The sequence below is a fragment of the Streptomyces sp. NPDC043878 genome (genome assembly GCF_056435735.1).
Window position 1 is genome coordinate 1 of sequence record NZ_JBWKDW010000009.1, and the last position, 47190, is coordinate 47190.

Annotated in this window: 35 protein-coding genes and 1 pseudogene; 16 read left to right on the top strand and 20 right to left on the bottom strand. The window is 73.4% G+C overall.

Annotated elements, in window-relative coordinates; all coding sequences use genetic code 11:
• Window positions 1–161: 161 nt before the first annotated feature.
• The 9 genes and pseudogenes from AC07AZ_RS14460 to iolC all read right to left on the bottom strand — a co-directional run bounded on the left by AC07AZ_RS14460 (window position 162) and on the right by iolC (window position 12045).
• A complete protein-coding gene (locus tag AC07AZ_RS14460; protein WP_478847400.1) occupies window positions 162–1715 on the bottom strand; it encodes a vWA domain-containing protein in 1554 nt (517 codons plus the stop codon).
• A 147-nt stretch (window positions 1716–1862) separates the two neighbouring features.
• Window positions 1863–2735, bottom strand: coding sequence for an ABC transporter permease (locus AC07AZ_RS14465; protein ID WP_478847402.1), 873 nt, complete (start codon window positions 2733–2735; stop codon window positions 1863–1865).
• The gene (locus tag AC07AZ_RS14470; RefSeq protein WP_478847404.1) at window positions 2732–5383 is read right to left on the bottom strand and encodes a CocE/NonD family hydrolase; all 2652 of its coding nucleotides are present in this window, start codon (window positions 5381–5383) and stop codon (window positions 2732–2734) included. Before AC07AZ_RS14470 ends, AC07AZ_RS14465 begins: the two co-directional genes overlap by 4 nt.
• A gap of 234 nt (window positions 5384–5617) precedes the next feature.
• Window positions 5618–5884: pseudogene (locus AC07AZ_RS14475) on the bottom strand (amino acid permease); the annotation flags it as partial.
• A gap of 52 nt (window positions 5885–5936) precedes the next feature.
• Complete coding sequence (mmsA, locus tag AC07AZ_RS14480) at window positions 5937–7439, bottom strand: CoA-acylating methylmalonate-semialdehyde dehydrogenase (protein ID WP_478847406.1); 1503 nt, start codon at window positions 7437–7439, stop codon at window positions 5937–5939.
• Between the two features lie 14 nt (window positions 7440–7453).
• Window positions 7454–9355 carry a 3D-(3,5/4)-trihydroxycyclohexane-1,2-dione acylhydrolase (decyclizing) gene (iolD, locus tag AC07AZ_RS14485; RefSeq protein WP_478847408.1) on the bottom strand — a complete coding sequence of 634 codons (1902 nt, stop codon included), beginning with the start codon at window positions 9353–9355 and terminating at the stop codon, window positions 7454–7456.
• Entirely contained in the window at window positions 9352–10200 is an 849-nt protein-coding gene (gene iolB / locus AC07AZ_RS14490; RefSeq protein ID WP_478847410.1) for a 5-deoxy-glucuronate isomerase, read from the bottom strand. The genes iolD and iolB overlap by 4 nt, the downstream gene beginning before the upstream one ends.
• A gap of 7 nt (window positions 10201–10207) precedes the next feature.
• On the bottom strand, window positions 10208–11098 hold the full coding sequence (locus AC07AZ_RS14495) for a Cgl0159 family (beta/alpha)8-fold protein (protein WP_478847412.1): 891 nt from the start codon (window positions 11096–11098) through the stop codon (window positions 10208–10210).
• Window positions 11095–12045: a 5-dehydro-2-deoxygluconokinase gene (iolC, locus tag AC07AZ_RS14500; RefSeq protein WP_478847414.1), complete on the bottom strand. Its 951-nt coding sequence runs from the start codon at window positions 12043–12045 to the stop codon at window positions 11095–11097. The genes AC07AZ_RS14495 and iolC overlap by 4 nt, the downstream gene beginning before the upstream one ends.
• 160 nt (window positions 12046–12205) lie before the next feature.
• On the opposite strand from iolC, the gene AC07AZ_RS14505 reads away from it, so the two are divergent.
• The 4 genes from AC07AZ_RS14505 to AC07AZ_RS14520 all read left to right on the top strand — a co-directional run bounded on the left by AC07AZ_RS14505 (window position 12206) and on the right by AC07AZ_RS14520 (window position 15466).
• Entirely contained in the window at window positions 12206–13123 is a 918-nt protein-coding gene (locus AC07AZ_RS14505; protein ID WP_478847416.1) for a sugar phosphate isomerase/epimerase family protein, read from the top strand.
• 129 nt (window positions 13124–13252) lie between these two features.
• Window positions 13253–14176 (top strand): helix-turn-helix domain-containing protein, encoded by a 924-nt coding sequence (locus AC07AZ_RS14510; RefSeq protein WP_478847418.1) that lies wholly within the window; start codon window positions 13253–13255, stop codon window positions 14174–14176.
• Between the two features lie 453 nt (window positions 14177–14629).
• Window positions 14630–14830, top strand: coding sequence for a helix-turn-helix transcriptional regulator (locus tag AC07AZ_RS14515; protein ID WP_371671358.1), 201 nt, complete (start codon window positions 14630–14632; stop codon window positions 14828–14830).
• Window positions 14831–14902: 72 nt separating this feature from the next.
• Window positions 14903–15466: a GNAT family N-acetyltransferase gene (locus tag AC07AZ_RS14520; protein ID WP_478847421.1), complete on the top strand. Its 564-nt coding sequence runs from the start codon at window positions 14903–14905 to the stop codon at window positions 15464–15466.
• On the opposite strand, the gene AC07AZ_RS14525 is transcribed toward AC07AZ_RS14520, so the two are convergent.
• Together AC07AZ_RS14525 and AC07AZ_RS14530 are read right to left on the bottom strand one after the other, a co-directional pair.
• Complete coding sequence (locus tag AC07AZ_RS14525; protein ID WP_478847423.1) at window positions 15447–16490, bottom strand: zinc-dependent alcohol dehydrogenase family protein; 1044 nt, start codon at window positions 16488–16490, stop codon at window positions 15447–15449. The genes AC07AZ_RS14520 and AC07AZ_RS14525 overlap by 20 nt on opposite strands.
• A gap of 98 nt (window positions 16491–16588) precedes the next feature.
• Complete coding sequence (locus AC07AZ_RS14530) at window positions 16589–18826, bottom strand: MMPL family transporter (protein WP_478847425.1); 2238 nt, start codon at window positions 18824–18826, stop codon at window positions 16589–16591.
• Window positions 18827–19003: 177 nt separating this feature from the next.
• Between AC07AZ_RS14530 and AC07AZ_RS14535 the strand changes: the two genes are divergently transcribed.
• From AC07AZ_RS14535 to AC07AZ_RS14545, 3 genes are all read left to right on the top strand, one after another.
• Window positions 19004–19669, top strand: a complete 666-nt coding sequence (locus AC07AZ_RS14535) for a TetR/AcrR family transcriptional regulator (RefSeq protein WP_478847427.1) — start codon at window positions 19004–19006, stop codon at window positions 19667–19669.
• Between the two features lie 160 nt (window positions 19670–19829).
• The gene (locus tag AC07AZ_RS14540; protein WP_478847819.1) at window positions 19830–20069 is read left to right on the top strand and encodes a heavy-metal-associated domain-containing protein; all 240 of its coding nucleotides are present in this window, start codon (window positions 19830–19832) and stop codon (window positions 20067–20069) included.
• Between the two features lie 222 nt (window positions 20070–20291).
• A complete protein-coding gene (locus AC07AZ_RS14545; protein ID WP_478847429.1) occupies window positions 20292–22544 on the top strand; it encodes a heavy metal translocating P-type ATPase in 2253 nt (750 codons plus the stop codon).
• A 654-nt stretch (window positions 22545–23198) separates the two neighbouring features.
• On the opposite strand, the gene AC07AZ_RS14550 is transcribed toward AC07AZ_RS14545, so the two are convergent.
• Together AC07AZ_RS14550 and recD2 are read right to left on the bottom strand one after the other, a co-directional pair.
• On the bottom strand, window positions 23199–24497 hold the full coding sequence (locus AC07AZ_RS14550; protein ID WP_356036734.1) for a citrate synthase: 1299 nt from the start codon (window positions 24495–24497) through the stop codon (window positions 23199–23201).
• 231 nt (window positions 24498–24728) lie between these two features.
• Complete coding sequence (gene recD2, locus AC07AZ_RS14555; protein ID WP_478847432.1) at window positions 24729–26987, bottom strand: SF1B family DNA helicase RecD2; 2259 nt, start codon at window positions 26985–26987, stop codon at window positions 24729–24731.
• Between the two features lie 179 nt (window positions 26988–27166).
• Here recD2 and AC07AZ_RS14560 point away from each other — a divergent pair, with 179 nt between their 5' ends.
• The 5 genes from AC07AZ_RS14560 to rbsD all read left to right on the top strand — a co-directional run bounded on the left by AC07AZ_RS14560 (window position 27167) and on the right by rbsD (window position 33152).
• A complete protein-coding gene (locus AC07AZ_RS14560; RefSeq protein WP_478847434.1) occupies window positions 27167–28219 on the top strand; it encodes a LacI family DNA-binding transcriptional regulator in 1053 nt (350 codons plus the stop codon).
• Window positions 28216–29754, top strand: a complete 1539-nt coding sequence (locus AC07AZ_RS14565; RefSeq protein WP_478847436.1) for a sugar ABC transporter ATP-binding protein — start codon at window positions 28216–28218, stop codon at window positions 29752–29754. Before AC07AZ_RS14560 ends, AC07AZ_RS14565 begins: the two co-directional genes overlap by 4 nt.
• Window positions 29744–31693, top strand: a complete 1950-nt coding sequence (locus tag AC07AZ_RS14570) for an ABC transporter permease/substrate-binding protein (protein WP_478847438.1) — start codon at window positions 29744–29746, stop codon at window positions 31691–31693. The genes AC07AZ_RS14565 and AC07AZ_RS14570 overlap by 11 nt, the downstream gene beginning before the upstream one ends.
• A 65-nt stretch (window positions 31694–31758) precedes the next feature.
• A complete protein-coding gene (locus tag AC07AZ_RS14575) occupies window positions 31759–32766 on the top strand; it encodes a ribokinase (protein ID WP_478847440.1) in 1008 nt (335 codons plus the stop codon).
• Window positions 32763–33152: a D-ribose pyranase gene (gene rbsD / locus AC07AZ_RS14580; RefSeq protein ID WP_478847442.1), complete on the top strand. Its 390-nt coding sequence runs from the start codon at window positions 32763–32765 to the stop codon at window positions 33150–33152. The genes AC07AZ_RS14575 and rbsD overlap by 4 nt, the downstream gene beginning before the upstream one ends.
• A gap of 370 nt (window positions 33153–33522) precedes the next feature.
• On the opposite strand, the gene AC07AZ_RS14585 is transcribed toward rbsD, so the two are convergent.
• The 6 genes from AC07AZ_RS14585 to AC07AZ_RS14610 form a co-directional block, all read right to left on the bottom strand.
• Window positions 33523–34419: a hypothetical protein gene (locus tag AC07AZ_RS14585; RefSeq protein ID WP_478847444.1), complete on the bottom strand. Its 897-nt coding sequence runs from the start codon at window positions 34417–34419 to the stop codon at window positions 33523–33525.
• A 73-nt stretch (window positions 34420–34492) separates the two neighbouring features.
• Window positions 34493–34903 carry a hypothetical protein gene (locus AC07AZ_RS14590; protein ID WP_478847446.1) on the bottom strand — a complete coding sequence of 137 codons (411 nt, stop codon included), beginning with the start codon at window positions 34901–34903 and terminating at the stop codon, window positions 34493–34495.
• A 285-nt stretch (window positions 34904–35188) separates the two neighbouring features.
• Window positions 35189–36277, bottom strand: coding sequence for a helix-turn-helix domain-containing protein (locus tag AC07AZ_RS14595; RefSeq protein ID WP_478847448.1), 1089 nt, complete (start codon window positions 36275–36277; stop codon window positions 35189–35191).
• Between the two features lie 375 nt (window positions 36278–36652).
• Complete coding sequence (locus AC07AZ_RS14600) at window positions 36653–37453, bottom strand: sugar phosphate isomerase/epimerase family protein (protein ID WP_478847821.1); 801 nt, start codon at window positions 37451–37453, stop codon at window positions 36653–36655.
• A 32-nt stretch (window positions 37454–37485) separates the two neighbouring features.
• Window positions 37486–38640, bottom strand: a complete 1155-nt coding sequence (locus AC07AZ_RS14605; RefSeq protein WP_478847450.1) for a dihydrodipicolinate synthase family protein — start codon at window positions 38638–38640, stop codon at window positions 37486–37488.
• Window positions 38637–39788, bottom strand: coding sequence for a Gfo/Idh/MocA family protein (locus tag AC07AZ_RS14610; protein WP_478847452.1), 1152 nt, complete (start codon window positions 39786–39788; stop codon window positions 38637–38639). Before AC07AZ_RS14610 ends, AC07AZ_RS14605 begins: the two co-directional genes overlap by 4 nt.
• Window positions 39789–40145: 357 nt before the next feature.
• Here AC07AZ_RS14610 and AC07AZ_RS14615 point away from each other — a divergent pair, with 357 nt between their 5' ends.
• Both AC07AZ_RS14615 and AC07AZ_RS14620 read left to right on the top strand, forming a co-directional pair.
• Window positions 40146–41192 carry a LacI family DNA-binding transcriptional regulator gene (locus AC07AZ_RS14615; RefSeq protein WP_478847454.1) on the top strand — a complete coding sequence of 349 codons (1047 nt, stop codon included), beginning with the start codon at window positions 40146–40148 and terminating at the stop codon, window positions 41190–41192.
• Between the two features lie 519 nt (window positions 41193–41711).
• Entirely contained in the window at window positions 41712–42512 is an 801-nt protein-coding gene (locus tag AC07AZ_RS14620; protein WP_478847456.1) for a sugar phosphate isomerase/epimerase family protein, read from the top strand.
• A 518-nt stretch (window positions 42513–43030) separates the two neighbouring features.
• Here AC07AZ_RS14620 and AC07AZ_RS14625 read toward each other — a convergent pair.
• Window positions 43031–43954: an EamA family transporter gene (locus tag AC07AZ_RS14625; protein ID WP_478847457.1), complete on the bottom strand. Its 924-nt coding sequence runs from the start codon at window positions 43952–43954 to the stop codon at window positions 43031–43033.
• 90 nt (window positions 43955–44044) lie between these two features.
• On the opposite strand from AC07AZ_RS14625, the gene AC07AZ_RS14630 reads away from it, so the two are divergent.
• Entirely contained in the window at window positions 44045–44962 is a 918-nt protein-coding gene (locus AC07AZ_RS14630) for a LysR family transcriptional regulator (protein WP_478847459.1), read from the top strand.
• Window positions 44963–45301: 339 nt separating this feature from the next.
• Window positions 45302–47095, top strand: a complete 1794-nt coding sequence (locus AC07AZ_RS14635; protein WP_478847461.1) for a glycoside hydrolase family 3 protein — start codon at window positions 45302–45304, stop codon at window positions 47093–47095.
• Window positions 47096–47190 lie beyond the last annotated feature (95 nt).

Consider the following 47190-nt stretch of genomic DNA (forward strand, 5'->3'; position numbering starts at 1 on the left):
CCTCTCCCCCCCCCTACCTCTCACCCCCCCCCCCCCCCCCCCCCACCCCACCCCCCCCCCCCCCCCCCCCCCCCCCCCCCCCCCCCCCCCCCCCCCCCCCCCCCCCCCCCCCCCCGCTTCCGTGCGTCCTGCCGCCCTCGCCGGGTTCCGCGTGGTGCCGTTCAGAGGTCCCGCGCCCGGTCGATGGCGTCGGCGAGCCCGCGGACCTCCTGGTCCTCGGTGGTGTCCGCCAGGGCGGCCGCGTGCCGTCCGAGCTCGGGCAGACCAGGGTCGCCGGGCAGGGTGCGGTACCGCTCGTCGCCGGCGCGCAGGGCGTCGGCGAAGTAGGCGGCGACGGCGGTGACCTGGAGGCGGGGGGCGGCCTTCCAGAGGGAGCCGTCGAGGGAGCCGGACTCCAGCTGCCCGGACTGCTCGTGCGGGGCGCGGGTGTCGGGGTCGAGCCAGCGGACGCTCGCCGTGGCGAGGTGGCCGTCGGCGCCGGGCCTGGTGCGGACGGCGTAGAGGGCGGTGACCGTGTGGCCGGGGCCGACCTCGCCGCCGTCGACGCGGTCGTCGCGGAAGTCGTCGTCGGCGACGCGTCGGTCGTCGTAGCCGACGAGACGGAACTCGGCGACCGTCTCCGGGTCGAAGGCGACCTGGGCCTTGGCGTCGCGGGCCACCAGGTCGATGTTCTGCGGGAGTTGCTCGCAGAACACCGTGCGGGCGTCGTCCTCCCCCGACACGTACACGGTGTGGCCGTCGCCCTTGTCGGCGAGGCGTTCCATCAGGGCGTCGCCGTAGTCGCTGCCCACGCCGACACCGAAGAGGGTGATGCCGTACGCGCGGCGGGCGCCGTCGATGCGGTCGAGGATCGATTCGGGGTCGGTGTCGCCGTCGTTGGCGAGCGCGTCGGAGACGAGGACGACCCGGTTGGTGGCGCCCCGGCGCAGGCCCTCGACGGCGGTGGCGTAGCCCCTCTCCACGCCCGCGCCGAGGTTGGTGGAGGAGGTCGGCTCCAGGCCGTCGACGGCGTCGTGGACGCGGCCGCGGTGGCCGCCGAGCCGGGTCATCGGCAGGACGGTCTCGGCCTGGTCGCTGAAGGTGACGATCGCGACGGAGTCGTCGTCGTGCAGCCGGTCCGTCATCGTGTCGAGAGACGTCCGGGCGAGGTCGAGGCGGCCCGGTTCGCCCATCGACCCGGAGATGTCGATGACGAAGGTGAGGGCGGCGGGCGGGCGTTCACCGGTCCGCCCGGCGGAGCGGGTGGCGAGGCCGACACGGACCAGCGACCAGTCGGGCCGGTCGGTGCGGGCGCCGTCGACGGTGACGGAGAAGCCGTCGCCGTCGGGGCGTGCGTAGTCCTGGCGGAAGCTGTTGACGAACTCCTCGGGGCGGACGGTGGAGGGGTCGGGCCGCCGGCCGTCGGCCAGGGTGCGGCGGGCGTAGCCGTAGGAGGCGGTGTCGACGTCGAGGGCGAAGGTGGAGAGGTGGTCCGGGGACGGCGCAACCTCGCGGGCCGTGCCGTCCTCGCCCTGCCCGCCGCCCTGTTGCCCACTGCCGCCGGTGTGGGCCGGGCCGGGCGCCGGGAGGCCGCCCCTGGCGCCCGAGTCGTCCGTACTGTGCGCTCCCTGGCCGCCCGCTCCGCAGCCGGTGAGCAGTCCGGCGGCCGCGAGGAGAGCGATCAGCGTGGCGCGCGGGCGGGTCGTACGCGGCCTTCGGGTGTGATGGGTCTCCATGTGCCGTGCCCCCTGTGTCCGTTGACGTAGACATGCGTGACTGTGACGGCGCAGGGGGGCGAAGTGTGCGCTACGAAGCGTTGCGGATGCGTCTCGAAGAGGGCACGGCGGGCGGCCTTCGAGACCGGTGGGTGATCCTCCGTTGACCTACGACACCACGTCCTTGCGGGCGAAACCGCGGAAGGCCAGCGCGAACAGCACCAGGGCGTACGTTATGGAAACGGCGGTGCCCTGGATCATGCCGGACCATTCGAGACGGGGCTGTACGGCGTCGGCCCAGGCGAACTGCCAGTGCGCGGGCAGGAAGTCGCGCCAGTGGCCGAGGGCGGTCACGGCGTCGAGGACGTTGCCGACGATGGTCAGTCCGACCGCGCCGCCGACCGCGCCCAGGGGTGCGTCCGTCCTGGTCGACAGCCAGAAGGCGAGCCCGGCGGTGACCAGTTGGGACACGAAGACGTACGCCACGACCACCAGGAGCCGCTGGGCCGCGGTGCCCGCCGGGAGCGCTCCGCCGGTGGGGATCTCCAGCGGTCCCCAGCCGTAGGCGGCCGTGCCGACGGCCAGCGCCACCACCGGCAGCAGGATCATCGCGGCCAGGCTGAGCCCCAGCCCGACGACGAGCTTGGACCACAGCAGGCGGCCGCGCGGCACGGGCGCGGCCAGCAGATAGCGCAGCGACGACCAGCTCGCCTCGGAGGCGACGGTGTCCCCGCAGAACAGGGCGACCGGGATGACCAGCAGGAAGCCCGCCGACACGAAGAGGTTGACGGCGGCGAAGTTGGCGCCGGACGCGGTCGCGGTGTCCATCAGCGTCACCGCGTTGTTGCGGCCGCCGGGATCGCCGCCGATCGCGAAGGCGACCAGCAGCACGAACGGCAGCGCGGCGAGGATGCCGCCCATGACCAGGGTGCGGCGCCGCTTCAGCTGCCGGACCAGCTCCACGCGCGGGGGCAGGGTGCGGCCGGCCCGGTAGCCGGAGGCGACCTCGACGGGCCCGGTGCGCTCGGCGAGGGTGCTCATGCGGAGCCTCCGATCAGGGTGAGGAAGGCGTCTTCCAGGCGGCGGTGGGGACCGACCGAGACGACGGGCACCTCCAGCCGTACGAGTTCGACGACCAGGCGCTCGGCGGAGCCGCCGGGGTCGAGGCGGACGAGGAGTCCGTCGTCGGTGCGCAGGGCCGAGGTCACGCCGGGCAGGGCGGCGATCTTCTCCACGACGGGTTCCTCCACCGGTGTGCCGGTGCCGACGAGCAGGGTGTCGCCGGAGCCGATGATGTCCCGGACCGCGCCGGCCTGGACCAGACGGCCGCGGTCCATCACCACGAGGTGCGTGCAGGACTGCTCGACCTCCGCGAGCAGGTGGCTGGAGACGATCACCGTGCGGCCGGCGGCCGCGTACCGGATGAGCACCTCGCGCATCTCACGGATCTGGGGCGGGTCGAGGCCGTTGGTCGGCTCGTCGAGGATGAGCAGGTCCGGCAGGCCGAGCATGGCCTGGGCGATGGCCAGGCGCTGGCGCATGCCCTGCGAGTAGGTGCGGACCGCGCGGGCCAGCGCGTCGCCGAGGCCGGCGATCTCCAGCGCCTCGTCCAGGTGGGAGTCCCCGGCCGGCCGGCCGGTCGCCCGCCAGTACAGCTCCAGGTTCTCCCGGCCGGACAGGTGCGGCAGGAAGCCCGACCCCTCGACGAAGGCGCCGACCCGGGACAGGACCGGCGCGCCCGGGCGGATGGCGTGGCCGAAGACCCGGACCTCGCCCGCGTCGGGCTTGATGAGGCCCATCAGCATGCGCAGTGTCGTCGTCTTGCCCGCGCCGTTGGGGCCCAGCAGGCCGAGGACCTGGCCCTTCTCCACGCGGAACGACAGCTCCCGGACCGCGTACCGGTCGGCGGACTTCGCGTAGCGCTTGCTCAGGCCGGTGATCTGGAGCGGGACCTCGGCCAGCGCGGGGTCCGGCGCGGGCGGGGCGGTGCGGCGGCGGCCGGTCAGCAGCAGGGCCAGGGCGAGGCCGGCGCCCGCGAGCGGCAGCCACCACACCCAGGACGGCAGCGGGGCGGCCGCGGTGGTCACGCCGGGAGCGGTGGGCACCTTGAGGTCCGACTTCAGGGAGACCGTGTACGTCGCCGGGGTGAGCGGGGAGGCGTAGCCGAGGTCCGTGGAGGCGAGGACCAGGCGCAGCCGGTGGCCCTTGTCGATGTCGTGGTCGACGGCGGGGAGCGTGATCGTCACGTCCTTGCCGGACTTGGTGCCCTCGGCGCGGAGCGGGGTGACGAGCTGGGAGGGCAGCACCTGCCGGGTGCCGCCGGGGCCGACGTCGTAGACCTTCGCGAAGAGGACCGCGTCGTCGCCGGAGGACCTGATGTGGACGGTGACCGTCGGGGAGCCGGTGACGCGGAGGTCGTCGCGGACGGGGGCCGAGTCGAAGCGCGCGTACTGGCCGGGGAAGTCCAGTGACACGCCGACGCCGAGCGCGGACAGCTGGGCCAGGCCGCCGGAGCCGCCGAGACCGGGCAGGGCGGAGACGGCGGGCGGGCTGGCGCCGGCCGGGTTGGCGAAGGTCTGTTCGCGGCCGGTGAGGGCCACGGACTCGGTGCCGCTCTCCAGCCCCGGGTAGGTGGTGCCGCTCGCGCCCCTCAACCGGGCGGCGCCGTCGGTGGAGTCGACGCCTCCGGTGCGGGTGACCCGGAAGGCGGGGCCGGTGTCGGCGTTCTTGTCGCCCTTGAGGTAGCGGTCGAACCAGGAGCTCACGCGGGCCTGGACGCGGCTGGTCTCCAGGTCACCGCCGTCGTGCCCGCCGGCGATCCAGTCGACGTCCACCGGGGCGCCGTTGGCGCGGATGGCCTTCGCCGCCGCGTCGGCCTGGCCGAGCGGGAAGAGGGAGTCGGTCTGGCCCTGCACGAGGAGGGTGGGCACCTTGACGCGGTCGCCGACGGCGGACGGGGAGCGGGCCTCCAGCAGGGACCTGGCCGCCGCGTCCGGGGTGCCGGACTCGGCGACGCGCTCGTACATCCGGCACAGCGCGGGCTCGAACCGGCCGCAGCCGCCGCCGGAGTTGATGAAGATGCCGGCCCAGAGCTTCTTGAAGACGCCGTCCGGGAACAGGGCGTCGGCGAGGTTCCAGTAGGTGATCGCCGGGGCGATCGCGTCGACCCGGTCGTCGTGGGCGGCGCCGAGCAGGGAGATCGCGCCGCCGTAGGAGGCGCCGGTCATGCCCACGCGCGGGTCGCCCGGCTTGTCGAGCTGGACCTGGGGCTGCCGGGCGAGCCAGTCGATCAGCTTCGAGACGTCGGCGACCTCGCCCTTCGGGTCGTTCAGCCCGATCCTGCCGGTGGACCGGCCGAAGCCGCGCGCCGACCAGGTCAGCACCGCGTACCCGTCGCGGGCGAGGTCCTGGGCCTGCTTCCGGACGTCGGCCTTGCTGCCGCCGAAGCCGTGCGCCAGCAGGACGGCGGGGCGGCGGCCGGCGGAGCCGGAGGTGAAGTAGGAGGTGTCCAGTCGCTCCCCGCCGCCCGTGGCGACGACCCGGTCGGTGCGGTGCACCGGGGGCGGTTCGCCGGAGCCGACGGCCGTCCAGGTGCCGGCGCCGGCGAGCACGACGACGGCGGCCGCGGCGGCACCCCACCGGCGCGGCCCCCGAAGTAGCCCTCGCAGTCGGGGCGGTCGAAGATCCATGCGTCAACCGTACGGGCCGCCACCGACAACCGATGCAGCCCCCGGGCTGAACCCCGGCCCCTCCTCGCGGCGTACGCCGCCCGCGCCGTGTACCGCGGCCGGCGTACACGGGCCCGGCGCCGCGTGGTCCCGCGCCTTCCGCAGCGCACCCGCGCCGACGCCGGCGCGCGCCCGCGCGGGCGCCGACGCCCGCACCCGCGAACGGCACGGACCGGCGCGGCACGGCTCGCGCGGTCAGGCCCGCGCGTCCTCGGGGATCGACCCCAGCCAGCGGGTGGCGCGGCGGGGTCGGAGGTACACGGCCCAGTAGGGGGAGGCGGCGGCCGTGCTGCCGCCGGTCCACAGGAGACAACCCGTCTCCTGCCGGCTCAGGACGTAGGCGAGGCCCGCGATCAGCAGGACCGGCATCGCGGGCCACAGCGGCATGCGCCAGGCGGGGGTGTGCCGGTGTGGCCCGCGGCGGGCGAGCAGGGCGGCGACCGCGACCAGCAGGCAGGGCCCGGACATGACGGTGCCCCGCCCCTCGCGGGAGGGGCGGGGCCACCGTACGGCGTCAGTGGTTGCGCGGGAACCCGAGGTCGACGCCCGCGGGCGTGTCGGACGGGTCCGGCCAGCGGGTCGTGACGACCTTGCCGCGGGTGTAGAAGTGCGTGCCGTCGTTGCCGTAGATGTGGTGGTCGCCGAAGAGCGAGTCCTTCCAGCCGCCGAAGCTGTGGTAGCCGACGGGGACCGGGATCGGCACGTTCACGCCGACCATGCCGGCCTCGATCTCCAGCTGGAAGCGGCGGGCCGCGCCGCCGTCCCGGGTGAAGATCGCGGTGCCGTTGCCGAACGGCGAGCTGTTGATCAGGGCCACGCCCTCGTCGTACGTGTCGACGCGCAGGACGCACAGCACCGGGCCGAAGATCTCGTCCTGGTACGCCTTCGCGGTCGTGGGCACCTTGTCGAGCAGTGAGATGCCGATCCAGTGGCCGTCCTCGAAGCCCTCGACGGTGAGGCCGGTGCCGTCCAGGACGACCTCCGCGCCCTCGGCCGCCGCGCCCTCGACGTAGGACGCCACCTTGTCGCGGTGCACCTTCGTGATGAGCGGGCCCATCTCGGAGGCCGGGTCGTTGCCCGGACCGATCTTGATCTTCTCGGCGCGCTCGCGGATCCTGTCCACCAGCTCGTCGCCGATCGCGCCGACCGCGACCACGGCCGAGATCGCCATGCAGCGCTCGCCCGCGGAGCCGTAGGCCGCCGAGACGGCCGCGTCGGCCGCCGCGTCGAGGTCCGCGTCCGGCAGCACCAGCATGTGGTTCTTGGCGCCGCCGAGGGCCTGGACCCGCTTGTGGTTCGCGGAGGCGGTGGTGTGGATGTACCGGGCGATCGGGGTCGAGCCGACGAACGACACGGCCTTGACGTCGGGGTGCTCCAGGAGACGGTCCACCGCCACCTTGTCGCCGTGGACGACGTTGAAGACGCCGTCCGGCAGACCCGCCTCGGCGAGCAGCTCGGCGATCTTCAGGGAGGCCGACGGGTCCTTCTCGGACGGCTTCAGCACGAACGTGTTGCCACACGCGATGGCCATCGGGAACATCCACATCGGGACCATCGCCGGGAAGTTGAACGGCGTGATGCCGGCGACGACACCGAGCGGCTGGCGGATCGAGGACACGTCCACGCGGCTCGCGACCTGCGTGGACAGCTCGCCCTTCAGCTGCACGGTGATCCCGCACGCCAGGTCGACGATCTCCAGGCCGCGGGCGACCTCGCCGAGGGCGTCGGAGTGGACCTTGCCGTGCTCGGCGGTGATCAGCTCCGCGAGGGCGTCGCGGTTGGCGTCCAGCAGCGCGCGGAAGCGGAAGAGGATCTCCGTGCGCTTGGCCAGCGAGGACTGGCCCCAGCTCGCGTAGGCGTCCTTGGCGGCGGCGACCGCGGCGTCGACCTCGTCGACGGTGGCGAACGGGACCTTCGTGGTGACGGCGCCGGTCGCCGGGTCGGTGACCGGCCCGTACGTACCCGACGCGCCCTCGGCGGGCTTGCCGCCGATCCAGTGGTTGACGATCTTCGTCATGACCGAGTACTCCTTCACAGATGGCGGCGTCGGGTGGAGACGTGCCGTTCGTACAGCTCACGCGCCTTGACCGCCGACGATCGGGTCGCGGTCTCGGCCACAGGTACATCCCACCAGGCCTGCGCGGGGGGCGCCCCCGACACTGTGTCTGCCGTTTCCGTCTCGACGTAGACACATGTGGGCGTGTCGGCGGCGCGGGCTTCGGCGAGTGCCGCCCGCAGGCCCCGTACGGTCTTCGCGCGCAGCACGCGCATGCCCAGGCTGGCGGCGTTGGCGGCGAGGTCCACGGGCAGCGGCGCCCCCGTGTACGTGCCGTCCTCGGACCGGTAGCGGTAGGCGGTGCCGAACCGTTCGCCGCCCACCGACTCCGACAGTCCGCCGATGGAGGCGTATCCGTGGTTCTGCACCAGCAGGACCTTGATCGCGATGCCCTCCTGGACGGCGGTCACGATCTCCGTCGGCATCATCAGGTAGGTGCCGTCGCCGACCAGCGCCCACACGGGACGGTCGGGAGCGGCGAGCTTCACGCCGATCGCGGCCGGGATCTCGTAGCCCATGCAGGAGTAGCCGTACTCCAGGTGGTACTGGTCGCGGGAGCGGGTCCGCCACATCTTGTGGAGGTCTCCGGGCAGCGAGCCGGCCGCGTTGATGATCACGTCCGTCTCGTCGACGATCGCGTCCAGCGCGCCCAGGACCTGCGGCTGCGTCGGGCGTACGTCGGGCTCCTCGGCCTCGTAGCAGGCGTCGACGCGCTGCTCCCAGCGCTCCTTGTCCTCGGTGTACTCGGCGACGTACGCGTCGGGCAGCCGGTGCCCGTGCATGCCGAGTGCCTCGGTGAGTTCCTGGAGGCCGCTGCGGGCGTCCGCGACCAGCGGCAGCCCGGCGAGCTTGTGGCCGTCGTAGGGCGCGATGTTGAGGTTGAGGAAGCGGACGCCGTCGCCGGTGAACAGGGTGCCGGAGGCGGTGGTGAAGTCGGTGTAGCGGGTGCCCACGCCGATCACCAGGTCGGCGGTGCGGGCGAGTTCGTCCGCGGCGACCGTGCCGGTGTGTCCGATGCCGCCGACGTCCTGCGGGTGGTCGTGGCGCAGGGAGCCCTTGCCGGCCTGGGTGGAGGCGACCGGTATGCCGGTGACCGCGGCGAACTCGGCGAGGGCCTCCTCGGCTCGACTGTGGTGGACGCCGCCGCCCGCGACGACGAGGGGCCGGCGGGCGGCGCGGATCACCCGTACGGCCTCGGCGAGTTCGACCGGGTCGGGGCCCGGCCGGCGTACCGCCCAGGTGCGCGGGGCGAAGAACTCCTCCGGCCAGTCGTACGCCTCGGCCTGGACGTCCTGGGGCAGCGCGAGGGTGACCGCGCCGGTCTCCACCGGGTCGGTGAGCACCCGCATCGCCTGGAGCGCGGCCGGGATCAGTGCCTCGGGCCGCGTGATCCGGTCGAAGTACCTGGACACCGGGCGCAGACAGTCGTTGACCGACACGTCGCCCGCGTGCGGGACCTCAAGCTGCTGGAGCACCGGGTCGGCGACGCGGGTCGCGAAGGTGTCGCCGGGCAGCAGCAGCACCGGCAGGTGGTTGACGGTGGCCAGGGCGGCGCCCGTGACCAGGTTGGTCGCGCCGGGGCCGATGGAGGTCGTCACCGCGTGGGTGGACAGGCGGCCCGACTGCCGGGCGTAGCCGACCGCCGCGTGCACCATGGACTGTTCGTTTCGGCCCTGGTGGAACGGCATGTCGTGGGCGTACTCGACGAGCGCCTGGCCGAGGCCGGCGACGTTCCCGTGGCCGAAGATGCCCCAGGTCGCGCCGATCAGCCGCTGCCGTACGCCGTCGCGCTCGGTGTACTGGGCGGACAGGAAGCGGACGAGCGCCTGGGCGACGGTGAGCCGGCTCGTCGCGGCGGCCGGGGTGGTCGCAGTCATCGGTACCCCCCTGTGCTTTCGACGTGGGCCGGGTGGAAGCAGATCCGCCATTCCCGGGTCTCGCCCGGGCCGGCCATCACGTTGAGGTAGTACATGGCGTGGCCGGGCTGGGCGACGGACGGGCCGTGCCATCCGTCGGGGACGAGGACGGCGTCGCCGGAGCGGACCTCCGCGAGGACGTCCGCCCCGCCCGCGCGGGAGGGGAACACGCGCTGGTAGCCGAACCCGTTCGGGCCGTCGATCTCGAAGTAGTAGATCTCCTCCAGCTCCGCCTCCTCGCCCGGCCGGTGCTCGTCGTGCTTGTGCGGCGGGTACGAGGACCAGTTGCCGCCGGGGGTGATCACCTCGACGGCGATCAGCTTGTCGCAGTCGAAGGCGTCGGCGGAGGCGAAGTTGCGGACGTGGCGGGTGCAGGTCCCGCTGCCGCGTACCTCGGTCGGAACCTCCGGCGCGGGGCCGTAGCGAGCGGGGAGTCGTCGCTCGCACTTCGCTCCTGCCAGGGCGAAGCGGCCTCCCGCGCCGGAGGCGATCTGGACCCGGGCGTCGCGGGGCACGTACGCGAAGTCGGTGACCGACGCGAACACGCTCTCCCTGCCCAGGAGGTGGAACTCGTCGGCATCGGTGCGCACGGTGCATCCGCCGTTCAGCGGAAGCACGATCCACTCGCTGCCGCCGGTGGTGAAGGTGTGCGTGCCGCCGGGCCCGAGTTCGACGATCCGCAGGCTGCTGTGGGTCCAGCCGGCCCGCTCCGGGTCGATGTCGACGGCGTACTCGGCGGTGGCGGCGGCGCCCTTCGGCACGTACAGCCCACCGCCCGTCGCCGGCTGCGGCTCTGTGTTCGTCATGCGGTCCTCACAGCAGTCCTACGGCGGTGTCCACGGCCGCGGCCACGTCGCCGTCGGCCGGGTACAGCAGCGAGCGGCCCACCACCAGGCCCTGCACGGTGGGGAGTTGCAGCGCGCCGCGCCACTTCTCGTACGCGCCAGCCTGGTCCTCGGGGGAGCCGCCGACCTCGCCGCCGAGCAGCACCGCGGGCAGTGTCGAGGTCTCCATGACCTCGGCCATGTCGTCGGGGTTGTCGGTGACGGGGACCTTCAGCCAGGTGTAGGCGGAACTGCCGCCCAGGCCCGAGGCGATGGCGATCGACCTGGTGACGGCCTCCGCGCTCAGGTCGTTGCGGAGTCTGCCCTCGGAGTTCCGGCGGCTGATGAACGGCTCGACGAAGACCGGCAGCCGGCGGGCGGCCATGTCGTCGATGGCGCGGGCGGTGGACTCCAGGGTGGTGAGGGAGCCCGGGTCGTCGTAGTCGACGCGCAGCAGCAGCTTGCCGGCGTCGAACCCGAGGCGCTGGATATCCTCGGGGCGGTGGCCGGTGAAGCGGTCGTCGAGTTCGAAGGACGCGCCCTGGAGACCGCCGCGGTTCATCGAGCCCATGACGACCTTGTGTTCGAGGGCGCCGAGCAGCAGCAGGTCGTCGAGTATGTCTGCGGTGGCGAGGACGCCGTCGACGCCGGGCCGCGACAGCGCGAGGCAGAGGCGTTCGAGCAGGTCGGCGCGGTTGGCCATGGCGAACCGGCGGTCGCCGACACCGAGGGCGCCGCGGGCCGGGTGGTCGGCGGCGACGATCATCAGCCGGCCGGAGTCGCCGAGGAGCGGCCGGCGGGCCCGGCGGGCGGCCGCCTCGGCGATCGCCTCGGGGTGCCGGGTGCGGGTGCGGACCAGGGCGGACACGTCGACGCTCACCGTACGGCCCCTGCCGTGAGCGCCGCCTCGACCTCGTCGGGGGTCGGCATCGCGGACGAGCACTCCAGGCGGGAGGCGACGATGGCGCCGGCCGCGTTGGCGTGGCGCATGATCTTCTCCAGGTCCCAGCCCTCCAGCAGGCCGTGGCAGAGGGAGCCGCCGAAGGCGTCACCGGCCCCGAGGCCGTTGAGGACGTCCACCGGCAGCGGCGGGACCTCGGCGGACTCGCCCCTGCTGTTGACTGCGAGGACACCCTTCGGTCCCTGCTTGACGACGGCGAGTTCCACGCCGGCGTCCAGCAGCGCCCGGGCGGCGGCGTGCGGCTCGCGCACTCCGGTGGCGATCTCCACCTCGTCGAGGTTGCCGACGGCGACGGTGGTGTGCTTCAGGGCCTCGGCGTAGAAGGGGCGGGCCTCCTCCGGGGCGGACCAGAACATGGGGCGCCAGTCGAGGTCGAAGACCGTCGTGCCCGTTCTGCCCCGGTGGGCGAGGGCGGCGAGGGTCGCCGTACGGCTGGGCTCCTCGCTCAGGCCGGTTCCGGTGACCCAGAAGATCCGGGCCTCGCGGATGCCGTCGAGGTCGAGGTCGTGCGCGTCGATCTCCAGGTCGGGGGCCTTGGGCCGACGGTAGAAGTACAGCGGGAAGTCGTCCGGCGGGAAGACCTCGCAGAAGGTGACCGGGGTGGGCAGTCCGGCCACCGGGGTGACCCAGCGGTCGTCGACGCCGAAGTCCCGCAGCGCCTCGTGGAGGTAGGTCCCGAAGGGGTCGTCGCCGGTGCGCGTGATCACCGCGGTACGCCGTCCCAGCCGGGCCGCGGCGACCGCGACGTTCGTCGCCGACCCGCCGAGGAACTTGCCGAAGGACGTCACCTGCGGCAGCGGGACGCCCGTCTGCAACGGATAGAGGTCCACTCCGATCCGCCCCATGGTGATCAGGTCGTACGCCATCGAGTTCCCTTCGCGCTGATTCGCTTCGCTCCGGCACGGCCCATCGGCGCACACGGCTCTCCACGGTTTCTAGCCTCGTCCGCCGCGCCCTGTCAATGTTTTGTCCAGACATTCGGACGAGCTCTTGACACTCCCGGCCGCGATCCGCACGCTGGCGGCCATGACGTCGTTGTCGCCTCAGTCCTCACTGTCCCGCATCCGGATCGGATCGGCCCCCGACTCCTGGGGCGTCTGGTTCCCGGACGACCCGCAGCAGGTGCCCTGGCAGCGCTTCCTCGACGAGGTCGCCGCCTCCGGCTACGAATGGATCGAACTCGGCCCCTACGGGTACCTGCCGAGCGACCCGGCCGTACTCGCCGAGGAGACGGCCAGACGTGGCCTGAAGGTGTCGGCCGGCACGGTCTTCACCGGCCTGCACCACGGCCCGGCGGTCTGGGACAAGACCTGGGCGCACGTCGCGGACATCGCCGCCCTGACCCGGGCGATGGGCGCCTCCCACCTGGTCGTCATCCCCTCCTTCTGGCGGGACGACAAGACGGGCGAGGTGCTGGAGCCCGACACGCTCACGCCCGAGCAGTGGCGGAACCTGACCTCGCAGACCGAGCGCCTCGGACACGAGGTGCGGGAGCGGTACGGACTGGAGATCGTCGTCCACCCGCACGCCGACACGCACATCGACAGCGAGGAGAACGTCGCCCGCTTCCTCGACGGGACCGACTCCTCCCTGGTGTCGCTGTGCCTGGACACCGGGCACTACGCGTACTGCGGCGGCGACAGCGTCAAGCTCATCGAGACCTACGGCGAGCGCATCGGGTACCTGCACCTCAAGCAGGTCGACCCGGAGATCCTGGCGGACGTGCGGGCCAACGGGGTGCCGTTCGGGCCGGCCGTCGCGCGCGGGGTGATGTGCGAACCGCCGTCCGGGGTGCCCGCGCTCGGGCCGGTGCTGGAGGCGGCGCAGAAGCTGGACGTCGACCTCTTCGCGATCGTCGAGCAGGACATGTACCCGTGCGAGCCGGACAAGCCGCTGCCCATCGCGCAGCGGACCCGGGCGTTCCTCCGCTCCTGCGGGGCGTAGCCGCCCGGGGCGCGGGGCGAGCGCTTCCCGGGAGTTCCGCGCCCGCGACCGCACCGGCGTGCGCAGTGCCTTCCGCCCCTCCCGCCGCCGTAGCACCATGGGGTGCCCGGCGGCGGGAGGCGGAGGCGGATGGCGCGTGCGGTGCAGACCCGGTCCGGGCAGGGGCCCGGCGGCCGGTGGGAGACCGCCGTCGCGCCGCCCCATCCCCGCCTGCGGCCCGGCGTGATCAGCTACCGCGGGATGCGGCTGCGGATGGACCGGCCGCGGCGCAGGCTGGAGGCGCCCATCGGCGCGGCCACCCTGCTGCTCGGCTTCGAACAGCCGGTGCGCGTCTCACGCGCCGGCCGGCCGCCGGTCACGCTCGTGTCCGTGTACTCGGGGCCCACCACGACGGCCGCCGTCGGCGAGCACGGCGGACGGCTGTCGGGCATCGAGGTCCTGCTCATGCCCTGGGCCGCGTTCACCCTCTTCGGCACCCCGCAGTACGAACTCGCCGACCGCGCCGTCGACCCCGACGAACTGCCGCACGCCCTGGGCACCCGGCCGGCCGGTGACGGGGTGCGCAGTGTCGGTGAACTCTCCGCCGCGCTGGCCGCGTTGCCGGCCTGGACGGACCGGTTCGCGCTGCTCGACGACGTGTTCGCGCGCTGGTCCGCGGCCGGCACCCCGAGTTCGGCACGGGTGGTGCGGGCCTGGTCGGAACTGGTGCGCACGGGCGGCGCGATGCCCGTCCGACGGCTCGCCGACGAGGTCGGCTGGAGCGTACGGCACCTGGAGAACCGTTTCCGGGAGCAGATCGGGCTGGGCCCGAAGGCCGCCGGTCGCGTGCTGCGGCTGCAACGGGCCCGGCGGCTGCTGGCCGACGGGCGCGGGCAGGCGGAGACGGCGGTGGCCTGCGGCTTCTACGACCAGGCGCACCTGAGCGGCGAGTTCAGGACGATGACGGGGTGCACGCCCCGCGAGTTCACGGTCGCCCGCGGGCTTCCCGACCGGACACCCGCGGACGACCGGCTGACCGGAGAGGCGACGAGCCTCGTCCTCGCCTCCGGCTGAAGCGCGCTTTTCTCCAAGACCGGCAGGGCCGGCGCCGTGCAGGCTGGGCGTCCGGCCGGTGGAAGCGGGGGACACGGGGGAGGCCGGGGAAGGCCGGTGGGCCGGGCCCGGCGCAGCGGGTCCGGCCCACCCCGCCGCCACCGCGGTCCGCCGGACCCGGCTCCCGTGACGGGACGACACCGCCCGCTTCACACGCCTCCTGGGGCCCGGAGTCAACGCGCCGCGCCAGTGGACCGGCGTACGCCTATGCGTCACTCCTGTCACAAACGCCCCCTTCCTGTCACACATGTCTCGTATACGCGGGTCTTCCGTCACACCCCGTGCACCGGCCCTGCCCTGTCCTCACTCGACGTCGTTCTCGGAGGACAGGCTTTGTGATCGCCAGCGCAGTGCCCGGCTCCCCCGCCGGCCGCCCTGGGCCGCCGCCGCGGCACGCGCAGGGAGGTGCAACCCATGACCGACCGAAGGCTCTGGTCGTACAAGGAGATCGCGGCGCACATCCGGGTGCAGCCGGACACCGTACGGTCCTACCGCAAGCACGGGCTGCTTCCCGCACCCGACCACGTGGAGGGCGGCAAGCCCTACTGGTACGCGGACACCGTGCGGGCGTGGGTGGCATCCCGGCCCGGCAACCGCGGCCGGCGCGAGGACTGACTCCGGCCCGTCGGCCGCCACCCCCCGGAAAACCACCTGTGCCCCACCGCCCGCGTGGGGCACAGTCCTCGCATGGACTTCTCCGTCAAACCCGTACTGACCGGCGAGCGAACCGTGCTGCGGCCCTTCACCGAGCGCGACGCCGACGGTATCCGGACCATCCTCGACGATCCGGAGGTCGTCCGTCTCACCTTCGAGCCGTCCACGGAGCTGACCACGGAGCGTCTGCGGTCCTGGTACGGCTCACGGGCCGCCCAAACCGACCGGCTCGACCTGGCCGTCACCGACCGCGCCACCGGCGAACTCGTCGGCGAGGTGGTCCTGCACGAGTGGAACCCGGACGCGCGCAGCTGCACGTTCCGCACGCTGATCGGGCCGCGCGGCCGGGGCCGGGGGCTGGGCACGGAGGCGACGCGGCTCACAGTCGCGTACGGATTCGAGGAACTCGGCCTGCACCGCATCCAGTTGGAGACCTACCGTCACAACCACCGCGCGCTTCGGGTGTACGAGAAGGTGGGGTTCGTCGTGGAGGGGATCCGGCGGGAGACGCAGATGCGCGACGGCCGGTGGGTCGACGAGGTGGTGATGGCGATCCTCGACCACGAGTGGCCGGGGGTCAGCTCCACGGCGCGATGACCGTCACCCCCGCTCCGGGTGCCGAGCCCATGGCCGCCAGCGCGGCCGGCGTCGCGTCCAGGGCGATCGTGGACGTGACCAGCAGGTCGGGACGCAGCACCCCCGATCGCACCAGTTCCAGCATTCCCGGGTAGGCGTGCGCGGCCATGCCGTGGCTGCCGAGGAGTTCGAGTTCCAGGGCGATCGCCCGGGCCATCGGGACCGGGGTGGTGCCGGCCGGCGAGGGCAGCAGACCGACCTGGACGTGCCGGCCGCGACGGCGCAGACCGTTCACGGAGGCGGCGCAGGTGGCGGGCGAGCCGAGGGCGTCGAGGGAGAGGTGGGCTCCGCCGCCGGTGACGTCGAGGACCGCCGCCGCGGTGTCCGGGGTGCGGGTGGCGTCCACGCACTCCGCCGCCCCGAAACGGCGGGCCAGGTCGAGGGCCGCCGGTGACACGTCGACGGCGACGACCCGCGCGCCGGCGGCGGCCGCGATCATCACCGCGGACAGGCCCACGCCCCCGCATCCGTGCACCGCGACCCACTCCCCCGCGGCCACCCGGCCCTGCCGCACGACCGCGCGGAACGCGGTGGCGAACCGGCAGCCGAGCGAGGCCGCCGTCACGAAGGACAGCTCCTCCGGTACGGCGACGAGGTTCACGTCGGCGTGGTCCAGCGCCACGTACTGCGCGAACGAACCCCAGTGGGTGAACCCCGGCTGGGTCTGCCGCTCGCAGACCTGCTGGTCGCCCACCGCGCAGGCCGGGCAGGTCCCGCAGGCGCAGACGAAGGGCACGGTGACCCGGTCGCCGGGGCGCGCGCCGGTCACCCGGGCGCCCACCGCCTCGACCACACCGGCGAGTTCGTGCCCCGGTACGTGCGGCAGCGTGATGTCCGGGTCGTGGCCCTGCCAGCCGTGCCAGTCGCTGCGGCACAGGCCGGTGGCCTCGACGCGGACCACCACCCCGTGCTCGACGGGCCACGGGTCCGGCACCTCCCGCACCTCGGCCGGCTCCCCGAACCGCTCGAACACCACCGCCCGCATGTCTCTCCTCCTCCATGGACCCGGTCCGCCTCCGGGGCGCGCGGAACCCTGTCCCGAACCCCGTGTCGGGACCGCGACCGCGCCCGGTCACCCCGACATCATCGCTCGCGGGAGGACACCGCCCGGGGCGGCACCGGCTGGCCGCCGGCCGTGACCTTCGGCCGGTCCCCCTCGCTCCGGAGGGCCGGCGTGTCCTCCCCCTCGCTGAGGCCGAACCGGCGGTGGAAGCGGCGCAGCGGGGCGGGCGCCCACCAGGTGGCCCGGCCGGTGAGGCGCATGACCGCGGGGACCAGGAGGCTGCGGACGATCATCGCGTCCATCAGGACCGCGAGCGCGATGCCGAGGCCGAGCATCTTGGTGTTGGTCACGCGGGAGGTGCCGATGGCGACCATCACCACGGCCAGGATCACCGCGGCGGCCGTGATGAGTCCGCCGGTGCGCTGGAGGCCGTGCCGGACCGCTTCGTTGTGGTCGCCCGTCCGGTCGTACTCCTCCTTGATGCGGGAGAGCAGGAAGACGCCGTAGTCCATGGAGAGGCCGAAGGCCACGCAGAACATCAGGACCGGCAGGGTCGTCTCTATGGAGCCGGGGCTGGTGAAGCCGAGCGGGCCGGAGAGGTGGCCGTCCTGGAACACCCAGACCACCGCGCCGAACATCGCCGTCAGGCTGAGCGCGTTGAGCAGCACCGCCTGGACGGGGATCAGCACGCTGCCGGTGAGCAGGAAGACCAGGATGAGGGTGACCACCGCGATGAAGCCGGCCGCCCACGGCAGGCGCTCGCCTATCGCGTGCTTGGAGTCGACGAGGACCGCGGCCGTGCCGGTCACCTCGGTGTCGAAGGGGGCGTGCGTGGCCCGCACATCGCCCACCAGGCGCTGGGCGGGGGCGTCGACGGCCTCGCCCCTGGGGAGCACCGTGAAGTACGCCGAGTCGCCCTCGACCAGCGGGCCGTCCACCCGCAGCACCTCGGGCAGGGCGGCGATCCGCTTCTTGTAGGCGGTGTACTGCGCGGGTGTCGCCCGCCCCTCGGCGAGGACCTCGAGACCGCCGCCGGGGCTGCCGGGGAAGTCGTCGCGGATGTGCTGCTGCACGACGTGGGACTCGGCGGAGGAGGGCAGCTGGCGGTCGTCGGCGGTGCCGAACTTCACGCCCAGGAAGGGCAGTCCGAGCAGGATCAGGACCGCGGTGGTGCCGAGCGCGAAGAACGGGGCGCGGCGCATCACGAGGGTGGCCACGCGGGCCCAGGCCGTGCCCTCCGGCCTCGGCGGGCGGCCGCGCCGCAGCAGGCGGCGCAGGTCGAGGGAGTCGACCCGGTGCCCGAGCAGTATCAGGGCCGCCGGGAGCAGGATCAGTGCGGCGGCCGCCGCGAGCAGGACCACGGCGATGCCGGCGTAGGCGAAGGACCGCAGGAAGTACTGCGGGAACAGCAGCATCGCGGCCAGCGACACGGCGACCGTGAGCGAGGAGAACAGCACCGTGCGGCCGGCGGTGCGCAGGGTGGTGTTCACCGCGGTCAGCGGTGGGGCGCCGGCGGTGAGTTCCTCGCGGAAGCGGCGGACGATGAACAGGGCGTAGTCGATGGCGAGACCGAGCCCGAGGGCCGTGGTCAGGTTCATCGCGAAGACGGAGACGTCGGTGAACTCGGTGAGGCCGCGCAGGACGGCGTTGGTGCCGAGGATCGCGATGATGCCGATGCCGAGCGGCAGCAGGGCCGCGACCGCGCTCCCGAAGACCATGACGAGCAGCAGGAGTGTCACCGGCAGGGCGATCATCTCGGCCCGGGTGAGGTCCTCCTGGATGATCGTCTGCATCTCGTGCCGGACGGCGACCGGGCCGCCGACCGTCACCCGCACCGGGCCGTGTCCGCCGCGGTAGGAGGGTGCTATGCGGTCGAGGGTCCTGCCCATGGCCTTCTCGTCGCCCGTGATGCGGGCGGCGATCAGTGCCTGGTGGCCGTCCGTCGCCCGCAGGGCGGGGGACTTCGACTGCCAGTAGGAGCCGACCCCCGTGACACCGGGCTCCCCGGCCAGGCGGGTGGCGAGCCGCCCGGCCTCGGCGGCGACCGCCGGAGCGTCCACCGAGGAGCCGCCCGAGTCGACGAGCAGCAACAAATTGGGCTGCGAGCCCGGGAACTCGCGCTCCAGGGCCCTGGTCGCGTGGGTGGACTCGGCGGCCGGGTCCTCCCAGCCGCCGCTGCCGAGGCGGTCGGCGACGCCGCTGCCGGCCAGCACGGCGAGCGCGGTGAGCACCAAGGCCACGAGCAGCGACAACCGGGGGCGGGCGGTGACGAAACGGGTCCAGCCCCCGAGCCGGGGCTCCCTGTCGGCTTCGGTCATCGTGCGGTGTCCCCTTCACCGTGAACCGTGCCCCGGCGGTGTCCGGGTCGTCCGGGCGCAGGCAGCATGGTGTGTCGTTGCCATAGACTGGCAAACACGAGTGATCACTCGCGTTCCACAAGAATGCGAGCGACCGCTCGTGTTTGTCAATCGCGTTCGGAGAGCTGGGGATAACGCGTGCCCGACAACCAGGAAAAGGACCAGCCGCGCCGCCGTCAGGCCCGCGGCGAGCGCCGCGTCGCCCAGCTGCTCGAAGCCGCCGCGTCCGTCTTCTGCCTCACCGGTTACACCGCCGCCAGCACCAACGCCATCGCCCGCGAGGCGGGCGTCTCGCCGGGCACGCTCTACCAGTTCTTCCCCAACAAGGAAGCGATCGCGATCGAACTGGGCGACCGCCTGATGCACGAACTGCGGGAGACCTACGGGGAGGCGCTCGCCCCGGTCGACCCCGCGACCCCGCTGGAGGAGGCGGTGGGCGGCGCCGTCGACCGGTTCATCGACTTCAACTCCGCACACCCCGTGTTCTTCGCGCTGGTGCACGGCCCCGACATCCCGGGCCGGCTCTCCGAGGAGCACGACGCGCTGCACGCGACCCTGCTCGCCCGCATCGAGGACCTGCTCCGCTCGCTCCTGCCCCGCGCACCGCGGGCTGACGTCACCCGCACCGCGCACATGTGCCTGGGCCTGTACAAGGCGGGTCTGGAACTGGTCCTCGCCCACGAGGGCGCCGAGCGCGACGCGTACGCCCAGGAGCTGAAGCACGTCCTCATCCGCTATCTGGAGCCGCTGACCGGCGAGCGGACCGTCGCTCCGTCGCCTCCCGCCGCGCCGCCGTCCGCCTGACCGGCCCTCCACTCCCCCTCCCTCACCCCGCCCCCACCCGCCGGAGCTCTCTTTGAGAAATACCCCCTAGGGGTATAGTCTGAGTGAAGTGAGCGCCACTGTGGACCGGGTACGCCATGGTGGGCACACCATCCCCACCCGCCTCTGCGAGGAGAACGAGATGACCGCTCAGACCGACACCACGGGTTCCGTCACCACCGTCTACCAGGTGACCGGGATGAGCTGTGGGCACTGCGAGGGTTCCGTCTCCGGCGAGATCTCCGAGATTCCCGGCGTCACCGCGGTGAAGGCGGTCGCCTCCACCGGAGAGGTCACCGTCGTGTCCGCGGCCCCGCTGGACGAGGCGGCCGTCCGCGCCGCCGTGGACGAGGCGGGCTTCGAGCTCGCCACCAAGGCCTGAGGCAGCGGGCGTCAGGTCGGGACCAGGCAGGTCAGGTCCGAAGCAGGCAGGGAGCAGGCAGGACCTGAGCACGCAAGGGACCGAAGCAGCGGTCCGGAGCAGGCAGAGACCTGAGCACGCAAGGGACCGGAGCAGCGGTCCGGAGCACGCAAGGGACCGGAGCAAGCGGGCCGGAGCAGCGGGCCGGAGCAGCGGGCCGGAGCAGTAGTCGGGAGTCGGGACATGACCAGCACCAGCACGCAGCCGCGGGCAGCCGCCACGGCCGAGGTCGAGCTGCTCATCGGCGGGATGACCTGCGCCTCCTGCGCGGCCCGCGTCGAGAAGAAGCTCAACCGGATGGACGGCGTCAGCGCCACGGTCAACTACGCGACGGAGAAGGCCAGAGTCGCCTTCCCGGCCGGTGTCGAGGTCGCCGACCTGATCGCCACGGTGGTGAAGACCGGGTACACCGCCGAGGAGCCCGCGCCCGAGGTGGAGACACCGGAGGCACCGGCGCCCGAGGGGACCCCACCGGACCCCGAACTGGCGGCCCTGCGCGAGCGGCTCGTCGCCTCCGCCCTGCTCGCGGTGCCCGTCGTCCTGCTGTCGATGATCCCGGCGCTCCAGTTCGACGACTGGCAGTGGCTCGCGCTGACGCTGGCCGCGCCCGTGGTGGTCTGGGGCGGGTGGCCGTTCCACCGGGCCGCCTGGACGAACCTCCGGCACGGCGCGGCCACCATGGACACCCTGGTCTCGCTCGGCACGCTCGCCGCCTTCGGCTGGTCGCTGTGGGCGCTGTTCTTCGGCGACGCGGGCATGCCCGGCATGAAGGACCGCTTCGCCCTCACCGTCGACCGCATGGACGGTGCCTCCACGATCTATCTGGAGGTCGCCGCCGGAGTCGTCGCGTTCATCCTCCTCGGCCGCTATCTGGAGGCCCGCTCCAAGCGGAGCGCCGGCGCGGCGCTGCGGGCCCTGCTGGAACTGGGCGCCAAGGACGTGGCCGTCCTGCGGGAAGGGCGCGAGGTACGGATACCGGTGGCCCGGCTGGCGGTCGGCGACCGTTTCGTCGTACGGCCCGGGGAGAAGATCGCCACCGACGGCACCGTCGTGGAGGGCGCCTCCGCGGTGGACGCGGCCCTGCTGACCGGCGAGTCCGTGCCGGTGGACGTGTCCGTCGGCGACCCGGTCACGGGCGCCACCGTGAACGCCGGCGGCCGCCTGGTCGTCGAGGCCACCCGGGTCGGCGCGGACACCCGGCTGGCCCGGATGGCGAAGCTCGTGGAGGACGCGCAGAGCGGCAAGGCCGAGGTGCAGCGGCTCGCCGACCGGGTCTCCGGGGTCTTCGTGCCGGTCGTGGTGCTCATCGCCCTCGCCACCTTCGGCGGGTGGATCGGCGTCACGGGCGACACCGTCGCCGCCTTCACCGCCGCCGTCGCGGTGCTGATCATCGCCTGCCCGTGCGCGCTGGGCCTGGCCACGCCGACCGCGCTGCTGGTCGGCACCGGGCGCGGCGCGCAGCTCGGCATCCTCATCAAGGGACCCGAGGTACTGGAGTCCACGCGCCGCGTCGACACCGTCGTCCTGGACAAGACCGGCACGGTCACCACCGGCCGGATGACCCTCCAGGAGGTGTACGCCGCCGAGGGCACCGACGCGCGGCAGGTGCTGCGGCTCGCGGGCGCCGTCGAGCACGCCTCCGAGCACCCGGTCGCCCGGGCGGTGGCCGCGGGCGCCGAGGAGCGGGTCGGGGCGCTGCCGGTGGTCGAGCGGTTCGAGAACGTGCCCGGCCGGGGCGTACGCGGCCGGGTGGAGGGCCACGAGGTGGCCGTGGGGCGGCTCGCCGAGCTGTCCGCGGCACTGCCGGCGGAGCTGGCCCGGACGAAGGCCGACGCCGAGCGGGACGGGCGTACGGCCGTCGTGGTCGGCTGGGACGGCGCGGCACGCGGTGTCATCGCCGTGGCGGACGCGGTCAAGGAGACCAGCGCCGAAGCGGTCCGCGCCCTGCGCGCGCTGGGCCTGACACCGGTCCTGCTGACCGGGGACAACCAGGCGGTGGCCGAGGCCGTGGCGCGCGAGGTCGGAGTCGACCGGGTGATCGCCGAGGTGCTGCCCGAGGACAAGGTCGACGTCGTACGGCGGCTGCAGGCCGAAGGGCGCACCGTCGCCATGGTCGGCGACGGGGTCAACGACGCGGCGGCGCTCGCCACCGCGGACCTCGGGCTCGCCATGGGCACCGGGACCGACGCGGCGATCGAGGCGGGCGACCTGACGCTGGTGCGCGGGGACCTGCGGGTGGCGGCGGACGCGATCCGGCTCTCGCGCCGCACGCTCGGCATCATCAGGGGCAACCTGGTGTGGGCCTTCGGCTACAACGTGGCGGCGCTGCCGCTGGCCGCCGCCGGCCTGCTGAACCCGATGATCGCGGGAGCCGCGATGGCCTTCTCGTCGGTGTTCGTGGTGACCAACAGCCTCCGCCTGCGGACGTTCCGTTGAAGTTCGCAAGTGTTACCCGGGGTTAGCCGAAGAACGGGGCGCCGGTCCCTCTGGAGTCCGGCGCCACCCTCACATAAGCTCTTCACAAGGCTCGCGCATCATCCTTACGCTTGGGTCCCGTTCGCCGTATCTGTGCTCTTGCGCACCTAACGGACATTTGCAAGAGACGCAGATCACAGTGATGCGAACGTAACCATCGAAGGGGTGCGAAGGTCTAAGTTGACGATGTCAGGAAGCGTCTTGGGGGGCGCCGACTGGCATCTGGGGATGTCTTGGGGGACTTCCTCAGAGGTGCGTTGCCGGGGCACGTACACCGGGAAGCTTTGAGCGGCCCTCTCGGCGTGCGCTGTCCCGGCAGACCGCACACACCAGTAGTACGGCGAGTTCTGCTCGTTTTGCTCAACAGCGATTCAGGCGCTGTCTCACAGGCGCCCGGCCGGATCCCGTGGGGGGAATCCGCACCGGGACATGGGAAGGCGCCCTGGACGCCGGCCCGTGGGGGGACCGTCGCCAGGGCGCCTTCCGCTATGACCACCCGCGCCGCGCGACCGTGTACCGTCCGCCGGTCCGGCGCGTCCGCCCGCACGACGAGTTCACGACGCACGAGGCCCCGCGCCCGGTCGCGCCGGGTGCGGGGCCCTGAGGACGTGCGGCTCAGCGCGCCTCGACGGGGACGAAGTCGCGCTCGACGACGCCCGTGTAGATCTGGCGCGGGCGGCCGATGCGGGAGCCCGGCTCCTTGATCATCTCGTGCCACTGGGCGATCCAGCCCGGCAGACGGCCGAGGGCGAACAGGACCGTGAACATCTCGGTCGGGAAGCCCATCGCGCGGTAGATCAGGCCGGTGTAGAAGTCGACGTTCGGGTAGAGGCTGCGCGAGACGAAGTAGTCGTCGGAGAGCGCGTGCTCCTCCAGCTTGAGCGCGATGTCCAGGAGCTCGTCGGACTTGCCGAGCGCGGACAGCACGTCGTGCGCGGCGGCCTTGATGATCTTGGCGCGCGGGTCGAAGTTCTTGTAGACCCGGTGGCCGAAGCCCATCAGACGGACGCCGTCCTCCTTGTTCTTCACCTTGCGGATGAAGGAGTCGACGTCGCCGCCGGCGTCGCGGATGCCTTCGAGCATCTCCAGCACGGACTGGTTGGCGCCGCCGTGCAGCGGGCCCCACAGGGCGTTGATGCCGGCCGAGATCGACGCGAACATGTTCGCCTGCGAGGAGCCGACCAGGCGGACGGTGGAGGTCGAACAGTTCTGCTCGTGGTCCGCGTGCAGGATGAGCAGCTTGTCGAGGGCCGAGACCACGACCGGGTCGAGCTCGTACTCCTGCGCCGGCACCGAGAAGGTCATCCGGAGGAAGTTCTCGACGTAACCGAGGTCGTTGCGCGGGTAGACGAACGGGTGGCCGATCGACTTCTTGTAGGCGTAGGCCGCGATCGTCGGAAGCTTGGCGAGCAGGCGGATCGTGGAGAGGTTGCGCTGCTTCTCGTCGAACGGGTTGTGACTGTCCTGGTAGAAGGTGGACAGCGCGGAGACCACGGACGACAGCATCGCCATCGGGTGGGCGTCGCGGGGGAAGCCCCGGTAGAAGTTCTTGACGTCCTCGTGCAGCAGGGTGTGCTGCGTGATGTCGTTCTTGAACGAGGTGAGCTCGTCGACGGTCGGCAGCTCACCGTTGATCAGCAGGTAGGCGACCTCCACGAAGGTGGAGCGCTCGGCCAGCTGCTCGATCGGGTAGCCGCGGTACCGGAGGATGCCCGCCTCGCCGTCGAGGTAGGTGATGGCGGATTTATAGGCGGCGGTGTTGCCGTACCCGCTGTCCAGGGTCACCAGACCGGTCTGGGCGCGGAGCTTGCCGATGTCGAAGCCCTCGTCGCCGACGGTGCTGTCGATCACCGGGTAGGTGTACTCGTCGTCGCCGTACCGCAGTACTACAGCATTCTTGGTGTGCTCGCTCACGTCATCCCTCACCGACGTTGTGCCTCTTCTTCGAGGTTGCCCTGACTGTCTCTACCATCCCCCATTTGGCGCAGGAGAGTGCACTCGGGGTCGACCATTGGGCCTATTGGCGGCACTCAGTGCCGCCAACCTGCTCATCCTGCCCCCCTCCGGCCCGCTTGTGGAAGGGCTCTGTGACCTAGGTGACTCATTTGATCGATCATTCGCGCCGAGACGTGCCGGGACGAGCGGTCAGCGGCCCGCGAGACGGAAGTCCAGGGCCGTGCAGCGGCGTCCCGCGGACACCGTGCGGACCGCCTGGCCGATCGCCTTGCGGGAGCCGACGAGGACGACCAGCTTCCTGGCCCGGGTCACCGCCGTGTACAGCAGGTTGCGCTGGAGCATCATCCACGCGCCGGTGGTGACCGGGATCACCACGGCGGGATATTCACTTCCCTGTGAACGGTGGATGGTCACCGCGTAGGCGTGCGCCAGTTCGTCCAGTTCGTCGAAGTCGTACGGCACTTCCTCGTCCTCGTCCGTTCTCACGGTCAGCCGCTGGTCGACCGGGTCGAGCGAGGTGACCACTCCCACGGTGCCGTTGAAGACGCCGTTGGCGCCCTTGTCGTAGTTGTTGCGGATCTGGGTGACCTTGTCGCCGATCCGGAAGACCCGCCCGCCGAACCGCTTCTCGGGCAGGTCGGGCCGGCCCGGGGTGATGGCCTGCTGGAGCAGGCCGTTGAGGGTGCCGGCGCCGGCCGGCCCCCGGTGCATCGGCGCGAGCACCTGCACGTCCCGGCGCGGGTCGAGGCCGAAGCGGGCGGGGATACGGCGGGCCGCCACGTCGACGGTGAGCCGGCCGGCCTCCTCCGTCTCGTCCTCGACGAAGAGGAAGAAGTCCTTCATGCCGTCGGTGACCGGGTGCTGCCCCGAGTTGATCCGGTGGGCGTTCGTCACCACCCCCGACTGCTGGGCCTGGCGGAAGACGCGGGTGAGGCGGACGGCCGGGATCGGACCACCCTCGGCGAGCAGGTCGCGCAGCACCTCGCCGGCGCCCACGCTGGGCAGTTGGTCCACATCCCCGACGAACAGCAGGTGGGCGCCCGGGGGCACCGCCTTGACCAGCTTGTTCGCCAGCAGCAGGTCCAGCATGGACGCCTCGTCGACGACCACCAGGTCGGCGTCCAGCGGGCGTTCCCTGTCGTAGGCCGCGTCCCCGCCGGGCTTCAGCTCCAGCAGCCGGTGCACGGTGGACGCCTCGGCGCCGGTGAGCTCGGCCAGCCGCTTCGCGGCCCGGCCGGTGGGGGCCGCCAGCACCACCCTGGCCTTCCTGGCCCGGGCCAGCTCCACGATCGAGCGGACCGTGAAGGACTTGCCGCAGCCGGGACCGCCGGTGAGGACGGCCACCTTCTTGGTCAGCGCGAGCCGGACGGCGGCCGCCTGCTCGGGGGCGAGGTCCGTGCCCGTGCGCCCCTTCAGCCAGCTCAGGGCCTTGTCCCAGGCCACGTCACGGAAGCCGGGCATCCGGTCCTCGTCCGTGCGCAGCAGGCGCAACAGCTGTGCGGAGAGGGAGAGTTCGGCGCGGTGGAAGGGGACGAGCCAGATCGCGGTGACCGGGTCGCCGCCGTCCGGTCCGGGCACCTTCTCGCGTACGACACCGGGGTCCTCGCCGTCCTCGGCGGGCGCCGCGAGTTCGGCGAGGCACTCGATGACCAGCCCGGTGTCGACCTGGAGGAGCTTCACCGCGTCGGCGATCAGCCGCTCCTCGGGCAGATAGCAGTGGCCCTGGTCGGCCGACTGCGAAAGGGCGTACTGCAGGCCCGCCTTGACGCGCTCCGGGCTGTCGTGCGGGATGCCGACGGACTGGGCGATGCGGTCGGCGGTGAGGAAGCCGATGCCCCACACGTCGGAGGCCAGTCGGTAGGGCTGGTTCTTCACCACGGAGATCGAGGCGTCGCCGTACTTCTTGTAGATGCGGACCGCGATCGACGTGGAGACCTCGACGCTCTGCAGGAAGAGCATGACCTCCTTGATCGCCTTCTGCTCCTCCCAGGCGTCGGCGATCCTCCTGGTGCGTTTGGGGCCGAGGCCGGGCACCTCGATCAGACGCTTCGGCTCCTCCTCGATGATCGTGAGGGTGTCCAGGCCGAAGTGCTGGGTGATGCGGTCGGCGAAGACGGGTCCGATGCCCTTGACCAGGCCCGAGCCCAGGTAGCGGCGGATGCCCTGGACGGTGGCGGGCAGCAGGGTCGTGTAGTTCTCGACCGTGAACTGCTTCCCGTACTGCGGGTGGGAGCCCCAGCGGCCCTCCATCCGCAGCGACTCGCCGACCTGGGCGCCGAGCAGCGCGCCCACGACGGTGAGGAGGTCGCCGGCGCCTCGGCCGGTGTCGACCCGGGCGACCGTGTAGCCGTTCTCCTCGTTGGAGTACGTGATGCGCTCCAGGACGCCTTCGAGGACGGCGAGCCGCCGTTCCCCGCCGTCCGCCCCGCTCCCCGCCTGATTGGCCATGATCCGACGCTACAGCGGCGGTCCGACAACAGGCTCCGGCACCCGGGACCCCCGCGGCGGGGCCGTTCATCACGATCCGGTTGCGGGATGCCCCAGGGGGCTTGCCCCATCTCCGTGTAATCGATTCCAATCCTTTCCGTACGTCGATGTAATCGATTCCACGAGGAGGTGGAGCGGCGATGGCGAGTATCAAGGACGTCGCTGCCGGGGCGGGCGTGTCCGTCGCCACGGTGTCCCGCGTCCTGAACGACCATCCGTCGGTCAGCGCGGACGCCCGCGCGCGGGTGCTGGCCGCCGTCGAGGCGCTCGGCTACCGCCCGAACGCGGTCGCCCGGTCGCTGCGCACCGACCAGACCCACACCCTCGGCCTGGTCATCAGCGACGTCATGAACCCGTACTTCACCGAGCTCGCCCGGTCCGTCGAGGAGGCGGCCCGCGCGCTGGGCTACAGCGTCATCATCGGCAACGCCGACGAACGGCCCGACCTCCAGGACCACCACGTACGGACGCTGCTCGACCGCCGTATCGACGGACTGCTGGTCTCCCCCACCGACGGCGGGTCGGCGCTCATCGTCGACGCCGCGCGCGCGGGGACGCCGATGGTCTTCGTCGACCGGTGGATCCCCGGCGTGGACGTGCCCGTGGTGCGGTCCGACGGACGGCAGGCCGTCCGCGACCTCGTCGCGCACCTGCACGGACTCGGCCACCGGCGGCTCGCGATCATCGCGGGCCCGGCCGCCACCACCACCGGCAGCGAGCGCGTCGAAGTCTTCCGGCAGGCCCTGGCCGAACACGGCCTGCCCCTCCCGGACGCCTACACGGGCCAGGGCGACTTCCAGGCCGAGAGCGGACGGCGGGTCACCGAGGGCTTCCTCGACCTGCCCGAGCCCCCCGAGGTGGTGTTCGCGGCCGACAACCTGATGGCGCTGGGCGCGCTGGACGCTCTCCGCGCGCGCGGGCTGCGGGTGCCCCGGGACATCGCGCTCGCCGCGTTCGACGACATCCGCTGGTTCGTGCACACCGACCCGCCGATCACCGCGATCGCCCAGCCCACCGGCGAGTTGGGGCGGGCCGCCGTACGGGCCCTCGTCGACCGCATCGAGGGACGGCCCCCCGAGTCCGTCACCCTGCCCGCCCGGCTCGTCGTCCGCCGCTCGTGCGGCGAACCGGAGCCGTCCGCCCCGGCGAACCCACCGGAGCCGTCCCCCGCAACGAACAGGAGCACGTCGTGAGCAACCGGGATGAGTTGCTGCGCATCGAGGGCATACGGAAGACCTTCCCCGGCGTGATCGCGCTCGACGGCGTCGACTTCGACCTGCGGCGCGGCGAGGTGCACGTGCTGCTCGGCGAGAACGGCGCGGGCAAGAGCACCCTCATCAAGATGCTGTCGGGTGCCTACACCCCCGACGCCGGCCGCGTCCTGGTCGGCGGCGAGGAGGTCCGCATCCACGGGGCGCAGGATTCCGAACGCCTCGGGATCGCCACCATCTACCAGGAGTTCAACCTGGTGCCCGACCTGACGGTCGCGGAGAACATCTTCCTGGGGCGGCAACCGCGCCGCTTCGGGGTGATCGACCGCAAGCGGATGGAGGCCGAGGCCGCCGGGCTGCTGGAGCGCGTCGGGCTGAACGTGTCCCCGCGCGCGCGGGTGCGTGAACTCGGCATCGCGCGCCTGCAGATGGTCGAGATCGCCAAGGCCCTCAGCCTCGACGCGCGCGTCCTGATCATGGACGAGCCGACCGCCGTGCTCACCTCCGACGAGGTGGACAAGCTGTTCTCCATCGTGCGCAGGCTGCGCGAGGACGGCGTGGGGATCGTCTTCATCACCCACCACCTGGAGGAGATCGCCGCCCTGGGCGACCGGGTCACCGTCATCCGCGACGGCCGCAGCGTCGGCCAGGTCCCCGCGTCCACGCCCGAGGACGAGCTCGTACGGCTGATGGTGGGCCGCCCGATCGAACAGCAGTACCCGCGGGAACGGGCCGAGACCGGCGCCGCGCTGCTCGCCGTCGAGGGGCTCACCCGCGACGGCGTCTTCCACGACGTGAGCTTCGAGGTGCGGGCCGGCGAGGTCGTCGGCGTCGCCGGGCTCGTCGGGGCCGGCCGTACGGAGGTCGTGCGGGCCGTGTTCGGCGCCGACCCCTACGACACGGGCACCGTGAAGGTCGCCGGCGCCCGGCTGCGGCGGCACGACGTGAACGCCGCCCTGTCGGCCGGGATCGGCCTGGTGCCCGAGGACCGCAAGGGCCAGGGCCTGCTCCTCGACGCGTCCGTCGAGGAGAACCTCGGGCTCGTGACGCTGAGGTCCGCGACCCGCGGCGGGCTCGTCGACCTCAGGGGCCAGCACGAGGCCGCCGCCCGGATCGCCGAGCAGCTCGGCGTGCGGATGGCCGGCCTGGGCCAGCAGGTGCGGACGCTGTCCGGCGGCAACCAGCAGAAGGTCGTCATCGGCAAGTGGCTGCTCGCCGACACGAAGGTGCTGATCCTCGACGAGCCGACGCGCGGGGTCGACGTCGGCGCCAAGGTCGAGATCTACCAGCTCGTCAACGAGCTGACGGCAGCCGGCGCGGCCGTCCTGATGATCTCCAGCGACCTGCCCGAGGTGCTGGGGATGAGCGACCGGGTGCTGGTGATGGCCCAGGGCCGGATCGCCGGCGAACTCGACGCCGCCGAGGCGACCCAGGACGCGGTCATGGCGCTCGCCGTCGGCTCCCCCACTCCCCCGAACGAGAACGAGACCGAGACGGAGGCCCCCCGTGGCCACTGACACTCTCAAGAGCACGACGGGCGCGCGAGGCGCCACGGGCGGCCTGCGCCGCCTCCTGCTCGACAACGGCGCGCTGACCGCGCTGATCGTCCTCGTGGTCGCGATGTCGGCGCTGTCCGGCGACTTCATGACCACGGACAACCTGCTCAACATCGGCGTCCAGGCGGCCGTGACCGCGATCCTGGCCTTCGGCGTCACCTTCGTGATCGTCTCGGCGGGCATCGACCTGTCGGTCGGTTCGGTGGCGGCCCTGTCGGCCACCGTCCTGGCCTGGAGCGCCACCTCCGAGGGCGTCCCGGTCGTTCTCGCGGTCGTCCTCGCCATCGCCACCGGCATCGCCTGCGGCCTGGTCAACGGCTTCCTGATCTCGTACGGGAAACTGCCGCCGTTCATCGCGACGCTGGCCATGCTCTCGGTGGCCCGCGGCCTGTCCCTGGTGATCTCACAGGGCTCCCCGATCGCCTTCCCCGACTCCGTCTCCCACCTCGGTGACACCCTCGGCGGATGGCTGCCGGTGCCGGTGCTCGTGATGGTCGTCATGGGGCTGCTCACGGCGTTCGTGCTGGGACGCACCTACATCGGCCGCTCCATGTACGCGATCGGCGGCAACGAGGAGGCGGCCCGCCTGTCCGGGCTGCGGGTCAAGAAGCAGAAGCTCGCGATCTACGCCTTCTCCGGCCTGTTCGCGGCGGCCGCGGGCATCGTGCTGGCCTCCCGGCTGTCCTCCGCGCAGCCGCAGGCCGCGCAGGGCTACGAGCTGGACGCGATCGCGGCGGTCGTCATCGGCGGCGCCTCGCTGGCCGGCGGCACCGGCAAGGCCTCGGGCACGCTGATCGGCGCGCTGATCCTCGCGGTGCTGCGCAACGGCCTCAACCTCCTGTCCGTGTCGGCGTTCTGGCAGCAGGTCGTCATCGGCGTCGTCATCGCCCTGGCGGTGCTCCTCGACACGCTGCGGCGCAAGGCGGGGGCGACCCCGGTGGCCGCGGGAGCCGCCGCGGGCAACCGGGGCCGGCAGGCGATGACGTACGTCCTGGCCGCGGTGGTCGCGGCGGCCGTGGTCGGCGCGATGTCGTTCCTGCACGACGCCTCACCGGCGAAGGAGCGGAAGCTCGGTCTGTCGCTGTCGACCCTGAACAACCCCTTCTTCGTGCAGATCCGTTCCGGCGCGCAGGCCGAGGCGAAGCGGCTGGGCGTGGACCTGACGGTCACCGACGCGCAGAACGACGCCTCGCAGCAGGCCAACCAGCTGCAGAACTTCACCAGCGAGGGCATCGCCTCCATCATCGTCAACCCGGTGGACTCCGACGCGGCGGGCCCGTCGGTGCGCTCCGCGAACAAGGCCGACATCCCCGTCGTCGGCGTGGACCGCGGGGTGAACAACGCCGAGACGGCCGCCCTGGTCGCCTCCGACAACGTCGAGGGCGGCAAGCTGGGCGCCCGGGCGCTGGCCGAGAAGCTCGGCGGCAAGGGCACCATCGTGATCCTCCAGGGCCAGGCCGGCACCTCCGCCAGCCGGGAGCGCGGCGCCGGCTTCACGGCCGGGCTGAAGGAGTACCCGGGCATCAGGGTCGTCGCCAAGCAGCCCGCGGACTTCGACCGCACCAAGGGCCTGGACGTGATGACGAACCTGCTCCAGGCCCACCCCGACGTCGACGGCGTCTTCGCCGAGAACGACGAGATGGCGCTCGGCGCGGTCAAGGCGCTCGGCACGAAGGCCGGCACCTCGGTCCAGGTCGTCGGGTTCGACGGCACGCCGGACGGGCTGAAGGCCGTCGCGGACGGCACGCTGTACGCGTCGGTCGCGCAGCAGCCGACCCAGCTCGGCAGGATCGCGGTGGACAACGCCGTGCGGGCGGCCGAGGGCAAGAAGGTCGAGAAGACGGTGAAGGTGCCGGTGAAGGTGGTCACGAAGCAGAACGTGGCCGGCTTCGGCGGCTGACATCGGCGAGCGGGCGGGCGGTCCTCGGGGCCGCCCGCCATCCGCCTTACCAGGGGAGACACTGCATGTACGACTACGACCTCCTGGTCGTGGGGTCGGCCAACGCCGACCTGGTGATCGCGGTCGAGCGGCGGCCCGGCACCGGGGAGACGGTGCTCGGCTCGGACCTGGCCGTCCATCCGGGCGGCAAGGGCGCCAACCAGGCGGTCGCGGCCGCCCGGCTCGGCGCCCGGACGGCCCTGCTGGCCCGGGTCGGCGCCGACGCGCACGGCGAGCTGCTGCTCGACTCGCAGCGGGCGGCCGGGGTGGACACCGCCGGCGTTCTGGTGGGCGGGGCGCCGACCGGGGTCGCGCTGATCACGGTGGACCCCTCCGGCGACAACAGCATCGTCGTCTCGCCGGGCGCGAACGGCCGGCTGACCCCCGGGGACGTCCGGGCCGCCGCGCCGCTCCTGCGGGCCTCGCGGGTGGTGTCGGCACAGCTGGAGATCCCGCTGGAGACGGTCGTGGAGACCGTACGGAACCTGGACGCGGGCAGCCGTTTCGTCCTCAACCCGTCGCCGCCGAGGCCCCTGCCGGACGAACTGCTCGCCGCCTGCGACCCGTTGATCGTCAACGAGCACGAGGCGAAGGTGATCCTCGGCGAGACGGGCGCCGACGACGGTGCCGGCGGGCGACCCGAGGACTGGGCGCGCGCCCTGCTCGCGAAGGGCCCCCGCTCGGTGGTCGTGACGCTGGGCGCGCGGGGCGCGCTGGTCGCGTCCGCGCAGGGCGTGACCCGGGTGCCGGCGGTACGGGTGAACGCGGTGGACACGACGGGCGCGGGCGACGCGTTCACCGCCGCGCTGGCCTGGCGACTGGGGGCCGGCGCCCCGCTCGCCGAGGCGGCGGCCTACGCGTCCCGGGTCGGGGCGGCCGCCGTCACCCGGGAGGGGGCGCAGGTGTCCTTCCCGACGGCGGCGGAGGTCGAGGCGCTGGGCGGCGCGGCCGGCGACGGCGACTCCGGTACCGCCGGCGGCGGCAGCGGCTCCGACGACGCGTCCGGCGCGAGCGCGCGAGGTGGCTCCCGGTGAAGAAGGCCGGAATCCTGAACCGCCATCTCTCCGGCGCCCTGGCCGCACTGGGCCACGGCGACGGGGTGCTGGTGTGCGACGCGGGGATGCCGATACCCGACGGTCCGCGCGTCGTGGACCTGGCGTTCCGGGCGGGAGTGCCGTCCTTCGCGGAGGTGCTGGACGGACTGCTGGCCGAACTGGTGGTGGAGGGCGCCACGGCGGCGACGGAGGTACGGGAGACCAACCCGGGGGCCGCGGCGCTGCTGGACGGCCACTTCCCGGCCCTGTCCCTGGTCCCGCACGAACGGCTGAAGGCCCTCTCGGGGGACGCCCGCCTGGTCGTACGGACCGGCGAGGCCCGACCGTACGCGAACGTGCTGCTGCGGTGCGGGGTGTTCTTCTAGATCCAGGCGACCGGCGAACCGCGTCCGTCCGTCGGCGGGTCGTTGCCTACGGCTAGCAGGTCGTTGCCGACGGTGCCGGGTCGTTACCGGGCGCTGACGGTCGTAGCCGGCCGCTGGCGGGTCGTAGCCAGCCACTGGGCGGGGTGTTGCCGCCCGCATCCGGGTCGTTGCCTGCCCGGCTGCCGGACCGGCCGCCGACGGACCGTATCCGGCCGCTGGCGGGTCCTTGCCGACCGACGGCTGCCGGGTCTTTGCCGGCCGCCGCCTGGTCGTGCCGGCCCGGCTGCCGGGCCGCCTCCAGCCGCCGGCGGGTCGTTGTCGGCCGCTGGGGCGGGTCCTTGTCGGCCGCTGCCGGGCCGCCTCCCGGACCTCAGGGGGCCGGGAAGGCCAGGCGCAGGCCGTAGCGTTGTTCGGCGTCGTGGAGGGCCGGGACGAGGGTCCTGCGCAGTTCGCGGGCCTCGGCGGTGTGGTCGGCGAGGAACCGGCTCCGCAGGCGTAGTCGGGCGGGTTCACGGACGGCTTCCACGGGGCGCATGCAGGTGGCGTACGTACGGCCCATGGACCGTTCGACGGTGGGGAGTTCGGCCGGTCCCGCGGTGCTCTCGCGCTCCTCGGCGCGGGCCATGAAGCCCATCTCGTCACGGGCCGTCACGCCCCGGTCCGCGAGGCAGCCGGGCAGGCCGGCCAGCGCCCGGAGGACGGCGGGGTCGCGGCGCAGTGCGGCGACTTCGGTGAGCCACCTCCGCTGGAGCGGGGCGTAGGTGTCGCGCAGTGCGGCGACCGCGGCCGTGCCCTCGTCCTCGCAGTTCCGGACGGAGCCGGACCGGGCCGCCCGGGCGGCCGCGCGCCGCGGCGCGGGGAGTGAGCGCGGGCTCGCCGTGGGACGCGGGACCTCGGCGCTCTCACTGAGACCGTGCCGTGCGACGAACGCGAGGTCGGGCACGTCGAAGAACCTGATGTAGGCGAGCGGGACCGGTGCGGGCGGCTCGGTGTGCCGGTCCCGGGCGCACGCTGCCGCGGTGACCCGCCCCACCTGCTGGACGAACACGTCCAGACCCTGGGTCCAGCGGGTCTCGGCGCCGGTGGCCGGAAGGACCATGGTCAACGGGTCCTTCGGCAGCGTGTGCGTGAGACGCGCCGGTGTCACCGGCGCGGCGGAGGCGCTGCCGGGCCGGCCGGCGCCGGCCGAGCAGGCGGCGAGGAGGAGGGCGGCGGCCGAGGCGGCGCCGCGGGCCGCGAACCGGCGCCGGGCGGCGGGGCGCGTCATCCGTCGGATCCCTTCGTTCTGTGGCGCGGGCGGGGGCGTCGCCGTGGCCGGCGGTACCCCCGCCCGCGGACGGTCAGTGGGTGATCTTGACGGTGTCGCCGGAGTCGTACTTGCTCGCGACGGTGAACTTGGTGCCGTCGCTGACGGTGGTGCACAGCAGGTACCGGTCGACGGCGTAGCTGCCGTCGAGGACCCCGATGTACCCGGCGTCGCAGGTCTTCCACGAGCCCGTGGACGAGTGGTAGAGGCGGCCGGCGTAGGCGTCGTAGCCGTCGCCCGCCGCGTCGTGGGCGTAGACGAGGTTGAGGTCGCTGCACGAGCTGGTGGACGACTTGTTGGCCGTGCCGCCGACGCCCTCGTTCCCCCCGGTCTTCAGGGTGACGGTCGTGCACGCGTCCGGGGCGGCTGACGCCGCCGGAGCGAGGACCAGACATGTGGCGGCGGACACCAGCGCGAGCGCGCCGGCCGCGAGGGCCTTCTGCATGGGATTCCCCCTTTTGCGGGTGCGGGTGGGGCGGCTGCCCCGCCCGTCCTTGCTTCGCGGGAAACGCTCGCAGAGGGTGCCCCGCCGGACCACGACCTTCGAGCGGCGTCGAAAGTCCCCGGCCGAGGGGCGGAAGCGGTTGCTCCGGTGGTGTCTGCGGTACCCCTGTGACCCGTGGGAGGCATGTGGTCCGATCGCGGGCCCGGGACAGCCATGGACCCGGGTGGTGAATGACCGGATCGTGACGCAACCTGTCGGAACACGACCGAACGGCTCGGCACCCGGTCAGGGTTCGGCCCCGGGGACCGGGAGTGCGTGCGGGCCGACGGCTTGCGCGTGCCGGGCGGGCGGACTCTGGCGGAGCATGGCCGCGCCGAGCGGGGTGAGGGTGTGCAGCACCGTGTTGTTGCGGCGGCGGCTCAGGACCAGGCCGGCGTCCCGCAGCACCGTGACGTGGTGGGTCACGGTGGCCGGCGAGACGCCGAGGAAGCCCGCCAGTTCGGAGGTCGTGGCGCCGGACGCCAGCGCCCTCAGCGCGGCGGCGCGGGTACGGCCGAGCAGGGCGGCGAGGGAGGCGTCGGCGGGGCGGGCGGGCGCGGGCGGCCGGGTGCCGTGCACGGGGTAGACCAGCACCGGTCCCAGTGCCTCGTCGGCCAGGGAGACCGGCGTGTGCCAGCAGAAGTAGGAGGGGACCAGGCGCAGCCCGCGGCCCCCCAGGTGCAGGTCCCGGTCCTCGACGTAGTCGACGTGCAGGACCGGGGGGTGCCAGCGGACGCCCGGCGACAGCCCGGACAGCAGCCCGCCGACCCCGGTGTCGAGGGCCTCCCGGCCGCGCAGGGCGCGTTCCCCGGCGATGGCGGCCAGGATGCGGTCCTCGTACGGCGCGATGACGGCCTCGTGGTAGGCGCGCAGTACCTTGACCAGTTCCTCGCGGGTCGCGCGCTCGGACAGCCGCGGGGCCCAGTCGGGGGCACCGCTCAGCCGGTCGAGGACGCGCATCTCGTGGGTGACCCGCTGCGCGGGGGTGTCGAGGATCGCCCCGAACCCCTGGTCCAGCCCGTCGGCGGCTTCGGGCGGGGTCAGGAAGTCGGGCATGTAGCGGGCCCGCGGCAGCACGGGGATCAGCAGTCGTCGTACGGCCCGGTCGAGCGGGCTGCCCGCGAGGGTGGCCCGGGTCTCGCGGTACCAGTCGGCGTACGCCCATCGGCCACGCGTGGTCTGGAGCCGGTGCAGGCTGCAGGCGATCTCCCAGAGCGGGTCCGGGGTGCGCGCCACCTGGACACGGGCGAGGTCCTCGGGACCGAAGTGGATGCGCAGCACGAGACCCCACCCGCCGAATCGACTGTCGTCCTGCTCAGGTGCAGCGTGGGTCACGGTTCCCCCGGGCGACAACGCCCGGTTCCGGCCGCTTCGGAGCGTCACCGGGGAGCGCCGGCACCGGGCCGGACGGACCGGCGGCCGCGAGGGACTTCTGGGCGCGAGGGACTTCCGGGCGGGCGCCTGGTCGAGGGGGGTCCGGTCACGGGGCGGGCGTCCGGTCGCGGGGGGCTCGGCGCACGCGCGGGCACTCCGCCGACACGGAGGGGAAAACCCGAAGGGGCCCGGTCTGCAGACCGGGCCCCTTCGGGTTTTCCCCTCCGTGTCAGAACTCCGCGATCCCCCCGGATCCCACCCCAGAAGCCCTGATGCCACGTACGACCCGCGGAGTGCGCGAAGGGTTGCACGGGTTGCGGAGAAACTTTTCGGCGGTCACCCGACGACGTGCTCCACGAACCGCTCGGCCGTCTCCGCCAGCACCTCGCGCCCGTCCCGGGCCCACAGCGCCTCGTTGAACAGTTCGACCTCGATCAGCCCGGTGTAGCCGGCCGCCTCGACGTGTCCCTTCCACTCGCGCATGTCGACCGAGCCGTCGCCGATCTGGCCGCGCCCGTTGAGGACGCCCTCGGGCAGCGGGGTGGTCCAGTCGGCGAGCTGGAAGGTGTGGATGCGGCCGCCCGCGCCGGCCCGGGCGATCTGCCGCGGCGCCGTGTCGTCCCACCAGACGTGGTACGTGTCGACGGTGACGCCGACCTGGTGGGCGGGGAAGCGTTCGGCGAGGTCGAGGGCCTGGGCGAGGGTCGACACCACGCAGCGGTCCGAGGCGAACATGGGGTGCAGCGGCTCGATGGCCAGCCGCACCCCGTGGCTCTCCGCGTAGGGGCCGAGTTCCCCGAGCGCGTCCGCGATCCGCTCCCGGGCGCCGTGCAGGTCCCTGGAGCCGGCCGGCAGGCCGCCGGAGACCAGCACCAGGGTGTCGGTGCCGAGGGCGGCGGCCTCGTCGACCGCGCGCCGGTTGTCGGCCAGGGCCTCGGCCCGCTCCGCCGGGTCGATGGCGGTGAGGAAGCCGCCGCGGCACAGCGTGGTGACGGTCAGGCCCGCCTCCCGGACCAGTTTGGCGGTGGCCTCCAGACCGTAGGAGCGCACCGGCTCGCGCCAGAGCCCGACCGCGGGCACGCCGAGCGCGAGGCAGGCGTCGGCCAGGTCCGGCAGTGACAGCTGCCTGACGGTCATCTGGTTGACGGAGAAGCGGGACAGCGGGCCGGTCACTGGGTCACCCCGTGGAGTGCGAGCAGGGTCTTCATCCGTTCCTCGGCGAGCTTCGGGTCGGGGAACAGGCCCAGGCCGTCGGCGAGTTCGTAGGCGCGGGTGAGGTGCGGGAGGGAGCGGGCCGACTGGAGGCCGCCGACCATCGTGAAGTGCGACTGGTGGCCGGCGAGCCAGGCCAGGAACACCACACCGGTCTTGTAGAAGCGGGTGGGCGGCTGGAAGAGGTGCCGCGACAGCTCGACCGTCGGATCTAGGAGGGCGCGGAAGCCCGGGACGTCGCCGGTGTCGAGCACCCGTACCGCCTGGGCCGCCAGCGGTCCCAGCGGGTCGAATACGCCGAGCAGGGCGTGGCTGAAGCCCTGCTCGTCGCCCGCGATGAGCTCCGGGTAGTTGAAGTCGTCGCCCGTGTAGCAGCGGACGCCGTCGGGCAGGCGGCGGCGGAGGCCGACCTCGCGGCGGGCGTCCAGCAGGGAGACCTTGATGCCGTCGATCTTGTCGGGGTGGGCCGCGATCACCTCCAGGAAGGTGTCCGTGGCGGCGTCGAGGTCCGCGGAACCCCAGTAGCCCTCCAGGGCCGGGTCGAACATCGGGCCGAGCCAGTGCAGGATCACCGGTTCTGCGGCCTGGCGCAGCAGGTGGCCGTAGACCTCCAGGTAGTCCGCGGGGTCCCGGGCGGCGGCCGCGAGGGCGCGGGAGGCCATCAGGACGGCCCGGGCGCCGGACTCCTCCACCAGCGCGAGCTGTTCCTCGTACGCCGCCCGGACCTGGGCGAGGGTCGCCGGGCCGGTCAGCTGGTCGGTGCCGACACCGCAGGCGACACGGCCGCCCACCGACCTGGCCTCGGCGGCGCTGCGCCGGATCAGTTCGGCCGCTCCGGCCCAGTCCAGGCCCATGCCGCGCTGGGCGGTGTCCATGGCCTCGGCGACGCCCAGCCCGTTGGACCACAGGTGGCGGCGGAAGGCGAGGGTGGCGTCCCAGTCGACGGCGGCGGGCGAGTCCGGGGAGACGTCCGCGAAGGGGTCGGCGACGACGTGCGCCGCGGAGTAGACCGTGCGCGAGGTGAAGGGGGTACCGGCGGCGACGGCGAGAGGGTGGCCGCGCGGCTCGTAGGTCCGCAGGCCCCCTTCGGAGTCGGGGAGTCGGATGGTCACAGCGTGATCTCCGGTACGTCGAGACGGACACCCTCGGCCGAGGACCGCAGGCCGAGTTCGGCGAGCTGCACACCGCGGGCGCCGGCGAGGAGGTCCCAGTGGTAGGGGGCGTCGGCGTAGACGTGCCGCAGGAACAGCTCCCACTGGGCCTTGAAGCCGTTGTCGAACTCGGCGTTGTCCGGGATCTCCTGCCACTGGTCGCGGAAGACCTCGGTGGCGGGGATGTCGGGGTTCCACACCGGCTTGGGGGTGGCGCTGCGGTGCTGGACGCGGCAGTCGCGCAGGCCGGCCACCGCGGAGCCCTCGGTGCCGTCGACCTGGAACTCGACGAGTTCGTCGCGGTGGACGCGGACGGCCCAGGAGGAGTTGATCTGTGCGATGGCGCCGCCGTCGAGTTCGAAGATGCCGTAGGCGGCGTCGTCGGCGGTGGCGTCGTAGGGCTTGCCGGTCTCGTCCCAGCGCTGCGGGATGTGGGTGGTGGCGATGGCCTGGACGGACTTCACCCGGCCGAACAGCTCGTGCAGGACGTACTCCCAGTGCGGGAACATGTCGACGACGATGCCGCCGCCGTCCTCGGCGCGGTAGTTCCACGACGGGCGCTGGGCGGACTGCCAGTCGCCCTCGAAGACCCAGTAGCCGAACTCGCCGCGGACGGACAGGATCCGGCCGAAGAAGCCGCCGTCGATGAGGCGCTTGAGCTTCAGCAGGCCCGGCAGGAACAGCTTGTCCTGGACGACGCCGTGCTTGATGCCGGCGCCGGCGGCCAGCCGGGCGAGTTCGAGGGCGCCGTGGAGGCCGGTGGCCGTCGGCTTCTCGGTGTAGACGTGCTTTCCGGCCGCGACGGCCTTGCGCAGGGCCTCCTCGCGCGCGGACGTGACCTGGGCGTCGAAGTAGATCTCGACGCCGTCGTCGGCGAGGACGGCGTCCAGGTCCGTCGAGACGTGCTCCAGGCCGTGCCGTTCGGCGAGCGACCTGAGCACGTGCTCGCGGCGCCCGACGAGGATCGGCTCCGGCCACAGCACGGTGCCGTCGCCGAGGTCGAGGCCGCCCTGTTCGCGGATGGCCAGGATCGAGCGGACGAGGTGCTGGCGGTAACCCATGCGCCCGGTCACGCCGTTCATGGCGATACGCACCGTCTTGCGTGTCACGTCTTCCCCTTCGTAGGTGTCGTACGCAGCGTCGTACGCGAGTCGTACGCGCGGGTGTGCGCCGCGTCCGCCCTACCCGATGAGCGTTGCAGCAAGCGCTTTCTATCCCCTGAGAAGCTAGCCTCTGACCAGCGGTCTGGACAAGACCGTGACGGGGTTGAGTTGTTCGAGGGGGCGAACAACGGGGGCCGGGGGCCGTAAGGTCTGCTCGGACCGCCGCCACTGTGCGGCGGCTGTGCGTCCGTGTCCGCTCGCCGGGGCAGTACGGCCCCGGACCCGGGGAGCCGTGGAACCGCGGACCCGCGGACGACGACGTACGACGAGATGCGACGAGATGCGCGACCGGAGGACGAGGACATGACGGTGACCCTGGCGGACGTGGCGGCCCGCGCGCAGGTCTCCCCCGCGACGGTGTCGCGCGTGCTGAACGGGAACTACCCCGTCGCCGCAACCACCCGTGAGCGGGTGCTGCGGGCGGTGGACGACCTGGACTACGTGCTCAACGGCCCGGCGAGCGCCCTCGCCGCGGCCACCTCCGACCTGGTCGGCATCCTGGTCAACGACATCGCCGACCCCTTCTTCGGGATCATGGCGAGCGCGATCCAGTCCGAGATCGGCGGGCCAGGCGGCCGGGCCGGCGGAGAGCGGCTGGCGGTGGTGTGCAACACCGGGGGGTCCCCGGAACGCGAGCTGACCTACCTCACGCTGCTGCAACGGCAGCGGGCGGCTGCCGTCGTGCTGACCGGCGGCGCCGTGGAGAACCTGCCGCACGCGGCGGCGATGACGGCGAAGCTGCGGAAACTCGCGGACGCCGGCACCCGGGTGGTGCTGTGCGGGCGCCCGCCCGCGCCCGACACCCGGGCGATCGCGCTCACCTTCGACAACCGCGGGGGTGCCCGGCAGCTCACGGACCACCTGATCGGGCTGGGCCACCGGCGCCTCGGCTACATCACCGGCCCCGAGGAGCGCACGACCACCCGGCACCGGCTGGAGGGCCACCGGGCGGCGCTGGAGGCGCACGGCATCGAGGAGGACCCGCGCTGGACGGTGCACGGACGGTACGACAGACGCTCCGGGTACGAGGCCACCCTCGAACTGCTGCGCCGGGACCCGTCCCTGACGGCGGTGGTGGCGGCGAACGACTCCGTCGCCCTCGGCGCGTGCGCCGCGCTGCGCGACTCCGGGCTGCGCATCCCGGACGACGTGTCCGTGGCCGGCTTCGACGACCTGCCGTTCAGCGTGGACACGGTGCCGTCCCTCACGACGGTACGGCTCCCCCTCGCGGAGGCGGGCGCCCGCGCCGGCCGCATCGCGATGGGCCGCGAGGAACCACCGCCCGGCGGGATCGCCACGGTGCGGGGGGATCTGATGGTCCGGGGATCCTCCGGGGCACCCCGGAAGTGAGGGCGGGGCCCGCGGGTCTGCGGGGCCGGGGCGGGGTCGCCGGGGTGGGGGCTCGACGGGCGGGGCGGGTCGGGGTGCGCCGGGCGGGCCGGGCTTCGCCGGGCCGGGCGGGTCGGGGTGCGCCGGGCCGGGCGGGTCGGGGTGCGCCGGGCCAGCGGGGCGGGGTTCGCCGGGCCAAGCGGGGCGAGGTCGCGCCCGGTGGGTCGGGTTCGCCGGGCGAGGCGGGGCGAGGTCGCGCCGGGCCGGGCGGGCGGGGGTTCGCCGGGCCAGGCAGGTCTCCGGTCTGGCCCGGGCCGAGGGCGCCGGTTCCCGCCGACGCCGGACGAGCCGAGACCTGCCGGGAACCGCCGGGAACCGCGCCGAGTCAGGTCCCGCCGACGCCTGACGGTCCGAGACGCGCCGGAAAACGGACCGCGTCGGGTCCCGCCGGGGCCGTAGGGGTCGGGGTTCGCGGGAAGGACCTGGTCGGACGGGTCCGGCGCTGGACCTGCGGGGTGCCGACGGGTGAGAGTAGGGACCATGAAACTGGCGTTCTCCACCCTCGGCGTTCCCGGCCTTCCCCTTCCGGAGGTGCTGCGGCTCGCGACCACGTACGGCTATCACGGCATCGAACTGCGCGCGCATTCCGAGGAACCGGTCCATGTCGGTCTCGACCTCGCCCAACGGGCCGATGTGGCGGCCGAGTTCAAGGCGGCGGGCGTGGAGCTGCTCGGTGTGGCGGGCTACGCGCGCGTCGCCGCGCCGGGCGCGGACGCCCCCGTCATCGAGGAGATCCGCCGGCTCCTGGACCTCGCCCGCGACCTGGGCGCCCCGTTCGTCCGGGTCCTCCCCGGCGGCGCCCCTGACCAGAGCCGGGAGGACGCCGACGCCACGGCGGCCCGGCGGCTGGGCACGGCCGCCGAGTACGCCGCCGACCTCGGGGTCCGCATCCTGCTGGAGACCCACGACTCGCACCGTACGGGCGCCGACGTGATCCGCATCATCGGCCCGGTCGGCCACCACCAGGTGGGCTCGCTCTGGGACGTCATGCACACCTGGCTGGGCGGCGAGCAGCCCGCGGAGACGTACGCGGCGCTCGCCCCCACCCTCGGCTACGTCCAGGTCAAGGACATCGCCTCGGCCGAGGACACCACGCCCGTCCGGCTCGGCACCGGCGTGCTGCCGCTGACCGAGTGCGTGGAGGTCCTCTCCCGGCACGGCTGGGACGGCTGGCTGTGCTGGGAGTACGAGAAGCGGTGGTACGACTCGGCCGCCCCGCTGCCCGGCCTGCTGGGCCCGGGCCGCGAACACCTGTCCCGCCTCCTCAACGACTCGGCCTGACCCGACCGGCGGACGCCACGGGGGAGGGTCGAGCGTAGGCGGCCGGCGAGCCCCGAACACGGGCGGCACGTGAGCCCCGGGTCCGCACGCCGTCCTGCCCCCCGAAGGCGCACCACGGCCAAGCCCCCAGCACGGGAAACCGGCAAGCGCGGGACAGCCGGCAGGCCCCGAGCACGGGCGGCGGGCAGGCCCCGAGCACGGGGTCGGCCGGATCGTGAGCGCGGGCAGCGGGCAGGCCCCGAGCTCGGGGGCGGGTGAGCACGCCCCGAGCACGGGCAGCGTGTTGGCCCCGAGCGCGAGTGGCAGCCGAGCCCCGCGTCCGTACGTCGGCCGAACCCCCGAGGGCGCGCCGACTGAACCCCCGAGGGCGCGGCGGCCGAAACCCCAACGCGGGCGGCGGCCGAACCCCCGACGCGGGCGGCGAGCAGGCCGCGAATGCCCGCGGCGGGCGAGGGCCTGCCCCGGGCCGGGCCCCGCCCCGGCGGCGGGCGGGGCCCGTACCGGGTTGGCCCCCGCCCTCACGGTTGGACAGCCGCAGCCTCCGTCGCCGGCGTCGGCACCCGCGCCGGCCCCGCGGCTTCCTCCCGTCGCCCACCCCGGGTCGAGGTCAGCGTGACTCCGCCCACCAGGAGGGCCGCCGCGCACCATCTGAGCGGGGTCACCGGCTCGTTCAGGAACAGGGCGGCGGACGACATGCCGAAGACCGGGACGAGCAGGGAGAAGGGGGCGACGGTGGACGCGGGATGGCGGCGCAGCAGCCACCCCCACGCGCCGAACCCGCCGACCGTGGTGATCCAGGCGACGTAGAGGACCGTGCCCGCGCCCTGCCAGTCGAGGGCCCGCAGGGCGTCCAGGTCCCGGTGCGCGCCCTCGGTCAACAGGGAGAGGGCCAGCAGGGGCAGTACGGGGACGGTGCTGACCCAGACCATGAAGTTCAGGGGGTCGGGGGGCGCCGCCCTGCGGGTGAGGACGTTCGACACGCCCCAGCAGGCCGCCGCCGCGACGACCAGCGCGAAGGCGCCGAGCGGGCCGGAGGCACCCTCGTCGACGGCGGCGACGCCGATACCCGCGAGGGCGACCAGCATGCCCAGCACCCGGACACGGGTGGGGCGTTCACCCAGCACCCCGCACGCGATCACGGCGGTGAACACGGCCTGGATCTGCAGGACGAGCGAGGAGAGGCCGGCCGGCATGCCCGCGTCCATCCCGACGAACAGCAGCCCGAACTTGGCCACGCCGAGCGTCAGTCCGACCGCCACGACCCACTTCCAGGCCACTGTGGGGCGGCCCACCAGGAACACGGCGGGGAGGGCGGCCACCAGGAAGCGCAGGGCGGAGAAGAGCAGGGGCGGGAAGTGGCCGAGGCCGATCTCGATGACGGTGAAGTTCACGCCCCAGACGGCGGCGACGAGAACGGCGAGGGCGAGGTGTGCGGGGCGCATACGTTGAGGATCACGTGCGCAGACCATGTAGCACCAGCGATGATTGCTGCATGGTGGGATGAAGCAACGCTAACGAAAGCGAGAGGTCCCGTGCTCGATCTGCAGCGTCTGCGCGCCCTGCACGCCGTCTCGGTCCACGGGACCGTGGGGGCGGCCGCCGCGGCCCTCGGTTACACGCCCTCCGCCGTGTCCCAGCAGATCGCGAAGCTGGAGCGCGAGACCAGGACCGTCCTGCTGGAGCGGGAGGGGCGCGGGGTGCGGCTCACCGCGGAGGCCCGCCAACTGGTGTCCACCGCAGGCCAGTTGCTCGCCATCGTGGAGCGGGCGGAGACCGATCTTGAGCAGCGGCGCGGGGTGCCGTCGGGCCGGCTGACGATCGCCGCGTTCGCGTCGGCGGCACGCGGTCTGCTGCCCGGCGTGCTGGCCGAGCTGGCGGTACGGCACCCCGCCCTCGACACCCGGCTCACCGAGATCGACCCGCATCTGTCCGTGGACCTGGTGGCGAAGGGGGCCGTCGACCTCGTCGTCGCGCACGACTGGGACATCGCCCCGCTGCCGGCCCCGGCGGGGGTGGAGCAGGCGGTCCTCGGCGACGACCTGTGCGATCTGCTCGTGCCCGAGGGGCACCCCCTGGCCGGGCGGAAGGCCGTGCGGCGGGCGGAGCTGGGCGGGGAGCGGTGGATCTGCCAGCCGCCCGGCCGGGTCTGTCACGACTGGCTGGTGCGGACGCTGCGCGCGGCCGGCCACGAGCCGGACATCGTCCACCAGGCCGAGGAGAACCCCACCCTGGTGGCGCTGGTCGCGGCCGGTCTCGGGGTCGCCCTCATCCCGCGCCTGGGTCGCGGGCCGCTGCCCGCCGGGGTGGTCGAGGTGCCACTGGACCCCGTGCCCGTACGACGGCTGTACGCGCTGTGGCGGGCGGGAGCGGCGGGGCGTCCGGCGATCACGGAGACCGTGCGCACCCTGCGGGAGCACTGGCCCGGGGTCGCGGCCCACGCGTCCCGCTGACCCCACGCGCACCGACTTGCGGGAATCGGCCCCGCCCCGGGAACCCGCCCCGGCCCGGGTTCGTCCAACGCGCACGCTGCCGGATGAGTCACCTCGGTGCGGTATCGGCCTCGCTGCTGGCTGCGACCGCCGAACCACCCCCTCCGCCGTACCGCGGCCGGCAGCCCGCCGTCATCGGCGCGCGCCCCTCCGACCGCGCCGGTGACGGCCCCTCGCCGACGAGCGGTGCACACGCGGCCGACGAGCGGTGCGCGCGCTCCCTTGACTGGCAGAAACTTCCCGACTATTGCTGACTCCTCGGCAGTTTCCTTCAGTGGATCACCTCCGGAAGGAGCGCACGTGCCCTCCAGACGTACCGTTCTCGCCGCCACGGCCGGCGGTGTCGCCGCGGCCCTGACGGCCGGCGGCCCGGCGCACGCGGACGACCGCCGGCTGCGCGCCCTCATCTCCCGCATGACGCCGGAGGAGAAGGTCGGCCAGCTGTTCGTGATGCGGGTGTACGGCCACTCGGCCACCGCGCCCGACCAGGCCGACATCGACGCCAACCTCGCGGAGATCGGCGTCCGCACGGCCGCCGAACTGGTCGCGAAGTACCGGGTCGGCGGCATCATCTACTTCACCTGGGCGCACAACACCCGTGACCCGTACCAGATCGCCGCCCTGTCCAACGGCATCCAGCGGGCCTCCCTGGAGCAGCCGCGCGGGCTGCCGGTGCTGATCTCCACCGACCAGGAGCACGGCACGGTCGCACGCGTGGGCGAGCCCGCCACCCTGTTCCCCGGCGCGATGGCGGTCGGCGCCGGCCGGTCCCGGACCGACGCCCGCACCCTCGGCCGGATCGCGGGCGCCGAACTGCGCGCGACGGGCATCCGGCAGGACTACGCCCCGGTGGCCGACGTGAACGTCAACCCGGCCAACCCGGTCATCGGCGTACGGTCCTTCGGCGCGGACCCGGGCGCGGTGGCGTCGCTGGTGGCCGCCGAGGTGTCCGGATACCAGCGCTCCGGGGTCGCCGCGACCGCCAAGCACTTCCCCGGGCACGGGGACACCGCCGTCGACAGCCACTTCGGCTTCCCGGTCATCACCCACAGCCGCGAGGTGTGGGAGAAGCTGGACGCGGTCCCCTTCCGGGCGGCGGTCGCCGCCGGCATCGACTCGATCATGACCGCGCACATCATGGTCCCGGCGCTGGACGACTCCGGCGACCCGGCGACCCTCTCCCACCCGATCCTGACCGGCATCCTGCGCGGGCAGCTCGGCTACGACGGGGTGGTGGTCACCGACTCGCTCGCGATGGAGGGCGTGCGCACCAAGTACGGCGACGACCGGGTGCCCGTGCTCGCGCTGAAGGCCGGCGCCGACCAGCTCCTCAACCCGCCCTCCCTGGACGTCGCCTGGCACGCCGTCCTCGCCGCCCTGCGCGACGGCGAGCTCACCGAGGCCCGCCTGGACGAGTCCCTGCTGCGCGTCCTGCGGCTCAAGTCGAGGCTGGGGCTCTTCGAGCGGCCGTACGTCAGCCGCTCCGGCGTCACGCGCACGGTCGGCACCGCGGCGCACCTCAGGGCGGCCGACCGGATCGCCGAGCGCACGACGACCCTGCTGGTCAACGAGGGGCGTCTGCTGCCGCTGTCGCGTCGCACCCACCGGAAGCTGCTCGTCGTGGGCGCCGATCCGGCCTCCCCCTCCGGCACCACCGGCCCGCCCACCGGTGTGCTGGCCGCGGCCCTCACCGAACTCGGGTTCACCGCGACCGCCCTGTCCACCGGCACGACCCCCTCCGCCGCGGTCGTCGACCGGGCGGTGGCGGCGGCCCGGGACGCGGACGCGGTGGTGGTCGGGACCTACAACGTCACCGCGTCCAGCTCGCAGAAGACACTGGTCGAGCGGTTGACCGCGACCGGGCGGCCGGTGGTGGCGATCGCGGTCCGCAACCCCTACGACGTGGCCCAACTGCCCTCCGTACGAGCTTACTTGGCCGCCTACTCCTGGACCGACGTCGAACTGCGCGCCGCGGCGCGGGTGATCGCGGGGAAGGTCGCGCCGCGCGGGAGGCTGCCGGTCGCGGTGCCGCGGGCGGACGATCCGGCGCGGGTGCTGTTCCCGGTCGGACACGGGCTGTCGTACGACTCGTAGCGGCCGCTCCGCGAGGTGGGCCGGGGGGGGGGGGGGGGGGGGGGGGGCGGGGGGAGGGGGGGGGGGGGGGGGGGGGGGGGGGAGGGGGGGGCGGA

Coding starts and splice junctions, on each gene's coding strand:
- iolB (WP_478847410.1), bottom strand. CDS start 10,200: ATGACGAACACAGAGCCGCAGCCGGCGACGGGCGGTGGGCTGTACGTG.
- iolD (WP_478847408.1), bottom strand. CDS start 9,355: ATGACTGCGACCACCCCGGCCGCCGCGACGAGCCGGCTCACCGTCGCC.
- AC07AZ_RS14540 (WP_478847819.1), top strand. CDS start 19,830: ATGACCGCTCAGACCGACACCACGGGTTCCGTCACCACCGTCTACCAG.
- recD2 (WP_478847432.1), bottom strand. CDS start 26,987: ATGGCCAATCAGGCGGGGAGCGGGGCGGACGGCGGGGAACGGCGGCTC.
- AC07AZ_RS14560 (WP_478847434.1), top strand. CDS start 27,167: ATGGCGAGTATCAAGGACGTCGCTGCCGGGGCGGGCGTGTCCGTCGCC.
- AC07AZ_RS14600 (WP_478847821.1), bottom strand. CDS start 37,453: ATGACCGTCAGGCAGCTGTCACTGCCGGACCTGGCCGACGCCTGCCTC.
- AC07AZ_RS14520 (WP_478847421.1), top strand. CDS start 14,903: ATGGACTTCTCCGTCAAACCCGTACTGACCGGCGAGCGAACCGTGCTG.
- AC07AZ_RS14530 (WP_478847425.1), bottom strand. CDS start 18,826: ATGACCGAAGCCGACAGGGAGCCCCGGCTCGGGGGCTGGACCCGTTTC.
- AC07AZ_RS14590 (WP_478847446.1), bottom strand. CDS start 34,903: ATGCAGAAGGCCCTCGCGGCCGGCGCGCTCGCGCTGGTGTCCGCCGCC.
- AC07AZ_RS14585 (WP_478847444.1), bottom strand. CDS start 34,419: ATGACGCGCCCCGCCGCCCGGCGCCGGTTCGCGGCCCGCGGCGCCGCC.
- AC07AZ_RS14575 (WP_478847440.1), top strand. CDS start 31,759: ATGTACGACTACGACCTCCTGGTCGTGGGGTCGGCCAACGCCGACCTG.
- AC07AZ_RS14505 (WP_478847416.1), top strand. CDS start 12,206: ATGACGTCGTTGTCGCCTCAGTCCTCACTGTCCCGCATCCGGATCGGA.
- AC07AZ_RS14470 (WP_478847404.1), bottom strand. CDS start 5,383: ATGGATCTTCGACCGCCCCGACTGCGAGGGCTACTTCGGGGGCCGCGC.
- AC07AZ_RS14460 (WP_478847400.1), bottom strand. CDS start 1,715: ATGGAGACCCATCACACCCGAAGGCCGCGTACGACCCGCCCGCGCGCC.
- AC07AZ_RS14625 (WP_478847457.1), bottom strand. CDS start 43,954: ATGCGCCCCGCACACCTCGCCCTCGCCGTTCTCGTCGCCGCCGTCTGG.
- AC07AZ_RS14515 (WP_371671358.1), top strand. CDS start 14,630: ATGACCGACCGAAGGCTCTGGTCGTACAAGGAGATCGCGGCGCACATC.
- AC07AZ_RS14620 (WP_478847456.1), top strand. CDS start 41,712: ATGAAACTGGCGTTCTCCACCCTCGGCGTTCCCGGCCTTCCCCTTCCG.
- AC07AZ_RS14510 (WP_478847418.1), top strand. CDS start 13,253: ATGGCGCGTGCGGTGCAGACCCGGTCCGGGCAGGGGCCCGGCGGCCGG.
- AC07AZ_RS14525 (WP_478847423.1), bottom strand. CDS start 16,490: ATGCGGGCGGTGGTGTTCGAGCGGTTCGGGGAGCCGGCCGAGGTGCGG.
- iolC (WP_478847414.1), bottom strand. CDS start 12,045: ATGGCGTACGACCTGATCACCATGGGGCGGATCGGAGTGGACCTCTAT.
- AC07AZ_RS14465 (WP_478847402.1), bottom strand. CDS start 2,735: ATGAGCACCCTCGCCGAGCGCACCGGGCCCGTCGAGGTCGCCTCCGGC.
- AC07AZ_RS14615 (WP_478847454.1), top strand. CDS start 40,146: ATGACGGTGACCCTGGCGGACGTGGCGGCCCGCGCGCAGGTCTCCCCC.
- mmsA (WP_478847406.1), bottom strand. CDS start 7,439: ATGACGAAGATCGTCAACCACTGGATCGGCGGCAAGCCCGCCGAGGGC.
- AC07AZ_RS14545 (WP_478847429.1), top strand. CDS start 20,292: ATGACCAGCACCAGCACGCAGCCGCGGGCAGCCGCCACGGCCGAGGTC.